This is a genomic window from Terasakiella brassicae (genome assembly GCF_014641495.1).
Lineage (GTDB): Bacteria > Pseudomonadota > Alphaproteobacteria > Rhodospirillales > Terasakiellaceae > Terasakiella > Terasakiella brassicae.
On record NZ_BMHV01000002.1, the window covers coordinates 115,343 to 173,013 of the forward strand.

Genomic DNA, 57,671 nt, shown 5'->3' on the forward strand with positions numbered 1-57,671 from the left:
AACCGGGTTGCGCACCTTATGGGCCACCTTGCGACAATGGCGCGATTATAAAGACATTTTCCGTTTTCTCATCGCGCGTATGATTTACACCGATGGGCTGAACACCTTATTTGCCTTTGGCGGCATTTACGCAGCCGGAACCTTTCATATGTCGTTTAATGAACTGATTATTTTCGGCATTGGCATCAATGTAACTGCCGGGATCGGCGCCGCCCTTTTTGGTCGATTGGACGATAAATGGGGACCAAAACGGGTTATCCTGATCAGTGTGAGCGCCCTTGTTTTACTGGGCCTTGGAACTTTGATCGTGGTCGATAAAAATCATTTCCTGATTTTGGGCCTAAGCCTCGGCCTGTTCGTCGGCCCGGCCCAAGCCGCCAGCCGGACTTATTTAAGCCAAGCCGCCCCCGCACATATTCGAACCGAACTCTTCGGTCTTTACGCCTTGTCGGGAAAGGCAACCGCCTTCATGGGACCCTTGATGGTCGGATTACTCAGCGATGTTTTCAACTCCCAACGCGCAGGCATGGCAATTATCGTCGTGTTTTTGCTAATCGGGCTTGCCCTGTCACGAAACTTGCCCGATATAAGAGGGCAAAATTGATTGCATAAAAGGTTATCGTCATGGTGAATTCTTCTTTATCCCTGCTGAGCGACTATCCATTCCAGCGCTTGCGCGATCTGTTGGATCATCACGACACACCGGCCGATCTTGCCCCCCTCACCATGTCGATCGGGGAACCGCAACACCAACCGCCGGCCTTGTTGCAAGATGCTGTAAACGCACACGCGCATCTCTGGAATAAATATCCCCCTATTGCGGGGACACCGGAACTCAATCAGGCCATCGTGGGTTTTTTAAACCGTCGATATAATCTGAAAGACGATTTCCTCAATCTTGAAAACGTATTGCCCGTCTGCGGCACACGCGAAGCCTTGTTCATGGTTGGCAATCTGATGATTGAACGCGCCGCCAAGGGGGAAGAAAAGCCCCTCGTACTGGTTCCCAATCCGTTCTATCAGGTCTATGTCGGGGCGGCCGTGATGAACGAAGCCACCCCCGTCTATCTCCCTGCCGGGCCGGAAAATGGGTTTATGCCCGATCTGGATGCGGTTTCGGATGAAACATGGGCCAAAACCACTTTGCTGTTCCTCTGTTCACCAGGTAACCCGCAAGGCATGGTCGCTGATATCGATTATCTGCGTCACGCCCTGAGCTTGGCGCGCAAACATGATTTCACGCTGTTGATGGATGAATGTTACGCCGAACTTTATGATGGAGAAAAACCGCGCGGGGCCTTGGAAGTGGCACAGGAAACTGGATCCCTTAAGAACTTGCTGGTTTTTCATTCCCTTTCTAAACGATCCAGCGCAGCCGGTCTCAGGTCCGGTTTTGTTGCAGGGGATCCGGCCTTGATCAAGGCCTTCATTGGCTTGCGCAATTATGGCGGGGCTTCTCTGCCTCTGCCCTTGCAAGCCGCCAGTACCGCCTTGTGGAACGATGATGACCACGTTGTTGAAAATCGCCGCCTTTATAAAATGAAAATCGATGCTGCCGAACACCATCTGGGAAACCGTCTGGGTTTTTATCGTCCCGCAGGCGGGTTTTTCTTATGGCTGGATGTCCGCGAACGTTGGGCCAATGGCGAAGACGCCGCGCTTGAAATCTGGCAAAAATGCGCGGTTCGTATCCTGCCCGGTGAATATCTCGCCAAAACAGATGACAGCGGTGAAAATCCCGGTACAGCCTATATCCGCGTGGCTCTTGTACATGAACAAGACATTGTGGACGAAGCTTTCAAACGCATTGCCGCTATTCTCTAATCTAAGCAGTAACCACAGTTGCTTTTTATCCGCTCAGCTCATAGCGTAAGGGGCCTGAGCACAGTCTTTTTTCTATTTATAATCCGTAGGCCCATCGTGTTGAGAACCCTGACCCATCCCTACATTTTACTGAGCCTCGCCGTCCTGTTCTGGGCGGGCAATTCAGTTGTCGGGCGGGCTTATGCAACCGATCTGCCGCCTGTTGCGATGGTCTTTTGGCGTTGGGTCATTGCGGCCCTTGTTCTTCTGCCGATCTGCCTGAAACATTTTTTGCGCGATTTCCATATTATTCGGGCTAATCTGCCTTATATCGCCGTTCAGGGACTTCTGAGTATTTCGGCTTTCAACACGTTGCTATACTGGGGTTTGCATTACACCACGGTGGTCAATACCTCGCTTATTCAGGCTGGAATGCCAGTGGCAACCCTGTTCTTTTCCATCCTGATTTTGAAAAAAGGCATCAGCAAGCTTGCCGGTATCGGTATTGCCCTGTCTATGATCGGGGTAAGCTGGGTCATTACACAAGGTGACCTTGCCACCTTGGCCCAATTGGAATTGAACCCCGGTGATTTGTTAATCCTCATCGCGGTTTTTGTCTGGTCAATCTATTCGGTTTTATTGGCCAAGGCACCAACCGGCCTTTCCCGCCTTGCCTTTACATTGGCGATGGTCTTGTGCGGTGTCATCGTCCTTTTGCCCGCCTATGGCTGGGAACTGTCCACAGGGGCCACGTTTGAGCTCAACCAACATACCCTCATCGCCTTTGCCTATATCGGTCTTTTCCCGTCCGTTCTCTCTTTTTTGTGCTGGAACCGGGGGGTTGAACTGGTCGGGGCCAACACGGCCGGTGTTTTCCTCTACCTCATGCCCATATTCGGGGCAATATTGGGCATGATCCTTTTAGGCGAAGGGCTACAAAACTTCCATTTTGTCGGCATTGCCCTGATTGTCTGCGGGATCTGGCTATCCACACGCCAAAAATAACTCGACTTATTCACAATTTGCTAATATAAAGACTCTTTACAGACTGGCAAAATTTGGAGGGGCGTATGATCTGGAATCCACGCGATATCTTTGCCAAACTCTTAAGCGATGGCAATTTGCCTTTTTATGTCTTTGGCATGATTTTCCTGATTTTATTCATGGTTTTCGGACGCAGTCTTATTTTTGGCTGAGTTTTCAAACACAAAAAAGGCGGGAAACATATTTTCCCGCCTTTTTGTTAAATGAATTTTCATCAATTACGGCTGTAGAAAACCGACAACCTCTTTGACTTCTTTCAACACCGGTTCGGCCAAGGCACGTGCGCGTTCTGAGCCGTCATGCAGAATGGCATCTACCTGTGCCGGGTCATCCATATAACGCTGCATTTCCTGACTGATCGGGGACAGTTTATCCACGGCAACCTCGGTCAATGCCTTTTTGAAATCAGCAAAAGACTGACCACCATATTGGGCACAAACATCTTTGAGTTCCAGATCACTCAGGGCCGCATAGATGTTCATCAGATTTTTCGCTTCTGCGCGATCTTCGCACGCCTCAACCGTTTCCGGTACCGGCTGCGGATCGGTTTTGGCTTTGCGGATTTTCAAGGCGATTGTATCGGCATCATCCGTCATGCCAATGCGTGAATATTCCGACGGATCGGATTTCGACATTTTCTTTGTGCCGTCACGCAAGGACATCACCCGTGTCGCTGTCCCGAAAATCATCGGATCAGGCAGCGGGAAAACCTCTTTGCCAAAATCATTATTGAATTTTTGCGCAATATCACGGGCCAGCTCAAGATGCTGTTTCTGATCATCACCCACCGGCACATGCGTTGCCTTATAAAGCAAAATATCAGCGGCCATCAGGTTCGGATAGACATACAAACCGCAGGAGGCATTTTCCTTATGCTTGCCTGCTTTTTCCTTAAACTGCGTCATACGGTTTAGCCATCCAAGACGCGCAACGCAATTGAAGATCCAGCCCAGTTCCGCATGCCCGGAAACAGACGACTGGTTGAAAATAATATTGCGTTTAGGATCAACACCGGATGCCAGCATCCCGGCGGCAACTTCGCGCGTTGCACGGCGCAGGCTTTCCGGGTCTTGCCAGACAGTTATGGCATGCATATCCACAACACAGAAAATGCATTCATAATCGTTTTGCAATTTCACCCAGTTGCGAATGGCCCCAAGATAGTTGCCAAGTGTCAGGTTACCGGAAGGCTGAACGCCTGAAAAAATGCGATCCATTGGATGTGTCCCGCTTTCAAAAAAGTTTACAATGGGACGCTGTGGAGACGCCCCTGCTCAAAGAAGCAATTGTTATGCAATGCACGATGAACAGGGTCAAGATAAAGCGTTATTCCGCCGCATTTTGATAATCGGAAAAGGCAATAACATCGGAGCCACCCAGAATTTCGCTACGCAAATGATCCGCCCACATATTCATAACATAGCTCACGACATCTGCGCGTTCTTCCATATCCCCAACGAAACGAATGCGGGTTTTTGGCGATTGTGCCCCGCGCTTGCTGAGGATTTCGACCGTATATGTCCCGTCAATGCCGTCAATGCTGGCTTCATACTCTTCTGCAATGCGCACATCCAAGGCCGGAACCAGGGCAAAGCCGTTGTTGGAAATATCATGCAATTTAGAACGCAAAACCCCGCCCGGGCCTTTCAAGGTCACATTGATATTTTTCTTCATCACAAAAGCCTTGTCACTATCGTTCAAGGCATTCGATGCGGTACGGATTGCCGTATTCAAGGACATTTGCAGGCTTTCCACCATAGAAGACACATTTCTGGAGACCAAACCGAGGTTATCGCTTAACGCACGCACATCCTGCATTTCAGAAGAAGCGTTGTTTACTTGATGATTCAAACGTTCTGAAACCTTGAATGATTCCTGTATGCTGGTGGTGATTTGACGGGTCGCTGCACTTTGACCGTCCACACTGTGTGAAACCTCGCTGGAGATATTGGCCATATCATTGATAATGCCGTTAATCTCCTCAATCGATTTCACGCAATCACGGGTCACATTGCGTACACCGTTAATTTGCGTGGCAATTTGTGCCGTTGCCTTGGATGTTTGCGTTGCCAGTTGTTTCACTTCGGACGCCACAACGGCAAATCCTTTCCCGGCAATGCCAGCCCGTTCCGCCTCAATTGTCGCGTTTAAGGCCAGCATATTGGTTTGGGCGGCAATATCACTGATAATGGCAACCACGCTGCCGATATCATCGGTTGCCTTGCTCAAAACCTGTACAAAACGAGTGGAATTTTGTGCCTGTGTCATGGCGGTATCGGCAATATCGCGCTGTCGGCCCACTTTGGAAGAAATATCTTCAATACTCAGGGCCAGATTATCCGCCGCCTGTGCCACCTGTTGTGCCAAACTGTGTGCTTCCTGGGCCTCACGGGCCATGTCACCGGCCTGGGCTGACACCCGTTCAGCAGAACCCGACATCGTCCCGACCGCACGTGATAATTCCTTGGTATGATTGGCGACTTTTTCCAACACCACGCCAGTTTCCGATTCAATGGTATCGGCCATTGCAAACAGGGACGCACTGCGTTTTTCTTCTTCCTTCTTCTGATCTTCCAGACGTTGCTGGGTCAGATTTTCCACATCCAGTGCGTTTTGGCGGAAAATAACAACAGCTTTTGCCATCGTGCCAACCTCGTCCCGGCGTTGGCGGTCCACCACTTCAATCTCGGTATTGCCTTCGCCTAAAAGGCGCATATCCTGCGTCACCCGATGCAACGGTCCCAGAATGCTGCGCGATATCACAATCCCCAGTAAAACAGCAATGAGCGCAACAACACTCATTGTAAGGACATAACTGGTAATTGTGCTGGCAGAAGCCTCACTGACCGCAGATGTCGTCTGATTCTGTTCTTCAATGGCTGTGCGACGGATACTGTCGGCCATTGCCATTGTTTTTTCAATTTCACTACGATAGGCATTAAAAGAATTGATCAAACCCAGATTAGATCCCTGAAACTGTATATATCCCTGTTTCAACAGATCATTATCCCGACCTAAAAATTTCAAAGGCTTCAAATCCCGGCGCGACAGACCCTTCATTTCCGTTTTGGTTTCGCCTAGGGCATTATCCAGAGCGGTCGTTGCATTCCGGGCATTTTGTAAGGTCTTATCTGATGGTTTAATGGCATAGGTCATGGTTTCCACCAAAGCTTTTGCCGATGTCGTCATAATTTTATGCGCCATTAAAGAAAGGCCGGCATATTCCGGCTTTTCCAATGCAATCGTATCCAGTTTTTCCGACAGTTCGGGGGCCGATAGCGTCAGCTTATTCGCCCCCATCAAAATCATATCAGCCGAAGCCCCGATATTTTCAATCCGCAATAACAAAGAGCCAAGCGTTTCTTTATAGGCTTTGGAATATTGTGCCACTTTGTCGGAATCCGCCTGCTGGCCCTTTTCTGCCAAGTGACGAATAAAACGTTCTTCCGTTGCCTTGGTTGTCTCCAGCCGGCGATCTACAGTCGCACGATCCTGTGGCTTCTGTGACTGGGCATAAAGCAGAATCGCATCGGAAAGTTCCTGAAGACGCAATGCATATTCATTGGCCTCCCCGACAAGGGTAATCTTCTCGCCAATTGTTTCTGTCGATCCTGCCATTTCATCAAATTGAAAGGTTGCAAACGCCCCCAACCCCAGAAGCGCCATAATTAAAAAACCAAACCCGACATAGATACGATGGGCAATTGAAATACGATCAGAACTCATTCTATTCACCTTCAGCAGAGACTCGCCTTGTAACGACGGTTGCCCTACCTGATGGTCTCAGAGGATTCTTTTGTCAATTCAATAAGATAACTGAAAAAATAAGTTCATAAATGTGCAAAATAATTGCAATAAATACAATGATATGCAACCTGCAGCTATAGGGTTTGAACTATTGGCCTATTGTCTGCGCATCATGGATTTTACCTCGCTCCATCGTGCCGCACCGAATAAAAAGACACTGGCAAAATAAGACAGCAAACCAACCCCGACCAAAGCACATAAAGACAGGATTCGCAGGAGTTGCGATCCCACCAATTCAGCCTGTAACAACAGGGTCAATCCATACAAAGCCGCTGCCATGACCAGACAGGCGCCAACAATACGCCCTGCCCGGTTCTTCAGTCGGCTATCCAAGGTCAAATAACCGTTTTTGCGTAAAAAAATTGCCAATAATAACGTGTTGACCCATGCGGAAATCACCGTTGCCATCGCCAGACCGACATGCAAAAACGGTCCCATCAAAAGCAGGTTAAAGGCAATATTCACCACCATACACACCGCCGCAATTTTCACCGGGGTTTTCGTATTGCCCCGGGCAAAAAAGCCCGGTGTCAGTGCCTTGTTCAACACATAGGCAGGCAAACCCAAGGCATAGACAAACAGGGCCGCTGCGGTAGCTTGCGTGTCACTGGCGACAAATTCCTTGCGTTCAAACAGGATAGAAACAATCGGGTCCGCAATCACCATATAGGCCACAGCCGCCGGCAAGGTCAGCAGCAGGGAAAATTCCAAGGCCCGGTTCAGACTGTTCATCGCGCCGGTTTCATCACCGCCGCGTAACTGACGCGACATCATCGGTAAAAGGGCTGTGCCCACCGCGACCCCGACCACCCCCAACGGCAATTGATTGATCCGATCTGCGTAAAATAAAAAAGAAATGGATCCCGTTGGCAACAAGGTCGCAATGATCATATCGACCAGCATATTGATCTGATAAATCCCCGCACCGACAGCCCCCGGAATAATGCGCATCACCATTGTTTTCACATCCGCATTCCAGCGTGGCCAGCCCAGTTTTAGGCCCATTTTATTTTTTACAGCGTTCCAGAACATCCAGATAAACTGAATAATTCCGGCCCCGAACAACCCCCAGGCCAAGGCATGACCTGGTGTTTCCAGATAAGGGGTCAGGCCCAAAATGGCCCCGATCAGGCAAATGTTTAACAAAACGGGCGTGGCGGCAGCGGCAGCGAATTTATTAAGTGAATTCAGCACCCCGGCCATCAAGGAAACCAATGAGATAAATAATAAATAAGGAAAGGTGATTCTGGTCAGGTGAACCGCCAAATCAAATTTTGCCGGGTCATTCATAAAACCGGGGGCAAACAGACGCATCGCCCACGGCATGGAAAGTTCCATCACAATCAATAAGGCCAGCAAAACCCAAAAGAGAAAGGCAAAGGCCTGTTCGCCAAACGCCTTGGCAACCTTCGCACCATTTTCTTCTTCCAGTTTTCCGGCAAATAACGGCACAAAAGCCGCATTGAACGCCCCTTCGGCAAACAGGCGGCGAAAAACGTTGGGAAATTTAAACGCGATAAAAAACGCATCCGCAACCGGACCAGCCCCCAAGATGGCCGCAACCAGAATATCGCGGACAAAACCGAGAATACGGCTCAACATCGTAAAGCCGCCGACCGTCGCTATGGATCGCATCAATGCCATAAAATATCCCGCTCTATAAATTTATCCGCTTATATGGGTAGCGTCTGGAGAGTTAAAGAATATATAACTTCTGCGCTCAATATGCTAAAAAATGCTGGCTCGCAGGCTTAAAATCGTTATAAAGCCTGTACCTTTTTTTAAATGTTTAAGGCTGACGACTATGATGAAAGTTGTACGCGCCAAGTTACATGGCATTCGCGTCACCGGGGCTGACCTGAACTACCACGGTTCCATTACGCTGGACCCGGAACAGTGCGAACTGGCTGGTATTTACCCGATGGAATTCGTCGATATCTGGAATAAACAGAGCGGTGCACGCATTTCCACCTATGTCATCTATGGGGAACCGGGATCCAAATGCTGTATTCTCAATGGCGCGGCAGCGCGCACCTGTCAAAAAGGCGATGAAGTCATCATCTGTTCTGCCGATTACTGCAAACCGACTGACCTGTACGACCTGCAACCGACAATCCTGACGTATCTGCCCGACAACTCTGTTGACCAGATTTTGAAATATGATGTCTATCGCAGCGAAAAAATGGCCTACGATTTCCGCATTATCGATGCCAAAACCAACCAGATCGAAGATTGCCACACCTATCCGAACGTGGACATTAATTCCATTCGCAAGGACCTGAAAAAACGCGGTATGACCCCCAATGATATCGACGCCTTCATCGAAAAATATCTCATGCGCTAATCTCAAGCGATAGAGAACAACAAACACCTTTAAAAACCGTCATCGCGCACACTGCGGGCCTTCAATAAATCTTTCAAACATTCATACCGAATATGGTATGAAAGAAAGTAAGAGAGTTTTCAGGTTATTGACAAAGTGCTTTGGATAACTCGCCAAGCAAAAACCGTCATCCCGCATCAAGTGCAGGATCCATTTAAAATCAATGAGTTAAATATTGCTCATGCGATAAACATGGATCCCCGATCAGGGTCGGGGATGACAGTTTAGAGACTTTGTCAGCAGTCTGGTTTTCTCGATGGTTTTTAAAGGATAAAGGCGTGCCCCGTCATTCACAGCAAATCAACTTGGCCGCAAAGCTCGGTTTTTTACTGGGTTGGGGCTTTTTTGCCTTGGCTTTTCTTTTAGCCGCCGCCGAAGCCACGTTGGCCCGTCATAGTCTGTTTACCTCTGCAAACGATTTGTTGCTCACCCTTGCCCCCGGCAAATGGATTGCCTTCAAACATCATTATGATTCGGCCCTCTTAAAGTTTTTTATTGCCACGGTCCTGCAACTCCCCGGCTGGTTGCTCGCGGGATTGCCTGCTGGCTTACTGCTCTGGACCTGTCGCCCGCACCGTGAAGATATGGACCCGGATTTATATCACTCCCTCACCACCTTTGACCGTCTGGCAAAAATGGCAGAAGAAGACGGCGCACAGGATGATGACCCGACATTTCAGGAATATGATCCCCGCGATTACGACGACGACCTGCAAAAAGAAGACGTTGCCAACGCGCGTTCCTATATGAAAGACTGGTATCCTGAGAAAGTCGATGAACAAGATATGCCGACCCGGCCCAAAGGCCCACACGAACGCATGGATAGCGCGCGCGACAACTTAACCATTCCTTTCGACAAGCTGTCCTGACCCATTCTTCTTTCCATAACCCAACACAGAGTTATCAATTGCGAAGCAAGTAAAGTTTCGCTACCTTGAAAGAAGACCAAATAATAATTGAGTAGACATAAAAAATGGCCGAGATCCTATTGGTAGAAGATGCGAAATTTTTTCGCAATATCATAAAATCACAGATAGAAACCAAGTTCGGCTACAATGTGACGGCTGTCGAAACTTATAGCGAAGCTGTCGAACAACTGACCAACAGCAATAAACATTTTGATTTGGGACTTTTGGACCTCAATTTGCCCGATGCCCCTGATGGTGAAATTGTCGATATCGTAACGGGCATGGGTGTGCCATCCCTTATTTTTTCCGGTCATTTCAGCGAAGCCGTGCGCGATATGCTGGAACATCCCAGCGTGATCGACTATGTCGTTAAAGACAGCCCTGCCAGCCTGAACTACGTCCTTAATATGGTCGATCGTTATTTCAAAAACAGCACCTGTTGCGCCTTGGTTGTCGATGACTCGCGTGTCGCACTCAAGCATATGGAAACCTTGCTGAAACGCTTTAATTTCAAAGTGCTTTGTGCCAGCAAAGGCCATGAAGCCCTTAACGTTTTCAACGAAAACCCCGATATTCGCCTCATCATCTGCGACTACAATATGCCGGATATGCAGGGTACCGAGCTTTGTAAATTAATCCGGGCGCAAAAAAACCGTGATCAGGTTTGTATTATCGGGGTATCGGCATATGGCAACCAGACCCTGTCGGCACAATTTTTAAAAGCCGGGGCGAGTGATTTTCTCGTCAAACCCTTTCTCACTGAAGAATTTTTCTGCCGTATCACCTTGAATATGGATGCTTTGGAAAAGGTGCATAAACTGGATGAACTTGTCCATACCGATTTGGTTAGCCAGCTAAAAAACCGCCGTTTTCTGGAAGAAGAATATGAGAGAACCTGTCAAACGGCCGAAACAAATAACCTGTCTCTCGCCTGCGCCTTTTTTGAACTTGATGATTTCAAAGCCTTTAACGAGTCTCACGGCAATGATGGCGGTGATGCTATCCTGTTTATGATGGCGCGGGAATTTGAACGTCATTTCAACCGGACCTCCCCACTCGTCGTGCGCTACAGCGGCAGCCAGTTCTGCTTCTTATGCGCAACCGACCAACCCAATAATTTTGTTGAAGAAATGCAAACTCTGCACCGCCATATCATCAACCGTGACTTTCGGTTTGGAAAACAGCATCTGAGCGTCGATGTCAGCGGTATGCTCTGTATTGCCTCACCCGGTAAATATGCAGATCTTCTTGATGATACAAAACGCACTCTTGAAAGCCAAGCCGCCCGTAAAGGCTGCTTTGTCACCGCATAGACGCAGGCCATAACTTTATGACAGATTTCGACAAAAAAATTGATATTCTCCTCGTGGAAGATGCGAAATTTTATCGCAGCGTTCTCAAAAGCCAGTTGGAGAAAGAACTCAACTGCAATGTGTTTTGCGCTGAAACCTTCAAACAGGCCACCACCATTTTAAAAGAACGCGGAAATACCTTTTTCCTGGCCCTGCTTGATTTGAACTTACCCGATGCCCCCAACGGGGAAATCGTCGAATACGTCATCTCGCAGCCTATCCCGTCTATTGTTTTTTCCGGTCATTTCAACGAGGAAATTCGCGATGACCTGATGCAAAAAAACATTATCGATTATGTCGTCAAAGACAGCCCTGCCAGCATTGAATATGTCATTTCAACGGTGAAACGCATCTACCTCAACCAATTTATTAAAGTTTTGCTGGTTGATGATTCCAAAACAGCCCGATATCAGATGCGCGGACTGCTTCATCGGTATAAATTTCAGGTTTTAGAGGCTTTTGATGGTCTGGAAGCCCTGAAAGTTCTTGATGCAAACCCCGATATTATGATGGTTATTACAGATTATAACATGCCGAACCTTGATGGGTTTGAACTGACCAAAAAAATCCGTACACATTATTCAAAGCGTGAATTATCGATCGTTGGGGTTTCAACTTACGGCAACCATGCTCTTTCAGCAAAATTCATTAAGATCGGTGCCAATGATTTCATTACCAAACCTTTCTTGAACGAAGAATTTTTCTGTCGCATTTCCCAGAACATTGAAATGCTGGAATATATCAATGCCCTCAAAGACTCACTGATCACCGATTATTTAACGGGCGTTCGCAACCGACGTTATTTGTACGACCGTGGCCAGGAAATGTTCAAAGAAGCCCAAAAAAGTGACGGTTATTTGATTGCTGCCATGATTGATGTGGACCATTTCAAACAAATCAATGACAGTTTCGGCCATGATGCCGGAGATTTTGTCTTAACGGCTGTTGCCAAGAAAATTGATCACTATTTCAAAAACAAAGGGGTCGTCGCCCGCTTCGGTGGCGAAGAATTCTGTGTCTTGATGTATCGCGAGGATACCGAAGATGTTATCGAAACCTTCGAAACCCTGCGCGATGTCATTGCAGAAACGATCTTCACCTACGAATACCACGAACTGAGCGTACAAATCAGTGTCGGTATTACGTGGCAATCCACCGAAAGTCTGGATGATTTAATCAATCTTTCTGATCGCTTCCTATACGATGCGAAGAAAAGCGGGCGCAATTGCGTCCATGCGGGATAATTTTCTATTTGCCCAATTCATCACAATGAACGCCATTTCGATAATCATTCAAACCTTTTCCCGGTTCATCGCGAAAACGATCTGTCAAAATCTGCAATTCTTGGATGCGGTCAATTCGGAAATTCCGAAAATCACGGCGCAGCTCACACCAACCGCACAATAACCAAATCGGGCCGAGGAAAATCATCGCCAAGGGGCGAACAGTGCGCACCGATGTCTGTTTCCTTTCATCCACATAGTCAATTTCAATTTTATATTTCTCCCGAATCGCCAGCCGCAATGCAGAGAAATCAACCGTCCACGGGACATGAATGGCACTTTGAAAGGAAAACAGGGCCGTTCCATGCAGCTTTTCAAGGGAGGGGGCAGGCAAGGCATTTTTGATTTTATCCAAGGCACTGCGCGCCGAACGCCCCATTCGATCATCTGTCCAGTTACAAACCATCGCCATCCCTAAAACCAGACTTTCGATCTCTTCAATATCAAAGCTCAGCGGCGGTAAATGGTAGCCTGCGTCCAAAATATAGCCGACACCGGCCTCACCTGAAATTGGCACACCGCTGCGCATCAATTCCTGAATATCGCGATAAATCGTGCGCACACTGACTTCACATTCCTGCGCAATATAGTCAGCCGTCACCGCCCCACGGCGCCCTTGTAACAAGGTGGTGATTTTTATCAGACGTTCGGTTCGTTTCATCATTTTTACACTTTAGCACAAGTCTCCTGACAGCTAGATGTCAGGAGTATGGCAGTAAGATAAGAACAGTTCAACTCGTACAGAAGGAGTTCAAAATGTACGTCAACTCTAAGTCTCTCACTGTGAATGTCAGTGCGGAAAAATTGTTTAACTTTCTCTCAACACCGGAAAATTTGCCCAAATGGGCCATCAATTATTGTCACTCCATTCAAAAAGACGGCGATGTTTATCGCATTCACGGCCCGATGGGGGAAAGTTATTTCCATATCAAAGCCGATGCACAAAGCGGTGTGATTGATATGTATGGCGGTTCAAGCAAGGATACACTGCATCCTTTCCCATCCCGTGTTGTAACACTGCCGGATGGTTCCGCCCACTTGACGATGACCTGCGTGATGATGGAAGACCTGAGCGAAGACGACATTAAAAAACTGGAACAGTCTTTCGCTGAAGAATTTGACATGCTGCGCCAACAGGTCACGGCATAAAAACAAAAACGGCGTACCTTCCAAAAGAGAGTACGCCGTTTCTTGTATTTCTAAGCTGATGACTTAGGCATGCAAAGCGCGTTTATCACACGCCAAAGCCGCTTCTTTCACCGCTTCGGGTAAGCCCGGATGACCGTGGCATGTCCGTGCAATATCTTCGCTGGACCCGCCAAATTCCATTGCCTGTACAACTTCCTGAATCAGATCACCGCCGGACGGGCCAATGATATGGGCGCCCAGAACACGATCCGTTTTCTTGTCTGCCAGAATTTTGACAAAGCCTTCACTGTCGCCATTGGCCAACGCACGACCATTGGCCTGGAAGGGGAACTTGCCAACTTTATATTCGATCCCGTCTGCTTTCAGACCTTCTTCCGTACGGCCCACGCTTGCGATTTCCGGGTGCGTGTAAACAATACCCGGAATAACATCATAGTTTACATGACCGGATTGACCTGCCAGCATTTCAGCAACCGCAACGCCTTCTTCTTCGGCTTTGTGCGCCAGCATCAAACCGCCGATAACGTCACCAACCGCAAAGATCCCGGCAACATTGGTTTGCAAATCGTGATCTACTTTGACAAAGCCGCGCTCGTCCATTTCAACGCCGACTTCCGCCAAACCGAGGTTATCGGTATAAGGGCGACGACCGATGGAAACAAGGCAGGCATCGACCTTAAGTTCTTCTGCATCTCCGCCTTTGGCCGGTTCCATTGTCAGGGTAACAGATGTTTTGGTTTTCTTCGCAGCCGTGACCTTGGTCGCCAGTTTGAAATTCAAACCTTGTTTTTTCAAGATACGTTGGGCTTGTTTGCGGACTTCACCATCCATACCGGGCAGGATTTGATCCATAAATTCAATAACCGTGACCTCTGCGCCCAGACGGTTCCAGACGGAACCCAGTTCGAGACCGATCACCCCACCGCCGATAACAGCAAGCTTTTTCGGGACTTTGCGCAATTCCATTGCCCCGGTTGATGACATCATAACTTTTTCGTCAATTTCCAAAAACGGCAAGGATGCCACATCAGATCCGGTTGCGATCACGATGTTTTCCGTCTTCAAAACGTCTTCACCGCCCGCATTCAAAGAAACAGTTACTTCATCAGCCGCCGTAACTTTGCCTTCACCCACAAGGTATTTGACCTTGTTCTTTTTCATCAGGAACTCAACGCCTTGCGTCAATTGTTTCACAACCGCTTCTTTACGGTCGATCATTTTATCCAGATCAAGTTTCGGCGTGACGTTAATGCCGTGTTCCGCCATTTCATGGGCGGCCATTTCATAAAGATGCGTGGATTGCAGCAAGGCCTTGGCCGGAATACAGCCCACATTCAAACAAGTTCCGCCCAGACTGCCGCGTTTTTCCACAATAGCTGTTTTCAAACCCAGTTGTGCAGCACGAATGGCGCAGACATATCCACCGGGGCCACCGCCGATGACAACAACGTCAAAATTATCGCTCATATCGATCTCATTCCTTTGTCTTGTAATACAGTAAAAAACGGGAGCCGACACACTGCCGACCCCCGCTTCATTTTTTTAACGCTTAGGCGTCCAGCAGGATGCGCTGCGGATCTTCCAGACATTCCTTGACGCGAACGAGGAAGCTGACGGCCTCGCGACCATCAATGATACGGTGGTCATAAGACAAAGCCAGATACATCATCGGACGTGCCTGAATGGAACCATCCGGCATTACCATCGGGCGCATTTGCGTTTTGTGCATACCCAAAATCGCAGATTGCGGACGGTTCAGGATCGGTGCAGACAACAGGGACCCAAACACACCACCGTTAGAAATGGTGAAGGTACCCCCCATCATTTCGTCCATTGTCAATGAACCGGCACGGGCGCGTTTGCCATAGTCCACGATATCGCCTTCGATTTGTGCCAGTGATTTTTCATCACAATCACGCACAACCGGCACCACCAGACCTGTCGGAGAGCCAACGGCAATCCCGACATCGTAATGGTTTTTATAAACGATTTCGTCACCATCGATTTCCGCATTCACGGCAGGCCATTCACGCAGAGCTGTCACACAGGCTTTCGTGAAGATACCCATGAAGCCAAGCTTCACACCGTGTTTTTTCTCAAAACCGTCTTTATATTGCTTGCGCATTTCCAAGACACCGGTCATGTCCACTTCGTTCCAAGTGGTCAAGATCGCCGCTGTGTTTTGGGCTTCTTTCAAGCGAGAGGCAATCACCTTGCGAAGACGGGTCATTTTGACACGTTCTTCACGCGGGCCTACGGGGCGCGGTGGGATCATCGCCCCGTTCGGTGTCGAAGACGCAGCCGGTGCAGCCGCCGGGGCCGGAGCCGCCGCAGGAGCTGCAGCAGGAGCCGGTTTCGCCGCCGCCGCTTTGTCTTTTTCAGCCTGACCGCTTTCGATATAGGCGAGAACATCGCCCTTCACCAAGCGACCGTCTTTCCCTGTTGCCGGAATTTTCGCAGCATCAAGGCCGTTTTCTTCAACCAGCTTGCGAACCGCAGGTGCCAAAGGCAGGGATGTATTTGCCGCAGCTGCCGGAGCCGAGGCCGCAGGTGCGCTTTTCGCCGGGGCTGCACTGGATGCCGGTGCCGCCGCACCAGCCGTTGCACCAACAGCAATACGACCAACAACCGTACCGACTTCAACATCGGTATCTTCACCCGCGATAATTTCAACCAGCACACCGGCTGCCGGTGAGGGCAGTTCGGCTGTTACTTTATCGGTTTCGACTTCACACAGGGCTTCATCAACAGCAACTTCTTCCCCGACTTTTTTCAGCCAGCTGGAAATTGTGCCTTCGGTAACCGATTCACCCATTGCCGGGATAACGATATCCACCGTTTCACCCGTACCGGCAGAAGCCGCTTTTGCCGGAGCTTCCTGAGCCGCAGGAGCCGCAGCCGGAGCAGCCGCAACGGTTTCACCCGCTTCACCCACCATACACAGGACCGCACCCACTTCCACGTCGGAGTCTTCTGCGGCAACGATTTCAACCAAAGTACCCGCAACAGGCGATGGTACTTCGACAGTGACTTTGTCTGTTTCCAGCTCAACAAGCGGTTCGTCAACAGCGACAGTGTCGCCGATATTTTTGAGCCACTTTGAAACCGTACCTTCCGATACGGATTCACCCAAAGCAGGAACAGTAATTTCTGTGGCCATTTGTTTCCTCACAACTCTTATAGTTTAGATGCAGCCATTTTGGTTTCACGTGCAAACGGTGTCGGCAAACTTTCCAGCTTGCCAGCCAATGCTTCGTCAACCAGGAACTGTTGTTCGGCAACGTGAACCTTATTCAGGCCCGTTGCAGGCGATGCAGATGCACGGCGACCGGAATAACCCGGGAAGCCGCCCTTCATACCCAATTCTTGACAGATATAAAGCAAACGCGGGAAGACAAACGTCCAATAGCCCATGTTTGCGGGTTCTTCCTGACACCAGACCATGTCGGCATTGGGATATTTCGCCAACTCTTCCTTAATGGACTCTTTCGGCCAAGGATAAAGCTGTTCGACACGAACGATGGCAACATCGCCAATCCCTTTGTCACGGCGCGTTTGCAGCAGGTCATAGTAAACTTTACCTGTACACAAAACGACCCGTTTGACCTTGTCATTGGCCACCAGTTTATCGGTTTCACCAATAACACGCTGGAAGGCGGACCCTGTCATAAATTCGGACAGTGTGCTTTGACACAGCTTGTGACGCAGCAAGGACTTCGGCGTAAAGATCACCAAAGGCTTGCGGAAGTTGCGGCACAACTGACGACGTAGCGCATGGAAATAGTTTGCCGGTGTAGACAGGTTCAGAACTTGCCAGTTGTCTTCTGCACACAGTTGCAAATAACGTTCCGGGCGTGCGGATGAGTGTTCCGGACCTTGACCTTCATAGCCATGCGGCAACAACATGGTCAAACCGGACAAACGCAACCATTTGGATTCACCACTTGAGATAAACTGGTCGATAATCATCTGGGCACCGTTGGCAAAATCACCAAACTGAGCTTCCCATAGGACCAAGGCATTGGGTTCTGCCAATGAATAACCGTATTCAAAGCCGAGAACGGACAATTCAATCAGCGGGCTGTCGATAACTTCATAATCGCCTTGTTCTTCACGAATACTGTTCAGCGGACGGTAACGTTCTTCGCTTTCCTGATCGACGATCACACTATGACGCTGGGAGAATGTCCCACGACCGCAATCCTGACCGGACAGACGCACCTTGTGCCCTTCCACCAAGAGAGAGCCAAACGCCAAGGCTTCAGCAGTTGCCCAATCGATCCCTTCGCCGGTCTCGATCATTTTGGACTTGGCTTTCAGCTGGCGTTCAACCTTCTTATTCACATTAAAGTTATCGGGCGCCGTGGAAATGGCTTTCCCGACTTCTTTCAACAATTCTTCAGAAACAGAGGTATCTTCATTACGGAATTCCTCTTCGCCCTTGGCATTGGCAAACCCTTGCCATTTACCTTCGAACCAATCGGCTTTGTTCGGCTTATAGGCCGTACCCGCCTGAAATTCCTCTTCCAGACGACCTTTAAAATCGTCGTAGATATCTTGAACCTGTTGTTCGCTCAGAACTTTTTCAGCAACCAGACGCTCTGCATACAGTTCGCGCGTGGTTTTCTGCGCCTTGATCACTTTATACATATGCGGGTTGGTGAACATCGGTTCATCCGACTCGTTATGACCGTGACGGCGATAGCAGAACATATCGATGACCACGTCTTTACCAAATTCCTGACGGTATTCGGTTGCAATACGGGCCACGTGAACCACGGCTTCCGGGTCGTCCCCGTTTACGTGGAAAATCGGGGCCTGTACCATCTTGGCAACATCAGACGGATATTGGCTGGACCGCGAATAATGCGGGGCCGTCGTAAAACCGATCTGGTTGTTGACGATGATATGGATGGTTCCGCCAACTTTATAGCCGCGCAGACCCGACATGGCATGGCCTTCCGGCACAATCCCCTGACCGGAATAAGCCGCATCACCGTGTAACAACAACGGCATGACCTGACGGCGTTCTGTATCACCGAGTTGTTCCTGTTTGGCACGTACCTTCCCGTGGACAACCGGGTTGACCAGTTCAAGGTGAGACGGGTTTGCTGTCAAAGACAAGTGAACGGTGTTGCCATCAAATTCACGGTCCGCAGATGTCCCGAGGTGATATTTCACATCCCCTGAACCTTCGACATCATCCGGGTTGGATGAATTGCCCTGAAATTCCGAGAACAGCGCGCGAAACGGCTTGTGCATCACATTGGTCAAAACGTTCAAACGACCCCGGTGCGGCATCCCCAGAACGACTTCTTTCAAACCCAGTTGCGCCCCGCGTTTGAGGATCTGTTCCATCGCGGGAATAAGGGCTTCGCCACCTTCCAGACCGAAACGTTTTGTCCCTGTGTATTTTTTATCAAGGAACTGTTCAAAGCCTTCGGCTTCGGTCAAACGTTCCAAAATTGCCTGTTTGCCTTTTACGGTAAAGGCAGACTGGTTTTCAGTGGATTCGATGCGACGCTGGATCCAGGCTTTTTCTTCCGGTTCCTGAATGTGCATAAATTCCACACCGATATGACGGCAGTATGTGGATTGAACTTTTTCCACGATCTCGCGCAATGAAGCCGTTTCCAGCCCCAGCACAAAATCGATAAAGATCGGACGGTCCATATCTGCATCGGTGAAACCGTATGATTTCGGATCCAGTTCCGGGTGATAGTCGTTACCCTCGATCCCCAGTGGGTCAAATCGAGCGATAAGGTGACCGCGTACGCGGTAAGAACGGATCAGCATCAACGCGCGGATGGAGTCCATCGTTGCGGCGCGGATCGCGTCTTCATCAGCCTGTGCATAAACTGCACCCGCCTGTGGCTGTGCAGATGCAACCGGTGCCGTGACGGATGTTGCACCCGTATTAACGACGCCGTGGCTCGGTTTGTTCCAACTCGGACCGCTCAGGTCTTGCAGTGCTTCCAGACCTTCAGCGCGCAATCCGGAGAAAAAGGATACCCAGCTCTGATCAACAGAGGACGGGTCCCTCATATAACGGGCGTAAAGTTCTGCCAGATAGACAGTATTTTGGCCATTCAGGATTGTTTCGGGGGTATCAACCATATTTTTTCTTCCCTAGAGGGGTGCGGTTCACTTCTTAACGGTGATCCCGCACCCTAACTCCCAAGACTAGGATTTGGAGCGACAAGAGCCGCCCCCAACAACGATTAACCGTTCAACAGTTTAACCATTGTGCTACCGATAGAAGCCGGTGAGTCAGCAACGGCAACGCCGGCAGACTTCATTGCTTCCATTTTGGCATCAGCCGTACCTTGACCACCGGAAATGATGGCGCCAGCATGGCCCATACGTTTACCCGGAGGGGCAGTAACACCGGCGATAAAGCCAACAACCGGTTTCTTGATTTTGGACTGTTTGAGGAATTCACAAGCTTCTTCCTCAGCCGTACCGCCAATTTCACCGATCATAACGATGGATTCTGTTTCATCATCGCCCAGGAACATTTCCAGACAATCAATGAAGTTTGTGCCGTTAACCGGGTCACCACCGATACCGATACAAGTAGACTGACCCATGCCCGCTGCCGTTGTTTGTGCAACAGCTTCGTAAGTCAATGTACCGGAACGTGAAACGATACCAACAGAACCGCGTTTGTGAATGTGACCCGGCATAATACCGATTTTACATTCACCCGGTGTGATGACACCCGGGCAGTTCGGGCCGACAAGACGCGTTTTGGAATTTGCCAACGCACGTTTTACCTTCACCATATCCATCACCGGAATACCTTCGGTGATACAAACAGCCAGTTCGATTTCCGCATCGATCGCTTCCAAAATCGCATCGGCTGCGAACGGCGGCGGAACGTAAATCACAGATGCGTTTGCACCTGTTTTTTCACGTGCATCGGCAACCGTGTCGAAAACCGGCAGATCAAGGTGAGTGGAACCGCCTTTGCCCGGTGTAACACCACCGACCATTTGTGTCCCGTAAGCAATCGCTTGTTCAGAGTGGAAAGTACCTTGTGCGCCAGTAAAACCCTGACAGATGACTTTGGTATCTTTATTAATCAGAACGGCCATGTTATGCAGCCTCCTTCACAGCTTTCACGACTTTTTCTGCCGCGTCAGCAAGGTTATCAGCAGTGATGATCGGCAGACCGGATTCAGAAAGAATTTTCTTACCTTGGTCTACGTTTGTCCCTTCAAGACGTACAACGAGCGGCACGTTCAAAGAAACTTCGCGTGCAGCCGCAACAACGCCGTCTGCAATCACGTCACAACGCATGATACCACCGAAGATGTTGACAAGAATGCCTTCAACGTTCGGGTCGGACAGGATCAATTTAAAGGCTTCTGTCACGCGCTCTTTCGTCGCCCCGCCACCAACATCAAGGAAGTTTGCCGGCTCACCGCCGTACAGTTTAATGATGTCCATTGTACCCATCGCAAGACCGGCACCGTTCACCATACAACCGATTGTTCCATCAAGTTTGATGTAGTTGAGGTCATGCTTGGAAGCTTCCAGTTCCATCGCATCTTCTTCGTCTTCGTCGCGCATTTCTTCAACCGCTTTTTGACGGTAGAGAGCGTTTGAATCGAAGTTCATTTTCGCATCCAGCGCCACCAGATCGTCGGCACCGGTCACAACCAGCGGGTTGATCTCAACCATAGACGCGTCCAGTTCGATGAACGCTTTATACATACCGGCAAGGAACTTGGCACAAGACTTGATTTGTGCGCCTTTCAGGCCCAGACCAAAAGCAACCTTACGGGTGTGGAACGGCATGATGCCTGTTGCCGGGTCAATCGCAACGGTCAGAATTTTTTCCGGTGTGGAAGCTGCAACTTCTTCGATATCCATACCGCCTTCTGTGGAGGCCATGATGGTCACACGAGAGGTCGCACGGTCGATCAAGAACGCGAGATAAAGTTCGGAAGCGATGTCACAACCGTCTTCGATGTAAACGCGCTTAACTTCTTTGCCTTCTGCCCCGGACTGGTGTGTCACCAGTGTGTTGCCAAGCATTTGTTTTGCGTTTGCTTCGACTTCGTCAACAGATTTGACAACACGAACGCCACCGGCTTCGCCAGCGTCTGCTTCTTTAAATTTACCTTTACCACGGCCACCGGCGTGGATTTGAGATTTTACGACAAAAACCGGACCACCCAGTTTTTCCGCTTCTGCGCGCGCTTCTTCCGGTGTGTAAGCCACACCGCCATTCAGTACAGTGACACCATACTGTTTCAGAAGCTGCTTAGCTTGATATTCATGAATATTCATCTTTGCTTTGCCTCAATTTTGAGAAAACTCTCTTTTTTATGGGAGTTCTTAAACTTTTCCCCACAAAGGAACGGGGCGACTGTAAGGGTCGCCCCGAATGCATGCTGATTAGTCAGCTTTTGCCATTTGCTCTTTTGTCGCTTCAATCAGGCCTTTCACAGCGTTGATTGAATTGTCGAACATAGCTTGTTCATCGTCGTTCAGTTTAATCTCGACAACTTCTTCGATACCGTTGGCACCAATGATTGTCGGAACACCGACATAAATACCGTCTTGACCGTACTTGCCACCGTCAACCCAAGCCGCACACGGCAGCAGGCGACGCTGGTCTTTCAGGTAAGCTTCCGCCATTTGGATGGCAGAAGAAGCCGGTGCGTAGAATGCAGAACCGGTTTTCAGCAGGCCAACGATTTCGGCACCGCCATCACGTGTGCGCTGAACGATTTCGTCCATTTTCTCACGTGTGGTCCAACCCATTTCGATCAGATCGGGAACCGGGATACCGGCAACAGCGGAATAACGCTCCAGCGGGACCATTGTATCGCCGTGGCCACCCAGAACGAACGCTGTCACATCTTCAACAGAAACGTTGAATTCTTCAGCCAGGAAGTAGCGGAAGCGAGCAGAGTCCAGAACACCGGCCATACCGACAACTTTGTTGTGCGGCAAACCGGAAACTTCGCGCAGTGCCCAAACCATCGCGTCGAGCGGGTTGGTGATGCAGATAACGAAAGCATTCGGTGCATATTGTTTGATGCCTTCACCAACAGACTTCATTACAGAAGCGTTGATGCCGATCAGGTCGTCGCGGCTCATGCCCGGCTTGCGCGGAACGCCTGCCGTTACGATTACAACGTCTGCACCTTCGATGTCTTTGTAGTCAGTTGTGCCTGAGAATGATGCGTTGAAACAATCAACAGGTGATGATTCAGCAATGTCCAGACCCTTCCCCTGGGGGATGCCGTCTGCAATGTCAAAAAGGACAACGTCGCCCAATTCTTTCAGACCTGCCAGGTGAGCCAGTGTACCGCCGATATTACCAGCGCCGATTAACGCAATCTTGTTCCGTGCCATGGAGAATTTTCCCTCGATCCGGTTAAATAAATAAAGCTGAACTTTACCCCGATGGAATTCGAGATCAAAGTCCAAAAACCCGTCCGAGGTTAGTACCGTGTTTCTTGACTTAGAGCAAGGATTGTTTCCAAAAAGATCGTTGCTTAACCCCGCAGAAACCCTAGACTTTATGCCTGAGTGGTCTTACCAAGAGTGCAAGGCAATGGTAAGACCATGCCTGAAATTTTCGAAAAGCGAGAGAACCTCTGGGGTTTAATAATATTTCGCGCGTTTATGCTGTGGTGCAGCATAAACCGGTGGTGGTGATACCATGCACAACACGCATGCGCTGCCCCCTATTTGCGCATGCGCGAATCCTGTCGTTATGCATTTTACGTGACCCACATTGAAACAACCGATTCTATTGGGCTTTGGCTCACCTTTACGTCAAATGTTCCGCGCTTAGATAATCCTCGGACTGCATCTCCATCAGGCGCGAAACGGTGCGCTGAAATTCAAAGGCGCCATCGCCTTCGGGATAAAGTTTATCGGGCAATGCTGCTGCAGAGCACACAAGTTTTACCTTATGTTCGTAAAGCGCATCGATTAAATGGACAAAACGTTCGGCTTCATTGCGATTTTTAGGGCTGAGGACGGGAATAGCCTCAACAAAAATCACATCAAACAGGCTGGCAAGCTCCAAATAAACATTTGCACCATAAGGCTTGACGCACAGATCATTGAAGGTAAAAAACGCAATCCGTTCATATCGTTTCGGCACATCAACCTGACGTGACTTCACAATCACATAATCGTTCTTGGATTGCCCTTGTGTCATTTCTTCAAACTGAGCATGCAACTGGTCGCGCGCATCCATATCCAGGGGATAGAAATAGGTATGTTCCCCGCTTTCACGCCCCAACCGATAATCCGTTGGGCTTGCCAGTTCCATGACATCAAGTTTTTGCTTCAACATATCGATGGAAGGTAAAAAGCGGTCGCGTTGCAGGCCGTTTTTATACAAATCGTCCGGCACACGGTTTGAGGTAGCCACCACAACAACACCTTTTTCAAAAAGGGTTCGAAACAAACGCCCCAAAATCATCGCATCTGCGATATTGGTAACCTGCAATTCATCAAAACACAACAGCCAGGCTTCATCGGTCAACTGCCCGGCGAGAACGACAATTGCATCGTCTTTTTTATCCAGTTTATCTTCGCGGATCTGTTTCAAACGGTCATGGACTTCGCGCATAAATTCATGGAAATGCACACGGCGTTTCAGCCGGACGGGTGCCGTATCATAAAACAAATCCATCAACATGGATTTGCCCCGGCCCACTTCGCCATACATATACAAGCCTTGCGGCGGTGTAATGGCTTCTTTACGGCGCCCCAGACCAAACCGGGCACGCCAACCGCTCTCTCCGCTATCGGGTTGATAGGATTTCAAGGCGTTATGAAGAAGTTGCAGTTTTTCCACGGCCAGTTCCTGTGCCGTATCGGGATGAATATCGCCTTTCTGAATGTACGCGCGATATGTGTGCATCGGCCCGTCAACCATCTGCATTCCCTCAGTTATTGCATCTTTGTTTCATTCTTAAAGGGATCACATAAAAAAAACAAGGAGGGTCTTTCACCTCATTGTCAGGCTGCTGACAAAGTTTTTTGGATAAATCGCCAATCAAAAGACGTCATCTCACACTTGATACGGGATCTATTTAAAATCAAATGGTTAAACATGACTCATGCGATAAATATGGATCCCCGATCAGGGTCGAGGATGACGGCTTAGGGGCTTTGTCAGTCCCTAAGCACTCAATCATTTATAATTTATAGCCTGTGCGCATACCGCCCCAATGTTTGCCTTTAACAAAAATCGGTGCCGTTACATCTTTCATCATCACATAATTCCCCCCGCCCATATCCCGGCGATAGGCTTGCACAAGAAACGGTTTTTCATTTTTGCCTGCCGCCAGCCCGACACGGTCGTTGAAGATCATTCGGTTGCGACAATTGGCGGTATTCCAGTCGATTTCACCGGGACGTTGGGCTTGTGAGAAATTCAAATTATGGACGGGCAAATAGCCATTTACATCCACACAGGCCGCGAACACAATTTTGTTATCCGAAGCCTGAATGGGCTCCTGAATATCGGGCAAATGTTGATCCAGAAAGTCCAGACTTTGGATACTATATTGCGGTGGGTTGGTGCCTTCAATCTGGCGATACTCCCGATCAAACAAAGCCTCCATGCGCAATTCACCGCGCTCCACCGCCTCTTCAAGCAGCTGCGAAACTTTTTGCGCCCCGCTCACCACCTGGTTGATATAGAAGGTATCCACCGTTTCCACACCCAACTGGTTGGTTAACTGGATCAAATCAGCGCCAAAATCACGCAGCTTACTGATCCTTTCGTTACAACCACTTAAGTCCGTGCGGTTTTCCTCGGCCCGCAAGCTCATTTCTTCAAGCTGCGTCACCACCCCATCCACATGGGCATCAATGGCGGAAGCGGCATGATTGATATTGGCCAGTTCCCCATCGACTTTTGCAATCGCACTTCCGACTAGATTAATCGCATCGCCAATATCCTTTGTCCCGGCCTGCGCCTGTGCGGCACTTTCCACACCGCTCACGCTTTCACTCATTAACAGCTCGACTTGAGATCCCAATTCTTCCAGTGTCTGATCGATCTGTTCGGTTGCCTTGGCGGTTTGTTCAGCCAGATTTTTCACTTCCCCCGCAACAACGGCAAACCCTTTACCGGCATCACCGGCCCGGGCAGCCTCAATTGTCGCGTTCAAGGCCAGCAAGTTGGTTTGTGAGGCAATTTTCTGAATGACACCAGACACATCGCGCACTTCTTCCAAGGCGCCGTTCAATCCGATGAGACGACCTTCGACCTGACGCACAAAATCCACCAGCGTCTGAATATTCCCAAGGGAGACTTCGACCTTTTCTCGCGATTGGGACACATCGGTATTGGCCTGTTCTGCCACTTCCAGCGATGTTTGTGTCGCCATTGCGATATCATTTTTCACTTGCGCCATCGCCGCAGAGGCTTCGCGAACAAGATTAAAACTATCGGTCTGTTTATTAATTCGTGCCGTTATATCTTCAATATTACCGGCAACATCGGCAATCTCGATGACAATATCGCCCGCATCAATGGCAATCTTTTGAATGACATCTTCGACCTGAATGCCGGATGTCTTATTTTCGCGCATGGTCGTTTGCGACTCTACCGCTGTTTCGTCGGTCACCTTCCATCTCCCTAGACTATATTTGCTTTATTTAGCTTTTTTTGTGTCACGAAAGATGCGGCATTTGCAATATAATTGCAACACTAGAAAGCTGTATCGGGTCAGGCATCTCCCAAATAGATCATGGCAGCCCTCTTTCCTATCGCGTCAAAACCTAACCAGTTTATTGATTTCAAAGCCGATTCAGACAATTGCGGTTTACGCGCGTGATTTTGTTGCGTCAAAGCCAACAAAGCCTTATACCAAGCTCGAGTTTTTATCATTTTTTGAAGCGATACATCCATGACCGACCTGTCTCATATTCGCAACTTTTCCATCATTGCCCATATCGATCACGGCAAATCCACGCTGGCAGATCGTCTCATCCATTTATGCGGTGGCCTGAGCGATCGGGAAATGCAGGAACAGGTGCTCGATAGCATGGATATTGAACGCGAACGCGGCATTACCATCAAATCGCAAACGGTTCGTCTTGATTATACCGCGAAAGACGGCAAGACCTATCAGCTCAACCTGATGGACACCCCCGGTCACGTGGATTTTGCTTATGAAGTCAGCCGTTCATTGGCGGCCTGCGAAGGATCCCTTCTGGTGGTTGACTCCACCCAAGGGGTCGAAGCGCAAACCTTGGCCAACGTCTATCAGGCGATTGAAAACAATCACGAGATTATCCCCGTTCTCAATAAAGCAGACCTGCCGGCGTCCGAGCCGGAACGCATTCAACAACAGATCGAAGACGTCATCGGCATTGATGCCAGCGGTGCGGTTCTGGTTTCTGCCAAAACCGGATTAAACTGTGACGAGGTTCTGGAAGCGATTGTGACCACCCTTCCGGCCCCGACAGGTGACCGGGATGCACCTTTAAAAGCACTTATTGTTGATAGCTGGTATGATCCCTATCTCGGCGTTATGATCCTTGTGCGTATTGTGGATGGCACCATGAAACGGGGCATGAAGGTTACCTTTATGAATACCCAAACCGAACACCAGATTGATCAGGTCGGTTGCTTCCGCCCGAAAATGGAAAAACTGGCGGAACTGGCCCCCGGTGAAGTCGGTTATTTCACCGCCGCCATCAAATCCGTTGCGGACGCCGCTGTCGGGGATACCGTGACAGAAACCAAAAAACCGGCAACCACGGCCCTCGCAGGCTTTAAACCCTCCACCCCTGTGGTCTGGTGTGGTTTGTTCCCGGTTGATGCGGCCGATTTTGAAGATTTACGCGATGCGCTTGGCAAGCTTCACCTTAACGATGCGTCTTTCCATTTCGAACCGGAAAGTTCCGCCGCCCTGGGGTTTGGTTTCCGTTGTGGTTTCCTGGGGCTTCTGCACCTTGAAATTATTCAGGAACGTCTGGAACGTGAATATAACCTTGATCTGATTACAACATCGCCGTCCGTGGTTTATAAACTGCATATGAACAGCGGTGACCTGCAAGAACTGCACAACCCTGCCGATATGCCGGACGTAACCAAAATCGACTTCATTGAAGAACCGTGGATTAAAGCCACCATCATGGTCCCGGACGAATATCTCGGCCCTGTTTTGCAGCTTTGTACCGAACGACGCGGTGAACAAATCGAACTGACCTACGTTGGGGCGCGTGCAATGGCGGTTTATCGCTTGCCGCTCAACGAAATCGTCTTTGATTTTTATGACCGATTGAAATCCTGCTCGCGCGGATATGCCAGCTTTGATTACGAAGTGGATGAATACCGCGAAAGCGATCTGGTTAAAGTGTCCATTCTGGTCAATGCCGAACCGGTTGATGCCTTGGCCTTTATCGCGCACCGGGGTCAGTCGGAATCACGCGCCCGTCAGGTCTGTTCCCGTTTGAAAGACCTGATCCCGCGTCAATTGTTCAAAATTCCGATCCAAGGCGCCATCGGTGGTAAAGTTATCGCGCGTGAAACCATTTCCGCCATGCGCAAAGACGTGACAGCAAAATGTTACGGCGGGGACATCACACGTAAGAAAAAACTGCTGGAAAAACAAAAAGCCGGTAAGAAGAAAATGCGTCAATTCGGCAAAGTGGAAATCCCGCAAAGCGCCTTCATCGCCGCCCTCAAAATGGGTGACGATTAATCTTTCGTTTCCGTCCTTTTTCAAAAACACCCGCTTGACTCAAATCATAAAAGCGGGTGTTTTTTTGTATCTTACTGATCAGAACGCGCCGGTTTATTCGCCATAACCGGCTTTTGTGTACGAGGTGGCAAGGCGGCACAAGGATGCCTTCCGCGCCTGTCGTCCTCGCGCAGTTCCCCCAAGATATCAACAACATTTTTCCAGAATAATTCATCCTGCCCGCATCCCAGATTGGCTGAGACCTGCTGCAAGGAATAATCATATCCATATTGTGCAAAAAAATGAGCCGCAACAACACGCGGGGAACGAGACTGATATTCCATAATCCGGCCCTCCCTATAGATTAAGAATACACATCGTTATTTATTTTTACGTGTATAACTATACGGCAAAATGACGGTTTGTTTGAGCACTTTTATACGTTGCGCAATGCAGCATTTTCTAGCCCCATGAAAGTAAACCACAAGACGTGCAATTTTATCTCTTACCATGCGCTGCGATATAGAGAGGGTTTTAGTATTTCAGTAGGTTGGGCTGTCCGTTTGTTGCACGCTTATGAAGAGAATACGCCGATTCCAACGAATAAGCATCGCCGGACATGTCCAATTGTTCCAGAACATCCAGCCAAAATTCCATATCCACTTTCTGTGGATTTGATTTCAGACGCATTGAAATAATAGATATTGCGTCATGGTATCCGTATTCCCTCAAAAGATCTTTTGCAACTCCACTCGGCACCCTATCGCTTTGGGTCATTTTTTGCCTTAGATAAAGTCGATCCTTAACAATTGAATTATAATTGAAATTATTATAATTTCAATAGTTTATAAAAAAAGACCCGGACAATGCCGAGTCTTTCCTATCTTTATGTATAATAAGGTTTTTTATGTTGCATCTGCTTCCTGATGGTAGCCGACAATGCGTTCGACTTCTTTTTTCGACCCTAAAATAACCGGAACACGTTGATGCAATTCAGACGGCTGAACCTCCAAAATGCGTTGACGCCCCGTTGAAGATGCTCCACCGGCCTGTTCGATAATAAATGACATGGGGTTGGCTTCGTACATCAGGCGCAATTTGCCGCCTTTATCGCGAATTTTTTCATCAATCGGATACATAAAGACACCACCGCGACTGATAATGCGGTGCACGTCCGCCACCATAGAAGCCACCCAGCGCATATTGAAATCTTTTTCACGCGGACCGGTCGAACCTGCCAGACATTCTTCAATATAACGGCGCACAGGTTCTTCCCAGTGACGCATATTGGACATGTTGATAGCAAATTCCTTGGTTTCTTCCGGCACTTTCATATCCGGGTGGGTCAGGAAAAATTCACCCACATTACGATCCATTGTGAACCCGTGTACGCCATCGCCTGTGGTCAACACCAACATAGTGGACGGACCATAGACCGTATAACCGGCACAAACCTGCTGCGTCCCCGGTTGCAGGAAATCTTCCGCTGTCGGCTGGTCAATACCGTCCGGGCAACGCAGGATCGAGAAAATAGACCCGACAGAAACATTGACATCAATATTGGAAGACCCGTCCAATGGATCGAATAACAACAGGTAACGACCACGATATTCCGCCGGAACCGTGACGATATCATCTTCTTCTTCCGAAGCCATCCCCGCGAGATGTCCACCGATCGTATTACAGAATTTAAAAAGCTCGTTGGACTGTACATCCAGTTTCTTCTGCACTTCGCCCTGTACGTTTTCCGTCCCCAATGACCCCAGTGCGCCCGCCAGTTCCCCGTGATCCACCAAATCAGAGATGGTTTTACAGGCCGTCATAACGTCTGCCAGCAAAAGGGTCAGCACCCCTTCGCCCTGTCGGCGTCGCTGTTCTTCAATAAGAAAATGGGTCAAAGTAGTGCGATAGCCCGACATAACGTCCTCCCGATAAAAAATGTCTGCGGGCGAAATAACAAATTGCCGGGAATTAGGCAACTGTTCAATCCACCCAACAGGCATGCATTATGCACGTTTTTCCTGAAAAAACGACCTGAGAAGCAAACCACACTCATTTTCACGCAAACCGCCGTAGACATCGGGGCGATGATGACAGGTTGATTGATTATAAAATTGTGCCCCATGATCCACGCCGCCGCCTTTGGGATCATAGGCTCCGAAATAAAGCCGCCGGATGCGGGCAAAAGAAATAGCGGTTGCACACATCGTGCAAGGTTCCAGCGTGACATAGAGATCACAATAGGGTAAACGGGGCGAACCTATATGACGGGCGGCAAGACGCAAGGCCACGAGTTCGGCATGGGCTGTGGGATCGTTATCTTCTTCGGTTCGATTGCCTGCGCGTGCCAAGACCTCACCGGTTCGGCTATCAACCACAACGGCACCGATCGGGACCTCCCCCCGCAAGGCGGCCTTTTCGGCCTCGATTATCGCTAAATCCATATAGTCCATAGACAGGACTATAATACCATGTTTATACAGAAGCTATGAAAACACCACTAATCGGCATTACTATGGACAGCGAAGCGGGTGGCGAAGGCGCTTATTCCAAGTTCGACTGGTATGCATTGCGTGAAAATTACTGTGGCGCGGTGGCCCAAAGCGGCGGCCTACCCCTGCCCCTACCCCACGAACCGGAATTGGCACAACACTATCTTGACCTGATCGACGGTTTATTGATTACCGGTGGTGCCTTTGATGTCGACCCGTCCATGTATGGGGCATCTGATATTCACGACACCGTGATCACAAAAGGCAAGCGTACACAGTTTGAATGGGCCATGACCGAAGGCGCCTTAAAGCGAGACATGCCGATTTTGGGTATTTGCGGTGGTCAACAATTGCTGCATGTGGTCATGGGCGGCAAATTGATCCAGCATATCCCGGATAGCTACAGCGAATGTCTTGCCCACGAACAACCCAATCCGCGCAACGAAGCCGGACATGCGGTGCGCATTAAAGCCGGAACCTTATTGCATGATATCGTTGGCAAAGACGAAATGCATGTTAACAGCGCCCATCATCAGGCCGTTGCCGACAAACCCGAAGGCATTATTATCAACGCCCTTGCCCCCGATAGCGTTCTGGAAGGGATTGAAGCCCCGGAAAAACGGTTCTGTCTGGGCGTGCAATGGCATCCTGAATTCCATATCGACGAAGGTGACAAAAAAATCTTCGACGCATTTATCGAGGCAGCACGCATATGAGCGACGACAAACTCACATTAAAAGGCGAACGTATCGCCAAAGTTATGGCCCGCGCCGGCGTTTGTTCACGCCGCGAAGCCGAACGCATGATCGCTGATGGACGCGTCAGTGTGGACGGTCAGGTAATTGACAGTCCGGCCTTAAACGTTGTTGCCACAAATATTATTACAGTGGACGGCAAAGCCTTGCCCGATAAACAACCGCCGCGCCTGTGGCGCTATCACAAGGCACGCGGTATTATTACCTCACACAACGACCCGGAAGGCCGCCCGACCGTTTTTGAACAGTTACCCAAAGGAACACCACGCGTGATTTCCATCGGGCGGCTGGACTTCAATACCGAAGGCTTGCTGTTATTGACCAACGATGGGGAACTCGCGCGTTATCTGGAAAAACCCGATAACGCCATGATCCGGCGCTATCGCGTGCGCGTTCATGGACGGGTTGATGAAAATGAACTCGCCGCCCTGAAAGAAGGCCCGGTCATTGACGGTGTTCAATATGGCCCCGTCGAGGCCATGCTGGACATTCAAAAAGGGGCAAACGCCTGGATCAATATTTCCATTCGCGAAGGTAAAAATCGCGAAGTCCGTAAAATTATGGAATCATTAGGGCTTGATGTCTCTCGCCTGATCCGCACCGATTACGGACCCGTCCAGTTAGGCAAGCTGCCACGCGGCGAAATGGAAGAAATCCCGCGTAAAGCACTCAGCGAATGGTTTGCAGGCAAAGTACCGGGGATTGGCAAATCCGGCGGTGACAAGAAAGAAGGTTTTGCACAGGCCAAACCGAAGCCTGCCTTTAAAGGCCCACGTAAGGATCCGCAAAAAGATCAGAACGACAAAAAGACAAAAGGCCATAGCAAAGGCCCCAACAAGGGAAAGAAACCAAATGCGGATCGTCGGCGGTAAATTTAAAGGTCGCAAACTCAGCGCCCCGGAAGGATTGGACACCCGCCCGACATCGGATCGGGCGCGCGAGTCCATCTTTAATATTTTGGAACACCAAACATGGGGCCGCCGGGCTTTGCGCGGCGGACGTGTCCTTGATGTTTTTTGCGGCACCGGGGCCTTGGGACTGGAAGCATTCTCGCGCGGGGCCGCCCATGTCACCTTCATGGATCACGCCGAAGCCGCCATGAAATGTTTGCGCACCAATGCCAAGGATATGGGCAGCCGTCACGAAATCAACGCCATGCGTGTGGACGCGACAAGTCCACAGGCTGCACCTGAGCCTTGCACCTTGGTTTTTATGGATGCCCCCTATAAATCCGGTCTTAATGAAACCGCCCTGAATGCGTTGGTTGTCAAAGGGTGGATCACAACGGGCACGTTATGCGTTGTTGAAACCTCCAAAAAAGAAAACTGGCAACCGCCCGCCGGGTTTGACCAAAACGATGTGCGCAAATACGGTGCGGCCCAAGTCTTTTTCCTGACTTACACCGCCCCTTGAAGCCAGGCAACCAAATCATCCGTTTCGTAATGGACGTAGGGTTCACCCGCCCCGTCTTTGCCCCATTTGGTATCGGTCTTGATCCAGAGACATTGCATGCCAAGGGCGGCAGCCGGTGCCAGATTACGGGCAATATCTTCCACCATAATGGATGTCTGCGGATCAACCTGAAACTTTTCCACAAACAGGTCATAAATTTCCGGGTTCGGTTTGGGTTGATAGCCTGCATCCACAATATCGAAGATACCGTCAAAATGCTGCGCAATCCCCAAACGGGCCAAAATCCGTTCGGCATGTCCGGTGGAGGCATTGGTGAAAATATATTTCTTCCCGGATAACTCGCCCAAAACATCCGACAAGGCTGGCGAAGGCGCAACCATGTCCACATCAATATTATGAACATAATTCAAAAACGGACTGGGATCCATGCCATGATGTGTCATCATACCGCGCAGGGTTGTGCCATATTCGCGGAAATAACTTTTTTGGATGCGGTGGGCCTCGTCTTGATCAATCTTCAGAAACTGCGCCACATATTCACGCATTTTGACATCTACCTGCGCAAAGACATTGGCAGAGGCCGGATACAGGGTATTATCCAAATCAAAGACCCAAGCTGAAATTTTATCGTTCATAATCATATATTAATTTCTGGTTATTTTTCATCTGACAAACAGTTTCCTTTCATATACCATGCCGGAAAAGATAAGTGCAAAAAATAAAGGCCTACCCCAAATGAATAATGAAACGTCCTTGAAACAGGAACGCGATCGTTTTGTCGCTTTCACTTTTTGTTGGAGTGATATCGTTCTGGAACTGGACCATGATTTCAATATCATATTTGCCGGGGGGGCCATTTCCGCCATTACGGGAAAAAGTGAAGAAGAACTCATCGGCAAACCGATTACCGATATCATTGCACCGGATGATCATATTCTCTTTCTTCAAGTCGCTTCTGCCACCGATGAAGCCAACCGTATTGAATCCATCAGCATTCGCCTGCAAGGGCGCAGCCGACCAACTCCGCCAATTCAGATGATGGGATACCGGATCAAGGATCTGAGAAACCATCTGTTCATCGGCTTACGTTTAGGCGATAAATTCGGCAAAACCAGCGATCTGAAAAAAGACAATGCCAGCGGGCTTTACGATGAAAAATCATTCCTGAAGGCCGCACAGGCTACCATTCAGAAAAATACGGCAAAAGGCGAACATGTCGAATTGACCATGTTGGATATGGATCAATTACAAGCTCTTGCCAATAGTCTGGGCAACGAAGATGCCAGCCACCTGATGAATTCCGTCGGCAGTTACTTGCGGTCCAATTCACTGGGCAGTGACAGTGCCGGACGTATCGGTGACAACCAATTCGGTTTGGTCCATTCCGGTGATTTAAAAGTTGATGAGTTACAAAACAAACTATCCGAAATGGCGGCAAATGCCAGTGGTAGTGACGTTAAACTGGATATTAAGGCCGCCACACTTGAAGTGGATGGACAAAATATTTCCGAGGAAGACCTCGCCAATGGCTTGGCCTATACCATCAATCGCTTCAAGAATGCCCGGGGTAAAGATTTTTCTATGGAAACCCTGACCCGCAATATGAGCGATCTTGTCAATGAAGCCCACGAAAAAATTGCAACCTTTAAGCATGTGGTTGCCGAACGAGAATTTTTTATCGCTTTCCAACCTATTATCGAAACACGTAGCGGTAAAATCCACCATTACGAATGTCTGGCGCGTTTTCGCGGGGATCAAGCGGGCAAATCGCCTTACGAATATATTATTTTTGCTGAGGAAACCGGCCTGATCCCTGAATTTGATTATGTGATGGCCCAAGCCGCCCTGCAATGGCTCGGACAACAGCCCAAGGGGAAAGAATATTGTCTCGCCGTCAATGTATCCGGTTATTCGGTCGGGGATCGTGGCTATATCAAAAACCTGATGACCTTGTTGAAAAACAACACATGGGCCCGTGGTAATTTGATGTTCGAAATTACGGAAAGCTCCCGCCTCGACAACTTGCAGGAAGCCAACCTCTTTATCCAGAATTTACGTAAAATGGGCTATAAAGTCTGTCTTGATGATTTTGGTGCCGGGGCCGCAAGCTTCCAATATCTGTCCACACTGGATGTCGATATCGTCAAACTGGACGGGTCCGCTATTCGTAACGCACGTCAGGCCCCGAAAGGACGTTCCTTCCTAATCGCGCTTGGTAATCTGTGTCGTGACCTGAAGGTGGAAACCATTGCCGAAATGATTGACGATGCCGAAGGCCTCACGTTTGTGCGCGATTGCGGCATCTCTCATGTCCAAGGCTATCTGTTTGGCAAACCCTCGCCCAACATCAAAGACTTTGATCCCCTGCCACAGTTGGAACTGTTCAGTAAAAAGGCCATGTCCAACAATGCCGCCACCCTGTCGGTTATGACCCGCATTTGATCACAAAAAAAGGTGCCTGAACGTCACAGGCACCTTTTTAAAAAACTATATTTTGCCTTAGATGGCTTCGCGGACTTCCAACACTTCCGGGACATAATAACGCAGCATGTTTTCAATGCCGTGTTTCAATGTCGCACTGGAACTGGGACAGCCGGAACAGGCACCCATCATGGTCAAATAAACAATACCGTCTTCAAATTTGTGGAAAATGATATCGCCACCGTCTTGGGCCACAGCCGGGCGCACACGGGTTTCCAGCAATTCTTTAATTTGTGTGACAATTTCATTATCATCACCGGATTGTTCTGCCGTATTTTCACCGTCTTGTACAATCGCTTCGCCGGAACTGAAATGGTTCATCAGGGCTTCCAAAATCATCGGCTTTAAAACTTGCCAATCTTTGTCTTCCTGCTTGGTCACCGTAATAAAATCAGACCCTAAAAAGATGCTGTCCACGCCATCAACACCGAAAAGACGCTGTGCCAGCGGCGAACGGGCTGCGGCATCCTTGTCATTAAAATTTGCTGTGCCTTGCGCCATAACTGTTTGTTCGGGAATGAATTTTAACGTTGACGGGTTCGGCGTGGCTTCGGTTTGAATGAACATGGTGAAAATACCTTTCCAGTAGATACATTTTTCTTGTCCCTTAAATGGTCCGATTTTGCCAAAAGGTCAAGAGTAAAAAACCTAGTAATTTTGTCGGATATTATATTTGATCAGGTAATCCGGTCAATATCTTCGTCAGAAAGTGTCCCCGGAACCACCGTAATCGGGACAGGCAAACCGCCAACCATATCGCCTGTCAGTGATGAAACCAGCGGTCCGGGCCCATCGGCTGAATCGGCCGCTGCCAAAACCAGCAAGGAAATACTGGGTTCTTCTTTCAGCAGTTTCATCAATTCGGTCTGGCGTTCACCTTCGCGGATATAGACAACCGGCATTTCACCGGTTAATTCCTGAACGATCTTTGAAAAACCACCTACCGCGCCTTCGGCAACCTCGCGGGCTTCTTCGGCCATCAAGGTCCCGACAAACATCCAGTGTTGAAATTCCGTTGGTTCAATCACATAAAGCAACGCGACCCGCCCGCCGGAATGTTCCGCCCGTTTCGCTGCAAATCTCAGGGCAACACGGACCTCTTCGCTGTTGTCCACAACGACCAAAAAGACCCGTTCGCGTATTTCTCTACTTTCTACCATGATCGTATGGTGCCCTGCTTTTACACTTACTTCAACAAGATATTCGCAACCTCTTTTAATTGAGTACGTGCACGCAGCAGGTAAAAGCCCTGTGATGTCAGGTGGCTGGGGCGCCAAAAACTATCCGGATCACCATTGATCACGACAAGAGGCTGGGCACTGGCTGCAATTTTCAAAGACTGCAACATCTGATCCCATGCATTTGTCACATCCTTTTCGCCGATGACATCTTTAAAGTCTGTGCGCAAAGCTTCCAGCAACAGGTAATAGGCATAAAGCCGTCCCTTATTGCGGTAATAGATATCGTCGGCGTGAAAATCGATAAGGGAGCCGGAATTTTCCAGAATATATGTATCGATAACGGCGGAACCGGACCCCAAATCGGCCGCAATCCGTTCCAGTGTCGTTTGCAGGTTATCCGCCCGTGTATCAAACGTGGCTTCCCCCCGTGCCAATCGATCATTATAAGAAATCAAACTACGGCGTGCCGCCCGATACTGTGAATCCGATGGCGCCGTTGGGGCCAGCGAGACACTGAAATCCCAAACCCAAACGTCCCCGGCATATTTCAACAGGCCCGCCGCCTTATCCAAATCGCTGTCCACCTCGGATGATCCGCGTGTCCGTCCGATCTGGTCACTCATTTCAATGGCAAAACGTGACAAGGCATACACAATCCCTTGTTGAAAATTCGGCATATTATCCAATGCCGCCCCCGGCAAGAACCACGGATCATTCGCGACCCACGGGTGAATGTCGGTTTCACGCTGGATCAAACGGGCGGCAATCGCCACACTGTGGCTTTGTCCCGGTTGCACATCCACATCCAGCGGGATTTGATCATCCACTTTATGAACGATCATCATACCCACCGGGTAATAGAGCAAGGCAAACACAAACAGAACGGCCAGCAGGCGGAACCCAAGCTTCATCTTACTCATGCCTCCATCGCCTTGTGAAAAGGAGAAAAGGGCAAACTTCTGGCGCAACCAGAGTGGTAAACGATCGATCATATGTCTCTTCCAATATTGGCAGGTCTCTGATTACATAGTCTTACAGGTTAATTATGTGCAAGGGGGAAGATTTTCTGTATAGTGACAACAAAACTAAAAATAGAGTAAAAATAAACGCCCTATCCTTTTATGGTCGAGAATACAGATGTCGCTGGGAATTCGTGGAAAACTCATTTCCATCTTTTTAGTTATCAAAATCATCCCCCTGGTTCTTCTGGGTGGCGTTGCGTGGGAGGCCATTCAATCCTTTGGCGAATCTGCGATTGAGCAAAGCCAGTCAATCAGCACGGAAATGCGCAAAACGGTGGAAGGGGCCGGTGAACTTGCCGTTGCCGATACCGTGCGTGCGCTCGATACCAAGGCCCGCGAAGCGATCGAACGCTTGACCACAGATACGGCCCTAAGTGTAGCACGGTTTCTATATGACCGGGACAGCGAAGTTCTGTTTGCCGCCAACCTCAACCCGGATGAAAATACCTATCGTGAATTTCTCAACAACCGCACCCGCAATTTGACCACACACCAGCCCTGGATTTTGGATCCTGAAACCGATCACTGGCGTCCGGCAAACCCAAACGATGACGAAAAAGCGATTCGTAGCGCCAAAATTGAAAAAAACGCGAAGGATTTTCACTCTCGCGCATCCAACGGCCCCCATTGGACACAACGCGCACCGCTTTATCTTGAAATGACCTTCATTGGTTTGGATGGTCAGGAAATTGTCAAAGTGACAAACGGTGATTTGCTGAATACAAGCAAAACAAATGTGTCCAACCGCCAAAACACATTTTTGAAAGCGGAAACATACTTTAACAAGCTGAGTGAACTAAAAGCAGGCGAAATTTACGTTTCCGATGTAATCGGTGCTTATGTTCCATCCAAAGTCATCGGCCCCTATACCAAAGCCAGCACAGAAAAAGCCGGGATCCCATTTCAGCCGGAAACATCGGCTTATGCCGGCAAGGAAAATCCGCTAGGAAAACGGTTTCGCGCAATTGTACGCTGGATAACCCCTGTTATGCGCGAGGGCCGCAAGGTCGGATATGTCAGCCTTGCCCTTGATCACGCACATATTATGGAATTTAGTGACCATATTGTGCCAACGGAAGAACGCTATAGCGATATCTCCGATGCCTCCAGTGGCAATTATGCCTTTATGTGGGATCACAAAGGGCGCAACATTTCCCACCCCCGCGATTATTTTATTGTGGGATATGCCCCTGAAACCGGCGAACAGGCTACCCCTTGGCTGTCACAGGATTTGTATGACGACTGGCAAGCCAGCGGCAAATCCTTTACAGACTTCAAAAAGACAGCTCCTCAGTTCCACAAACCGGGTGAAAGTCGACCATCCCTTGACCTTATAAAACAAGGCAATGTGAGTCTGGATTGTCGCTATCTTAACTTCGCCCCGCAATGCGCCGGTTGGTGGAATTTGACGGAAGAAGGCGGGTCCGGGTCTTTTGTTATTTTCTGGAGCAAGCTTTGGAAACTAACCACCGCCGCCGCAATCCCGTACTACACGGGACAATATGGTGAAACAAAACGCGGATTTGGTTTTGTCACCATCGGGGCAAACGTGGATGAATTCCACCGCGCCGCAAACGAGACAAAAGCCTCCCTTGATAAACTGATTGATGCGCAGGATGCAAAAACACGGGCTCAGGAAAAACGTCTGCTGGATCATTTACGCGACTCGATTGCGCAGACGGCAACGGAACTGACTGTATATACCGCAATTATGGTCATTATTGTCGTCATTATCGCCATCTGGATGGCGAGTGTCTTAAGCGCACGTATTACGAAATTGATTGGATCATTGCGCAAAATTCAAGACGGTGACCTCAGTGTGCGTGCAACCGTTGACAGCCGCGATGAGATGGGAGAACTGGCAAACTCCGTCAATAACATGACGCAAAGCCTGCAAGCATTACTGGAAGAAAACAAACTGGCTTTGGAACGGGCAGAAATGTCCAATAAAGCCAAATCCGATTTTCTGGCGAGTATGAGCCACGAATTGCGAACCCCTTTGAATGCCATTATCGGTTTTTCCGATGTTATGAAAAATCAAATATACGGTCCCATTCAACCGGCGACTTACGCCCATTATGCCGATGACATCCATAATTCCGGCCAGCATCTTCTCACCTTGATCAACGATGTGTTGGATGTCGCCCGGATCGGGTCCGGTGAATTTGATATCAACGAAGCCGACTTTAACCTGCCGCGCGCCCTTCAAGACTCGCTGCGTATGCTTCACCCGATTATCGAACAAAAAGACTTGAAGACACATTATGAGGCTGCTCCTCTGCCGCTTATTTACGGGGATGAACGCCGGATCAAACAGGTCTTTTTAAATATTTTGAGCAATGCCGCCAAATTCACCCATGATGGCGGCCATATTTCTATTTCAACGGCAATAAACAATGTCGGTGACATCGAAATTCGCATCAAAGACAGCGGAATCGGCATGACCAACGAAGAAATCGAGATTGCCTTGACGCCTTTTGCCCAAGTTCAATCTTCCTTGGCCCGTCAATATGAAGGCACAGGTCTTGGTCTGCCACTGGCCCATAACCTGATTGAAATACATAACGGTACCTTAAATATCGAAAGTGAACCGGGCAACGGAACCGAAATCATCATCACCTTGCCCAAAGACCGTATCCGTACATAAAAAAACAAAGCCACGTGGCTCTTCTTTTTTCAAAACAATGCTGAACTTACGGGTCGCGGCTGAGACCTGCGGCTTCAAGGTTGGTGACATAGTTGTCCCAGACCTCGTTCATGTTCTCGCCCAATTCGTACAGATAGCTCCATGTATAAATACCGCTATCGTGCAAATCATCAAAGGTCAGTTTCACCGCATAATTGCCGACAGGTTCCGCACCGATAATGCCGACATGACGACGACCGGGAATAATCTTTTTTTCTGCCGGGCTATGGCCTTGGACTTCGGCAGACGGGCTTTCCACGCGCAGCAACTCGGCAGGTAATTCAAAAGACTCCCCATTCGCAAAGGACACGACCAAAAGCTTTTCTTCCTTGCGAATGCGCAGTTCCGTTACTGCAGGGGTTTCGTTACCTTCGCTATACATCAAGATGCCTCATCAAGCTGGCGGGCTTCTTCAGCCAACATAATGGGAATCCCTTCACGGATCGGAAACGCCAACTGGGCTTGTTCGCTGATCAGTTCCTGTGCATCCGCATCATAGCGCAACGGACCTTTGGTAATCGGACAAACCAGAACTTCCAACAATTTAGGATCAACAGCAGGATTCGACATTTTCTTTTACCTTTTATGAGTTAGGCATGACCGGACGACCCGTCCTCGTTGGACAAAGCCGCCATTGACATCATTGTAATGAGGGTTTCAGCACGTTCCGTCAAGCTTACAGCTTCCAACAAGGCCTGTTTTTCACGTGCTTCGAACGGTCCGAGCATGGACAGAGCATTGACCAGATCTTCATCCGGTGCCTGTTCCAGCGCATCCCAGTTGACGTCCAGCATTTCCGTACCGCCGGCCCCATCGCTGATATCCAGAAAATGACGCAAACCCATCAACAATGCATCCCGGTCCACCGGCGCCTGATTTTCCGAAAGATCGATTCCATAAGGGGCATAATCCGCTTTTGCACGACGATAACCGCGTTCGATATCCAGTTCTTCCACCACACGGAAACGGCTAATCCCCGCAAGGGTTACCAGAAAACGGCTGTCTTCCAATTCGCGAAATTCAACAATACGCCCCATACACCCGACCGTATAAAGATCGGTTGCATCCGGCACCGGATCGGGCACGTCATAACAGGGCTGGATCATGCCAATGGCCCGTCCCATTCCCAGCGCATCTTCCACCATCGTCAGATAACGCGGCTCAAATATATTAAGCGGCAATTGCCCGCGCGGCAGCAATAAAGCCCCGTTCAAGGGGAAAAGCGGCAGGATTTCCGGTAAAATAGGACCCATTAGAACAACACTGTGGTTAATTTTTTACGTATCTTGATAACAATTGGATCGCTTAAACCCACGGCCTCGAATATTTTTAACATCTGTAAGCGGGCGGCATCCTCATTCCACGTACGATCTTTTCTGACGATTTCAAGAAGCTGCAACAAACCTTCTTCGGTCTGGCCCGCCCCGTAAAGCGCCATCCCCAGATCGAAACGTGCCTGATGATCATTGGGATCTGCCGCCAGTTTCGCTTCCAGTTCGCTGGTATCCACATCCGCTGCACCGGCCAAATCAATCATCGAGATTGCCGAGGCGATATGTTCATTCTTTTTCAATTCATCCGGCAGATTGTCCGCAATCTGGCGCGCGCTATCGACATTGCCCAGCGCCACATGGGTGCGCATCACACCGGCGCAGGCTTCCGGGTTGGAACGATCATGTTCCAAAATTTGTACATAAACCTCTTGCGCGTTTGCGGCTTCACCCGCATCCAGCAATTCCTTGGCATGGGCCAGGGCTTGCGCAATCGGCGAACCGCCACCGATTTGTTTCTCAATGAATTTACGCAATTCGCTTTCCGGCAAGGCTCCCTGAAACGCATCCACCGGACGTCCACCTTTAAAACAAAAAACGGTCGGAACGGATTGCACACGCATTTGCATGGCAATGTCTTGGGCTTCCTGTGCATTGACCTTTACCAGCTTGATCGCCCCGTTCATGGAACGCACAAGGCTTTCCAGAACCGGTTTCAGGGTTTCACAGGGCTGGCAGCCCGGTCCCCAGAAATCAACCAGTACCGGCACGTCCTGCGAGGCATCGACCACATCAGCCATAAAGGTTTCGCTCGTGGTATCTTTAATCAAATCGTTTGCACCCATCGGTGCATTTGCATCAACAATCATGTTTATCACTCTGTTCGTTTGCTATCCAGCATAAGCCATGCCCGCACGGAATACTATATCCGATAGGCTTTTAGCCTTTCAAAGACATATAAGTCAAAGGTCGACTTCCTGAAAGGGGTGGCCGCAATGCGCAATAAAACGCCGTAAACCCTCAGGATGCAAGGCGGTCGTCATCTCGTTTGTCAAAGGGTGATAATTGACCAGATCCCCCGCCATCATTTGAGAATCCAAAACCACATTGACACAACAGTCCGCATCATTGACCAAAGCAAAAGGCGTAACGGATCCCGGATCGACACCTAAAATCTCTTTTAACAGGTCCGGCTTGCCAAATGACAGATGGGCCGAACCGATCTTCTGTTTCAGCTCCTTCAGGTTAATCGGTGCGTCTTCTTGCGCGACCACCAGCCACAGTTGTTTTTTCTTATCTTTCAAAAACAGGTTTTTACAATGCTGACCGGGCAAATCACCACGGTGTGCCTTACTTTCTTCCACGGTAAAAAGCGGAGGGTGAGAATGTGTTGTTGCCTCAATTTTCAGCCTTTCAAGGAGGTTGAGTAAATCCTGAGATGTTTTAGCCATGATGTTTTCAAACTCTTTTCACTTGCACGATCATTATCCACAGCATGTCAATTTCTTCACAAGAATCAACATTCGCAAAAATATTTCACTTTCTTGAATTTTTTAGCTTGCAATGTCCTCAGCTTTTAATATTATGCGCCCCGCTTCCGGCGGTACTGTTCGCAGTGCCAAACCCACCGGAAATTTTAGAAGATTAAGCGGGCGTAGCTCAGGGGTAGAGCGAAACCTTGCCAAGGTTTAGGTCGAGAGTTCGAATCTCTTCGCCCGCTCCATCTTCTAAAAATTAGTTGCATAAGGTGTTATGCGGGCGTAGCTCAGGGGTAGAGCGAAACCTTGCCAAGGTTTAGGTCGAGAGTTCGAATCTCTTCGCCCGCTCCATCTTATCACTTTAAAAAAGCTGCCGATCTCTTTGATCTGGCGGCTTTTTTTATGCCCGCTTCTTTTCAATCCCGTGATACGCCAACAAGCCAACCACAAGCCCCCAAAACGGCGCCCCGATCGTCAAAAATTGCGCCCCGGATGCTGTTATCACAAAACACAAAATGGCCGAATCACGTGTTGAGGCCTCACTTAAAGACACAGACAAACTGTTGGCAATAGTGCCCAATAACGCCAATCCGGCAATGGTCGCAATCATGGGCGTGGGAAAGGCGGCAAACAATCCGGCGACACTGACACCGACAACACCAGCCAGCATATAAAAGATACCGGCCCAAACCGTTGCCCAATAACGCCGCGCCGGATCTTTATCGACATCATCGCCCATGCACAGGGCCGCCGTAATCGCCGCCAGATTAAAGGCATAACCGCCAAAGGGGGCAAAAATTAACCCCATCACGCCAGACCAACCAATTAAGGGGGAAGCGGCAATATGATAATTATGTGCGCGCAACACCGCCAAGCCCGGCAGGTTTTGTGAGGCCATCGTCACGATAAACAACGGTAATCCAACACCGATCCATGTACTGAGATCAAATGACGGCATGGTGAAAACCGGTATCGTCCATTGCACATCCAAATCAGATAAAATCACATCCTGCTGAAGAACGGCAACAATGACCCCAACCGCAAAGGTAAGCGGTATCGTATATCGGCTTGCCCGCCATTTCCCCAACAGATAAGTCGCCACCATCGCCCCGACCAATATTTGCGATTGGGCAAAGGCTGGAAAAATGGACAAGCCAAAACGCAACAAAACACCCGCCAGCATAGCCGTAGCCAAACTGGTGGGGATTAACGCCATTAAACGATCCACCCATCCGGTTATGCCACAAAGCGTAATCAGGGCCGATGAAAACAAGAAAGCGCCCACAGCATGCGACGGGTCCACACCGGGCAAACTGGTAATCAACAAGGCCGCACCGGGCGTAGACCAGGCAATCATCACTGGTGTTTTATAATAGATCGACAGGCCAATCCCGCTGATCCCCATCCCCAGCCCCAACGCCCACATCCATGATCCGGCTTCAAGGGGACCGGCCCCACCGGCACGTGCCGCTTCAAAAACAAGGGCGGCCGCGCTGGTATAGCCGATTAAAACAGCAACAAAACCCGCCGTGATATGAGAGAACGAGAAAGGAAAGCGCATGATAAGGACTTTACGAAAATCAAGAATATGCGTTATAACGTACTAGACTATATCATTTGTATGTTATAACGCACAAGCCCCAATTCAACGAGGCCCTTTTCCATGCTCGATCCCAAAGACCATCTTGCCGCAACGCTGAAATTGACGCGACAAACTCAAGGCTTGAGTCTGGATAAAACAGCTGAAAAAACAGGCGTCAGCAAAGCTATGCTTGGTCAGATCGAACGGGGCGAATCCAGTCCCACAGTCGCAACCTTGTGGAAAATTGCAACCGGGCTGGGTGTTTCTCTTAGCACATTCATTGAACCGGTTCCTGAAACGAAAACCCAGACCATCGTGCGCACTGCCGACACTATTCGCCAGCATCCCGGCGACGACGGGCTGATGATCGCGCCGCTTTTTCCTTTTGAACAGGCCTTTGGTTTTGAATTTCTCGAACTGACATTTTTACCCGGTTATGAACGTATCTCGGAGGCACACGAACCCGGCGTTATGGAAATTGTCAGTCTTATAACGGGGCAATTGGATATTTTAAGCGATGGTCAATGGCATAACCTTAAACAAGGCCAATCCATTCGTTTTGCCGGGGATCGCACACATGGATACCGCAATCCAACGGATGCAAAAGCCGTTGTTCATACCCTGATCCATTATCCGCATCGGCCTTGATCAGGCGGCTTTGCGGGCCATTTTCTTACAAAAGTCCGTATGACACAGTTCATGCGCAATTTCTGATGCAGGCAAAGGGCGGGCAATGACATAGCCCTGAATTTCATCGGCACCGAATAATTCCGCGAGTTCAAGCTGATCGCGGTCTTCGACCCCTTCACAGACAACTTTCAGGCCAAGGCTGTGTCCCAAGGTGATAATAGCGCGCAGCAAAATGCAGGCATCCAAATCCCCCGGCACCTCATCAAAAAAGCTTTTATCAATTTTGATGGTTCGTGCCTTAAATTTACGCAAAGCAAATAAGGCGGAATGCCCTGTACCAAAATCATCCACCGCGATATCAAACCCGGCTTCCACCAGATTTTCCAGAACCTGCACACAATCCGCAGACAGAAACAGTCCTTCGGTCACTTCCAATTCAATATCGGATGTCTGCAAGCCATATCGCAGCAACAGGTCTTGTATTTCATTCAACAAAGCCGGTTCACATTGAACCGGTGACAAATTAACCGACACGCAAATCGGTCGTCCCTGCGCTTTCCAACTTGCGGCTTGGCGACAACTTTCTTCCAGAACCCAACGGCCCAAATTGACAATTGCACCGCTTTCTTCCAACGCCGGAATAAACAGGTCCGGTCCCACCATTCCATGTTGCGGATGATGCCAGCGAACCAAAGCTTCCACAGACGAAATACACTGGCGGTATAGATCAAAGCGCGGCTGATAAAGGAGAACAAATTCCCCTTTATCAATCGCTGCCTGAACACCGGGGACATCAAAACGAAGCGATGCATGAGGCATATTCATCCCTTTACGCGTAACGGTCATAGAGGGCGTAAAGTTCGCCTTCTTCACGTTCTAGACGTTTTTCCAACAAGGAAATGATATTGTTGGTTTCTGTAATGAAATCAGCCGGACTTTTGGAGATGGCAAGCGGACCCGGCCATTTTTGACGATAAGCATGAAACAATTCACCCAGCCCACCCATCTCTTCTTGAAACTTACGCGCGGTTGAACTGAGAGCAACGTTGTCATTTGCGATCGCACGCGGATAAAAGGCACGGTCTTCCAATGCAAGGTGTGTGCTGAACTTGCCAAATAACTGACGGATATGAACCGTGATATTTTCCGGTTGCTGCGTGACTGCGTCTAAATCGAGTCCGCGCTTAATATCCGATAAAATTACTCGGATTTGTTCATGGTGTGATCTGTAGTTTTCCGTTTTTTTCATTATACGTAACCTTTTAATCTTTTAGAGCGTTGATGATATCCCCTCTTTATACCTGAGTAAAATAATCGGGTATTTATTTTTGTCAAGCATCATAAATAAAATTCAGGCAAAAAAAACAGCCATCTTCTTTATCAAAAAGACAGCCGTTTCCTATTGTATGTCAGGCGCGCTCTCAGCCAAGACCAACGAGCGTCACCGTCATATCAAGATTTTCACCCGCCAAGGGATGATTGGCATCGACACGGACAATTGTCTCGTTCACCTCGTGAATCATCGCCACACTGATATTGCCATCGGGATCCTGCATCTGCATGGACATACCCGGTTCCAGCGCATCTTCGCTTTCGATCTGATTGCGTGGAATTTCCATCATCAAATTCGGATCAGGCAGACCAAAAGCCTCTTGGGCACTCAAGTGTTTTTTGTAGGGGGTTTCTGCATCCAGTTCAACCAACGCATCATCAATCGGTTTAAATCCTGTTTGCTGACCGATCACCATTTCAAGCGGCTCTCCCGGCGGGGATGCGGGAACAACCGTTCCGTCCTGCATGGTGAATGTAACTTCGACTTTGACCTTCTGGCCTTGCTCTAACTGTGCCATGAGGGGCTCCTGCTTATTTTCGTATAAAGACATTGGCGTCTTTAGATGAAGCCCGGAAGTTTGATCCACGCCACAAAAATTAACCAACACCCCCACCTTAACGAAATGACATAGCAACACAACCCCTGCACTTAAATAGTTTCTAAAACTTGACAGGAACGCTCAATTTTTCCATTGTCTCGCCAAATCTCTCTCAAGTTCTCATAAAAAGGCAAAACAGATGGTGAAAGCACAATTGGAATCCGTAATTGAAAATGCGTTTGAAAACCGCGACAGCATCAATTACGACACAAAAGGCGAAATTCGCGACGCCGTTGAAACAACACTCAACATGTTGGACTGCGGTGAATTGCGGGTTGCTGAAAAACAGGGTTCCGATTGGATTGTCAACCAGTGGGCCAAAAAGGCTGTTTTGCTGTCTTTCCGGCTGAATGATATGGAAACCATCGCAGGCGCACCGGGTGTCAACGCTAACTGGTGGGACAAGGTGCCCAGCAAGTTTGAAGGTTGGGGCGAAGCAGAATTTCGCAAAGCGGCCTTTCGCGCTGTTCCGGGTTGTGTGGTTCGCCGTTCTGCCTATGTCGCACCGAATGCCGTTTTAATGCCGTCCTTCCTGAACTTGGGCGCATATGTGGACGAAGGCGCCATGATCGACACATGGGCAACGGTTGGCTCTTGTGCGCAAATCGGTAAAAACGTTCACATCTCTGGCGGTGCGGGTATCGGCGGCGTGTTGGAACCCCTGCAAGCCGGCCCGGTTATCATCGAAGACAATTGTTTCATCGGGGCGCGTTCCGAAGTGGCCGAAGGCGTCATCGTCGAAGAGGGTTCTGTTATTTCCATGGGTGTCTTCCTCGGTCAATCGACAAAGATCGTTGATCGTGAAACAGGTGACGTTTCATATGGTCGCGTTCCGGCTTATTCTGTGGTGGTACCGGGCACATTGCCGGGCAAACCGCTGCCCAATGGTGAACCGGGTCCGAACCTCGCCTGTGCGGTTATTGTGAAACGTGTTGACGAAAAAACACGTTCTAAAACATCCGTAAACGAACTGCTGCGCGACTAAGCACACGCCAACCTGTTTGCAATCGACAGTTTTTATCGGCTCCACCTTGTTTTAAGTGTGGGGCCGATATACGTTATAAAACATCTATTTTTCAAGAATTGAGCCTTCCCATGATCGAGACCGTTGCCTTCGCCCAAGACCTGATCCGCTGCCCCAGCGTTACCCCAAAGGACGAAGGCGTCTTCGATCTCTTACAAACAACGCTGGAAGGCATGGGTTTCACCTGCCACCGCCTGCCCTTTCAAGAAGACGGGACCGAGCGGGTAGAGAACCTTTATGCCCGTTTCGGCACACAGGCCCCCAATTTCTGTTTTGCCGGTCATTTGGATGTGGTTCCGGTTGGCGATGAAAAAGGCTGGACCTTCGCCCCGTTCGGTGCAGAAATCCACAATGGTCGCCTTTATGGACGTGGCGCTGCCGATATGAAAGGCGCGGTTGCCGCCTTTGTCGAAGCCGCCCAAAACTTTATTCAAGAACAAGGTGATAATTTTAAAGGATCAATTTCTTTCCTGATTACCGGGGATGAAGAAGGACCGGCCATTAACGGCACCAAAAAAGTTCTTGAATGGATGGAAGAACAAGGCGAGGTTATGGATCATTGCCTTGTTGGCGAACCGACCAATCCACAATGTATGGGTGAAATGATGAAAGTGGGGCGTCGCGGCTCCATCAATTCCGTTTTGACCGTTCACGGCACACAAGGCCATGTCGCCTACCCGCACCGCGCCGACAATCCGCTGCCCCGTCTGGTCAAGATGCTGGAGGCGCTGATTGCGGACCCGTTGGATAACGGCAATGAATTTTTCGATCCGTCCAGCCTGTCACTGACGACCATCGATTGCGGCAACGAAGTTGAAAACGTCATTCCCGGCGAAGTGACCGCCAAATTCAATATCCGCTACAACAATATCCACACGGGTGCCTCGCTGGAAAAATGGATTCGCGAAACGCTGGACAAAGTCGATACCAACTACAGTTTAAAAACCCGCATTTCCGGGGAAAGTTTTATGAGTGATCAGGACATTCTCACGGATTTGATCGAAAAAGCGACCCAGAAAGTCACCGGGGTTCAACCCGAACGCTCCACCAGCGGCGGCACGTCCGATGCGCGCTTTATCACCCATTCCTGCACCGTGGCTGAATTTGGTCTGGTCGGTCAAACCATGCACAAAGTTGACGAAAATGTTCTGGTCGAAGATTTGCAGAGCCTGACCAAAATCTACCAGACCATTCTCACTGATTATTTTAACGAGGCGATATGATCGATCTGCGCGCCCTTTTTTATGGATTGGCCGGGGCCGGACGCTTGATCCGTCTGGACATCAGCGGCGCGCATATGATGGTTGGCGGCGTACGGGGGTTTTGGTCCTCACTTTACTGGGGGGCCGCCCTTGTCGCCCCGCTGTATTTGTTGCTGATCGCCATCCGTTTTGATCCGCAACGATTTGACGGTATGCGCTACCTTGTTGCCCATACGGAAATGTATATTCTGGCTTGGCTGGCCTTTCCCATATTGATGGAACGTATCTGCACCTTTATTGAGCGTCCCGGAAACTTTTTGCCTTTTATCATCGCCTATAACTGGCTGAGCTGCCTGTACAATATGATGTACCTGTTAATCGGTCTGGCCCAGGCCAGCGGCATGATCGGCTGGGAAGCGGCCTCTTCCCTATCCGTTGGTTTCCTGTTTGCCAGCTTAATCTGGATCGGGCATTTGGCGAAAAAAATCCTGCACATCCCGCTGAGTGCCGCAGTCGGAATTGTCGTGCTGGAACTTTTTCTCGGAATCATCATCAGCATGATGACATCCTTAATCGTTATTTCCGGCGGTTTGCAGAACGCAGGATAAGACCGATATCCTCCAACACGGATTTATTCCGGCCAGTGGACGATATAGTCTTCCAGATCCCCATCGACTTTATCTTCGGATATAAATTTACCGACCACAGATTTACCCGCCTTGACCGCGCTTTGCGGATCACCCGTGTTTAAAGGATGCCAGTCCGGCAAATCTTTACCATCACGTAGCAAGCGGTACGCACAAGTGGATGGGAGCCAGTGCAGATTATCCAGATTTTGCGGCAAAAGCTCGACACAATCAGGAACCAGAAAGGTGCGCATTTGATACTGACTGCATCGGCAAGTATCAATATCCATCAACCGGCATGCCACATTGGTATAGCAAACTTCGCCTGTGTCCTCGTCTTCCAGCTTGTGTAAACAGCATTTGCCACAGCTATCACACAGGGATTCCCACTCATCCAAAGACATTTCGGAGAGTTTTTTTGTTTTCCAGAAGGGTTGTTCGCTCATTTGCCGTCTCAAATTTATAAGTAAAGGGGCGTTCGCATAAACGCGACGCCCCCGTCCTTTATCATAGTCTATATATGAAGAAAATTTACTTCTTCAATTCTTTATCATGCTGACGGATAAATTCCGCCACCATCGGTTTGATCTCGGTGCGCCAGCGACGTCCGTTGAAAATACCGTAATGCCCCACATTGGGATGCAACGTGTGTTTTTTCATATCTTGCGGGATATGGGTGCAGATCGTCTGCGCGGCTTCCGTCTGTCCATTTCCGGTAATATCGTCCTTTTCCCCTTCAATGGTGAAAAGGGCGGTTTTTTTAATGGCAGACGGATGAACCTTACGATCGCGCCAGTTCATATCATCCAGCGGCAAAGCATGGTCCATAAAGACCGTTTTCAGCGTCTGCAAATAAAATTCCGCAGGCAAATCCATCACTGACAGATATTCGTCATAAAACAGATGGTGTTGATCCGCCGAATCGCCATCGCCTTCGATCAAATGATTATACAGATCCAAATGGGCCCCGACATGGCGATCCAAGTTCATGGACATAAAGCCGGTCAACTGCATAAAGCCCGGATAAACATTGCGCATAAAACCCGGATAGTTGACCGGAACCTGTGCAATAACGCTTTTTTCAAACCATTCGATATCTTTTTCTTCCGCCAGTTTATTAACTTCTGTCGGATTAACACGCGTATCAATCGGCCCGCCCATCAATGTCATGGAAGACGGCACACAATAATCGTCATCTTCCGACATCAGCGAAACCGCCGCCAAAACCGGAACAGACGGCTGGCAGACCGCAATCACATGGGTATTGGGCCCCAGATGATGCAGGAAGTACATAATATATTCGATAAAATCATCCAGATTGAAACTGCCGTGCGATGTACAGACGTCACGCGCGTTGATCCAGTCGGTGATATAAATATCATGGTCGGGTAACAGGGCTTCGACCGTGCCGCGCAACAAAGTCGCATAGTGCCCCGACATCGGCGCCACCAGCAGCACACGGGGATCGTTTCGTTTTGCGTCTCGTTTAAAATGAAGCAATTCGCAAAACGGTTTATGGAGCACAACCTCTTCCTCAACCGCGACTTCTTTGCCATCAATTGTGGTTTTGTGTAAGCCAAACTCCGGTTTGATATAACGTCGTGTTACACGCTCAAACAAATGGCAGCTTGCGGCAATCGCACGCCCCATCGGCGTATAGGACACGGGCATAAAAGGAGAACGAAAGACTTCTTCCATCTTTTCTGCTGCATGGCGAAACGGCGACCAGACAGAATGTTGGAATTCATAGAACTGATATAGCATTCGACCTCAACACCCCTCAATACGGGACTACTCAATAAACAAAGCTGGAACAGGTGAGCCTATATTTTTTAGATATTCCAACTTATCTGAATAGAGAAGATATTATTAAAATATTTCAACCGTCAATCAATTTACGCACAAAAAATACAAAACAAACAAAACTTTTGCTTTATATGTCTGGGGGCAACCCGATTTCAGATTAAAATTATGACATTTTCATTGCAGCGCATCATCGATTGCTGCATCGCAACATAGCATTATTTTACACAGAAAATCCACTCTTTTATTCTTATTCCCGATATGGCCGTACCGCCCGATTACATTTTTCTTGCCCTTCAACGCAATGAGTCCGTTGACTAATGGTACACATGGCCTTATACAGCGGGCTCGTTTACTTTCTTTTTAAACTGATTTTCGGAGTTGAACCGTGAAACGCACGTATCAGCCCAGCAAGCTTGTTCGCAAACGCCGTCATGGATTCCGTAGCCGTATGGCTACTGTTGCCGGCCGTCGCATTCTTGCCGCTCGCCGCGCCAAAGGCCGCAAGCGTCTGTCTGCATAAAACTTATGTTAGGCATGTCCTGTTAAGGTTGGTTGGGTATGACCCTTATTCCACGTCTCAAAAAACGACGTGAATTTCTTTCAGTCGCTGCGACTCGGAAGAAATGGGTAACGCCCGGCCTGATCTTGCAAATCCGCAAACGCAATCAGCCTTTGTCTTCTATAAGCAAACGCTATGCGGAACGTGGAATTCCGGACGGGCAACCGGATATTCGGATCGGATTTACGGTCAGCAAAAAAGTCGGAAACGCCCCACAGCGCAATCGCGCAAGAAGGCGTCTTCGGGCTATTGCTGACCTTGTCTTGTTTAAAAAGGCCCGATCCGGCTACGATCTTGTCCTGATCGGTCGCAAGGAAACCATCACACGGCCCTTTGCCGATCTGGAAAAAGATCTTAAGACCGCGCTTTGGCGGACAGGTGTTCATATCGACGCCCCCACCACGGCGCAAAAGGCGAAAGGGAAGCAATGACCTTTTTGGCTTACATCGTGAAAATTCCGGTCTGGATCTATAAATATGGCATTTCGCCCATATTACCCGGCACCTGCCGTTATAGCCCCACCTGTTCGGATTATACCTTGCAAGCCATTCAACGTTTCGGACCCTTTAAAGGAATGAAACTGGGGTTGCTGCGGATTTTGCGCTGTCATCCGTGGGGCGGGTCTGGCTATGACCCGGTTCCGCACAAGTCCGAATCGCGTTCTTGCGGGTGTGATTCGCACCATTCATAAGAGTTCAAAATCGACTTTTTCGTGTAACACTTATCTTGTACAAGAAGGTCGGTTTCAATTAGCAGGGGTCCCTTGGTGGGTAAAGCCATAAGATGAATGACCAGAAAAATATGATTTTAGCGATTGCGTTGTCAGTCGCGATCCTTTTCGGCTTCCAGTTCTTGTTCCCGACAGCAGAACAACCGGTTCAACAAGAGGCACAATCCACCGAGCAAGCAGCGAACGCCCCATCCGTTGGTGGCGCACAATCCTCGGACAATTCATTTGCCCCGCAAATTCCGGGTGGTGCAGTTGAAGCAGCGAAAAAAGCGGCCAACACGCGTGTTGAAAAACTCGATGCCTCCGCCCGTATCAAAATTGATGCTCCGCACCTTCAGGGCTCAATCTCTGTTCAAGGTGGTCGCATTGATGATTTGACCCTGACCGAATATCGTGAAGAACTTGCCGAAGATAGTCCTTACATTACATTGTTAAACCCCAAAGGACTGGATACCGCTTACTATGCCGAATTCGGCTGGTCTGCCCCCAATGTCAAAGTTCCGACAGCCGATACCGTCTGGGCCACAGACAGCCAAAACCTGAAAGCCGGCGGCAGTGTCAATTTGACATGGGATAATGGCGAAGGCTTGCTGTTCACCCGTAAAATTTCGTTGGATAACGATTATCTGTTCTCGATCGAAGATTCTGTCGCGAATACTGGCCCGGCCAACGTAGACCTTTACCCCTATGGTTTGATTTCACGTTCCGGTACACCAAAAACCAGCGGTTTCTACATTCTGCATGAAGGTCTGCTTGGTGTATTTGATGGTGTTCTTGAAGAAGTCGATTATTCTGACCTGCAAGAAAGCGGCAGCAAAAAAATCGACCCTGTCAAAGGCGGCTGGATCGGCATTACCGATAAATACTGGCTGGCGGCCCTGATCCCGGATCAAACGGCAAACGTTAACAACCGTTTCAGCCATTATCGCACCGATAATATCGATAAATATCAGGCCGATTATCTCGGCCCGAAACTGAGTGCGCAGCCCGGTCAAACCGTTACGTTCAAAAGCAACCTGTTTGCCGGTGCCAAAGAACTCAACCTGCTGACCCAATATGAAGAGCAACTCGGTGTTCCTGAATTTGACCTTGCCATTGATTTCGGTTGGTTCTTCTTCATCACCAAACCGTTCTTCCTTGCAATTTCATGGCTTTATAGTCATTTGGGCAACTTTGGTCTGGCAATTCTGGCCTTGACCATTGTCATTAAAGCGGCGTTCTACCCATTGGCCAGCACGTCTTATCGTTCTATGGCGAAGATGAAAACCCTGTCGCCGAAGATCAAAGAACTGCAAAAGAAATTTGGTGATGACAAACAGCGCCTCAATCAGGAAATGATGGCCCTTTACAAGCGTGAGAAAGCCAATCCGGCGTCCGGTTGTTTACCCATCTTGATCCAGATCCCGGTTTTCTTCTCGCTTTATAAAGTGTTGTTTGTCTCCATTGAAATGCGTCATGCGCCCTTTTATGGCTGGATTCAGGATTTGTCCGCACCGGACCCGACCTCTATCTTCAACATGTTTGGCCTGATCCCGTGGGATCCGCCGCAATTGTTGATGATTGGTATTTGGCCGCTGTTGATGGGGATTTCCATGTTCCTGCAACAAAAACTGAACCCGCAACCGGCAGACCCGATGCAGGCCAAGATGATGATGTTCCTGCCGGTTATCTTCACCTTCATGCTGGCGAGTTTCCCTGCCGGTCTGGTGATCTACTGGGTCTGGAACAACGTTCTGTCCATCACCCAGCAATGGCTGATTACCAGAAGCATGGAAAAACAGAAAAAATCATAACAAACCGGTACCCCTGCCCAGTGCAGGGGTCCAGTTTTTTTAACCGCCCGGTGATGTCATACGCGCCCGGAAGATGGATGGAAGATATGGACACCACAGAAGAATTCACACCGGAAGAAATCGAGTTTGGACGCTGGCTTTTTGCCCAGCATGCCGATTTTATGCTTGGGGTTGCCCAACTTGCCCAACTCCCTTCCACACATGCGGTTGAAATTTGTTTTGCTGGTCGTTCCAACGTGGGTAAATCCAGCCTGATTAACGCCCTGTGCGGTCGTCGCGACTTGGCGCGTACCTCCAGCACACCGGGGCGTACGCAGCAGCTTAACTTCTTCAATATCAAAGATCGTTTGGTCTTTTGCGATCAACCGGGTTATGGCTATGCAAAAGCCCCTGTCGGTGAAGTCAAAAAATGGCAAGAAGTGGTTTTCTCCTATCTGCGCGGTCGCCCGCAATTGCGCCGTGCCTTTATTCTGATTGATGGTCGCCACGGGATCAAAAATACCGACCGCCCCGTCATGGAAATGATGGATACGGCCGCCATGTCCTATCAGGTCATTGTCACAAAGGCGGATAAAGTCAAGAAATCCGAGCTTGAAAAACATTTAAGTGATATTGCGAAAGAATTAGCTAAACATCCGGCGGCACATCCTGATATTCTGGTAACCAGTTCCGAAAAAGGAACCGGGATTGCAGAAGTTCGTGCTACGATCGGACGACTGGTTTCTCAGTTCGAAGTTTAAGTGTTTACGATTCAGGGTTACAATCCATTATGACCACACTCGACACCTCCAATATGACAGAACAAGATTATCTGACACGCGCTGTTACCTTGTCCGAAGCCTTGCCTTACATGCAACGTTATGCCGGGGAAACCGTTGTGGTCAAATATGGCGGGCATGCAATGGGCGACCCGGAACTGGCAAAACTGTTTGCAAAAGACATCGTTCTTTTAAAACAGGTCGGGATTAACCCGGTTGTTGTTCACGGTGGTGGTCCGCAAATCGGCAAAATGCTCGCACGGCTGGCTGTTGAAAGCGAATTTGTTGATGGCTTGCGCGTAACAGATCAAGCGACCGTCGATGTGGTTGAAATGGTTCTGTCCGGGTCCATCAACAAGGAAATCGTCGGCAATATCAACGCCGCTGGTGGCTTCGCGGTCGGCTTATCCGGTAAAGACGGTCATTTAATCGAAGCGCGCAAACTGCATCGCACCAAAAAAGACCCCGACAGCAATATTGAACGTGTTCTTGATCTTGGTTTCGTCGGTGAACCTGCGGTCATTACCCCGCATATTCTGGACAGCTTCCTTGAATCGGACATTATTCCGGTAATTGCGCCGATCGGGGCCGGTCCCAATGGGGAAACCTACAATATCAATGCCGATACCGCAGCCGGTGCCATTGCCGCCGCCATTGATGCCAAACGTTTATTGATGCTGACCGATATTGCCGGTGTTCTGGATAAAAACGGTAAACTCATTCAGGAAATGAATGCGACTGAGGCCCGGGCCATGATCGAAGACGGCACCATCAGCGGCGGTATGATCCCGAAAATCGAAACCTGTCTGGAAGCCGTGGAAACCACATTGGAAAACCCCGGTGTCAATGCCGCCGTTATTCTGGATGGTCGTGTCCCCCACGCCGTTCTGCTGGAAATTTTCACAGAACACGGCGCCGGGACGATGATTCGTAAAGTACAAGCTTGATTAAAGCGGCTGTGTCGCCTGCGCCAGCCATGCCGCATCTTGCGGGTCCAACAAGGGTGTGAGTTCATCTCGCACCCTTTTGTGATAGCTGTTCAACCAGTGAATTTCACCTTGGGATAAAAGCGAGACGTCAATTCCGTTTACATCAAACGGACACAAGGTCAGGTTTTCAAATTCCAGCATTTCGCGTTCGCTTTCCATCTCACACCGGCGCACGCAAACCAGATTTTCCAGACGAATCCCATAGGCTCCGGTTTTGTAATAACCCGGTTCATTTGACACCACCATGCCCACATCCAACGCTGTCTTGCTGGGCATTTTGGAAATCCGTTGCGGGCCTTCATGCACATTCAGGAAACTGCCCACCCCATGCCCGGTACCATGATCATAATCCAAACCGGCCTGCCAAAGCGCGTGACGGGCCAACACATCCAATTGAGACCCAGTTGTCCCTTTGGGAAACCGTGTGGACCCCAGCGCGATATGGCCTTTTAAGACACGGGTAAAACGGTCTTTCATTTCGGCACTGGCCACACCGCGCACGATCGTACGGGTGATATCGGTGGTGCCATCACGGTACTGTCCCCCGCTATCGACCAGATAAAGCCCGTTTTCAGGCAGGGGAAGCGAACTTTCTTCAGAAACCCGATAATGCACAATCGCCCCGTTTTGCGCCGCACCGGAAATTGTCGGGAAGCTGTAATCAAAAAACAGGTCGTCTTCTGCGCGCAACCCATCCAGCTTTTGTGAAACGCTCAGTTCATTAATGTCATTCCCCGCAGGCTGTTGTGACAACCAACGCAGGAAGCGCACCATCGCAGCCCCGTCCCGACGATGCGCTGTGCGCATGCCTTTGACCTCGACATCATTTTTACAGGCCTTGGGCAAGGCACA

Annotated in this window: 57 protein-coding genes and 2 tRNA genes (2 of these 59 running past the window's edge); 27 read left to right on the forward strand and 32 right to left on the reverse strand. The window is 49.3% G+C overall.

Going from position 1 to position 57,671, the window contains the following annotated elements; genetic code table 11:
• From IEW74_RS01760 to IEW74_RS17480, 4 genes are all read left to right on the forward strand, one after another.
• Positions 1-604, forward strand: the 3' end of a protein-coding gene (locus IEW74_RS01760) for an MFS transporter (protein WP_188660585.1). Its footprint begins 656 nt before the window's first position; the window shows 604 of its 1,260 coding nt (coding positions 657-1,260); the start codon falls outside the window, past its left edge; its stop codon occupies positions 602-604.
• A gap of 20 nt (positions 605-624) precedes the next feature.
• A complete protein-coding gene (locus tag IEW74_RS01765; RefSeq protein WP_188660588.1) occupies positions 625-1,824 on the forward strand; it encodes an aminotransferase class I/II-fold pyridoxal phosphate-dependent enzyme in 1,200 nt (399 codons plus the stop codon).
• 96 nt (positions 1,825-1,920) lie between these two features.
• Positions 1,921-2,808 (forward strand): DMT family transporter, encoded by an 888-nt coding sequence (locus IEW74_RS01770; protein ID WP_188660590.1) that lies wholly within the window; start codon positions 1,921-1,923, stop codon positions 2,806-2,808.
• 65 nt (positions 2,809-2,873) lie between these two features.
• Positions 2,874-2,999, forward strand: a complete 126-nt coding sequence (locus IEW74_RS17480) for a hypothetical protein (RefSeq protein WP_268233794.1) — start codon at positions 2,874-2,876, stop codon at positions 2,997-2,999.
• Positions 3,000-3,065: 66 nt separating this feature from the next.
• Here IEW74_RS17480 and trpS read toward each other — a convergent pair whose 3' ends face one another.
• From trpS to murJ, 3 genes are all read right to left on the reverse strand, one after another.
• Positions 3,066-4,064, reverse strand: a complete 999-nt coding sequence (trpS, locus tag IEW74_RS01775; protein ID WP_188660593.1) for a tryptophan--tRNA ligase — start codon at positions 4,062-4,064, stop codon at positions 3,066-3,068.
• Between the two features lie 109 nt (positions 4,065-4,173).
• Positions 4,174-6,573, reverse strand: coding sequence for a methyl-accepting chemotaxis protein (locus IEW74_RS01780; protein WP_188660596.1), 2,400 nt, complete (start codon positions 6,571-6,573; stop codon positions 4,174-4,176).
• Between the two features lie 177 nt (positions 6,574-6,750).
• Positions 6,751-8,298 carry a murein biosynthesis integral membrane protein MurJ gene (gene murJ, locus IEW74_RS01785; RefSeq protein WP_188660599.1) on the reverse strand — a complete coding sequence of 516 codons (1,548 nt, stop codon included), beginning with the start codon at positions 8,296-8,298 and terminating at the stop codon, positions 6,751-6,753.
• A gap of 160 nt (positions 8,299-8,458) precedes the next feature.
• On the opposite strand from murJ, the gene IEW74_RS01790 reads away from it, so the two are divergent.
• The 4 genes from IEW74_RS01790 (at position 8,459) to IEW74_RS01805 (ending at position 12,541) form a co-directional block, all read left to right on the forward strand.
• Positions 8,459-8,998: an aspartate 1-decarboxylase gene (locus IEW74_RS01790; RefSeq protein WP_188660602.1), complete on the forward strand. Its 540-nt coding sequence runs from the start codon at positions 8,459-8,461 to the stop codon at positions 8,996-8,998.
• A gap of 317 nt (positions 8,999-9,315) precedes the next feature.
• Entirely contained in the window at positions 9,316-9,906 is a 591-nt protein-coding gene (locus IEW74_RS01795) for a hypothetical protein (protein ID WP_188660606.1), read from the forward strand.
• Between the two features lie 104 nt (positions 9,907-10,010).
• Positions 10,011-11,258, forward strand: coding sequence for a GGDEF domain-containing response regulator (locus tag IEW74_RS01800; protein WP_188660608.1), 1,248 nt, complete (start codon positions 10,011-10,013; stop codon positions 11,256-11,258).
• Between the two features lie 17 nt (positions 11,259-11,275).
• On the forward strand, positions 11,276-12,541 hold the full coding sequence (locus IEW74_RS01805; RefSeq protein WP_188660611.1) for a diguanylate cyclase: 1,266 nt from the start codon (positions 11,276-11,278) through the stop codon (positions 12,539-12,541).
• Between the two features lie 4 nt (positions 12,542-12,545).
• Here the strand turns inward: IEW74_RS01805 and IEW74_RS01810 are convergent, their stop codons facing one another.
• Positions 12,546-13,244, reverse strand: a complete 699-nt coding sequence (locus IEW74_RS01810; RefSeq protein WP_229734205.1) for a helix-turn-helix transcriptional regulator — start codon at positions 13,242-13,244, stop codon at positions 12,546-12,548.
• Between the two features lie 92 nt (positions 13,245-13,336).
• On the opposite strand from IEW74_RS01810, the gene IEW74_RS01815 reads away from it, so the two are divergent.
• Entirely contained in the window at positions 13,337-13,729 is a 393-nt protein-coding gene (locus IEW74_RS01815) for an SRPBCC family protein (RefSeq protein ID WP_188660613.1), read from the forward strand.
• A gap of 63 nt (positions 13,730-13,792) precedes the next feature.
• Here the strand turns inward: IEW74_RS01815 and lpdA are convergent, their stop codons facing one another.
• The 8 genes from lpdA to IEW74_RS01855 form a co-directional block, all read right to left on the reverse strand.
• Complete coding sequence (gene lpdA / locus IEW74_RS01820; protein ID WP_188660616.1) at positions 13,793-15,196, reverse strand: dihydrolipoyl dehydrogenase; 1,404 nt, start codon at positions 15,194-15,196, stop codon at positions 13,793-13,795.
• An 82-nt stretch (positions 15,197-15,278) separates the two neighbouring features.
• Complete coding sequence (gene odhB / locus IEW74_RS01825) at positions 15,279-16,889, reverse strand: 2-oxoglutarate dehydrogenase complex dihydrolipoyllysine-residue succinyltransferase (RefSeq protein ID WP_188660618.1); 1,611 nt, start codon at positions 16,887-16,889, stop codon at positions 15,279-15,281.
• Positions 16,890-16,906: 17 nt separating this feature from the next.
• Positions 16,907-19,846 (reverse strand): 2-oxoglutarate dehydrogenase E1 component, encoded by a 2,940-nt coding sequence (locus tag IEW74_RS01830; RefSeq protein ID WP_188660621.1) that lies wholly within the window; start codon positions 19,844-19,846, stop codon positions 16,907-16,909.
• A 104-nt stretch (positions 19,847-19,950) separates the two neighbouring features.
• Positions 19,951-20,826, reverse strand: coding sequence for a succinate--CoA ligase subunit alpha (gene sucD, locus IEW74_RS01835; protein ID WP_188660624.1), 876 nt, complete (start codon positions 20,824-20,826; stop codon positions 19,951-19,953).
• A gap of 1 nt (position 20,827) precedes the next feature.
• A complete protein-coding gene (gene sucC / locus IEW74_RS01840) occupies positions 20,828-22,027 on the reverse strand; it encodes an ADP-forming succinate--CoA ligase subunit beta (protein ID WP_188660627.1) in 1,200 nt (399 codons plus the stop codon).
• 108 nt (positions 22,028-22,135) lie between these two features.
• Positions 22,136-23,101 (reverse strand): malate dehydrogenase, encoded by a 966-nt coding sequence (gene mdh, locus IEW74_RS01845; protein ID WP_188660630.1) that lies wholly within the window; start codon positions 23,099-23,101, stop codon positions 22,136-22,138.
• A gap of 421 nt (positions 23,102-23,522) precedes the next feature.
• Positions 23,523-24,644, reverse strand: coding sequence for a cell division protein ZapE (gene zapE / locus IEW74_RS01850; protein ID WP_188660632.1), 1,122 nt, complete (start codon positions 24,642-24,644; stop codon positions 23,523-23,525).
• A gap of 262 nt (positions 24,645-24,906) precedes the next feature.
• Entirely contained in the window at positions 24,907-26,346 is a 1,440-nt protein-coding gene (locus IEW74_RS01855) for a methyl-accepting chemotaxis protein (RefSeq protein ID WP_188660635.1), read from the reverse strand.
• Positions 26,347-26,628: 282 nt separating this feature from the next.
• Between IEW74_RS01855 and lepA the strand changes: the two genes are divergently transcribed.
• Positions 26,629-28,431: a translation elongation factor 4 gene (gene lepA / locus IEW74_RS01860; RefSeq protein ID WP_188660638.1), complete on the forward strand. Its 1,803-nt coding sequence runs from the start codon at positions 26,629-26,631 to the stop codon at positions 28,429-28,431.
• A gap of 71 nt (positions 28,432-28,502) precedes the next feature.
• On the opposite strand, the gene IEW74_RS01865 is transcribed toward lepA, so the two are convergent.
• The 4 genes from IEW74_RS01865 to IEW74_RS01875 form a co-directional block, all read right to left on the reverse strand.
• Positions 28,503-28,754: a hypothetical protein gene (locus IEW74_RS01865; protein WP_188660643.1), complete on the reverse strand. Its 252-nt coding sequence runs from the start codon at positions 28,752-28,754 to the stop codon at positions 28,503-28,505.
• A 190-nt stretch (positions 28,755-28,944) separates the two neighbouring features.
• Positions 28,945-29,067, reverse strand: a complete 123-nt coding sequence (locus tag IEW74_RS17485; protein ID WP_268233795.1) for a hypothetical protein — start codon at positions 29,065-29,067, stop codon at positions 28,945-28,947.
• 248 nt (positions 29,068-29,315) lie between these two features.
• The gene (locus IEW74_RS01870) at positions 29,316-30,329 is read right to left on the reverse strand and encodes a class 1 fructose-bisphosphatase (RefSeq protein WP_188660646.1); all 1,014 of its coding nucleotides are present in this window, start codon (positions 30,327-30,329) and stop codon (positions 29,316-29,318) included.
• Between the two features lie 87 nt (positions 30,330-30,416).
• The gene (locus IEW74_RS01875; protein WP_188660649.1) at positions 30,417-30,854 is read right to left on the reverse strand and encodes a nucleoside deaminase; all 438 of its coding nucleotides are present in this window, start codon (positions 30,852-30,854) and stop codon (positions 30,417-30,419) included.
• 44 nt (positions 30,855-30,898) lie between these two features.
• Between IEW74_RS01875 and IEW74_RS01880 the strand changes: the two genes are divergently transcribed.
• Genes IEW74_RS01880 through rsmD form a run of 3 tightly spaced genes read left to right on the forward strand, consistent with a single transcriptional unit; the run spans position 30,899 to position 33,070 of the window.
• A complete protein-coding gene (locus tag IEW74_RS01880; protein WP_188660652.1) occupies positions 30,899-31,618 on the forward strand; it encodes a gamma-glutamyl-gamma-aminobutyrate hydrolase family protein in 720 nt (239 codons plus the stop codon).
• Entirely contained in the window at positions 31,615-32,529 is a 915-nt protein-coding gene (locus tag IEW74_RS01885; RefSeq protein WP_188660655.1) for a pseudouridine synthase, read from the forward strand. The genes IEW74_RS01880 and IEW74_RS01885 overlap by 4 nt, the downstream gene beginning before the upstream one ends.
• Positions 32,510-33,070 carry a 16S rRNA (guanine(966)-N(2))-methyltransferase RsmD gene (rsmD, locus tag IEW74_RS01890; RefSeq protein WP_188660657.1) on the forward strand — a complete coding sequence of 187 codons (561 nt, stop codon included), beginning with the start codon at positions 32,510-32,512 and terminating at the stop codon, positions 33,068-33,070. Before IEW74_RS01885 ends, rsmD begins: the two co-directional genes overlap by 20 nt.
• Here rsmD and IEW74_RS01895 read toward each other — a convergent pair.
• Positions 33,055-33,705: a pyrimidine 5'-nucleotidase gene (locus IEW74_RS01895; protein ID WP_229734206.1), complete on the reverse strand. Its 651-nt coding sequence runs from the start codon at positions 33,703-33,705 to the stop codon at positions 33,055-33,057. The genes rsmD and IEW74_RS01895 overlap by 16 nt on opposite strands.
• Positions 33,706-33,805: 100 nt before the next feature.
• Between IEW74_RS01895 and IEW74_RS01900 the strand changes: the two genes are divergently transcribed.
• On the forward strand, positions 33,806-35,512 hold the full coding sequence (locus IEW74_RS01900; RefSeq protein ID WP_188660661.1) for an EAL domain-containing protein: 1,707 nt from the start codon (positions 33,806-33,808) through the stop codon (positions 35,510-35,512).
• Between the two features lie 57 nt (positions 35,513-35,569).
• On the opposite strand, the gene IEW74_RS01905 is transcribed toward IEW74_RS01900, so the two are convergent.
• The 3 genes from IEW74_RS01905 to IEW74_RS01915 form a co-directional block, all read right to left on the reverse strand.
• A complete protein-coding gene (locus tag IEW74_RS01905) occupies positions 35,570-36,118 on the reverse strand; it encodes a NifU family protein (RefSeq protein ID WP_188660663.1) in 549 nt (182 codons plus the stop codon).
• 110 nt (positions 36,119-36,228) lie between these two features.
• On the reverse strand, positions 36,229-36,711 hold the full coding sequence (locus IEW74_RS01910) for a universal stress protein (protein WP_188660666.1): 483 nt from the start codon (positions 36,709-36,711) through the stop codon (positions 36,229-36,231).
• A gap of 26 nt (positions 36,712-36,737) precedes the next feature.
• Positions 36,738-37,724: a DUF2333 family protein gene (locus tag IEW74_RS01915; RefSeq protein WP_188660668.1), complete on the reverse strand. Its 987-nt coding sequence runs from the start codon at positions 37,722-37,724 to the stop codon at positions 36,738-36,740.
• Between the two features lie 145 nt (positions 37,725-37,869).
• Here IEW74_RS01915 and IEW74_RS01920 point away from each other — a divergent pair, with 145 nt between their 5' ends.
• On the forward strand, positions 37,870-40,401 hold the full coding sequence (locus IEW74_RS01920) for a sensor histidine kinase (protein WP_188660671.1): 2,532 nt from the start codon (positions 37,870-37,872) through the stop codon (positions 40,399-40,401).
• 46 nt (positions 40,402-40,447) lie between these two features.
• Here the strand turns inward: IEW74_RS01920 and IEW74_RS01925 are convergent, their stop codons facing one another.
• The 5 genes from IEW74_RS01925 to IEW74_RS01945 form a co-directional block, all read right to left on the reverse strand.
• On the reverse strand, positions 40,448-40,822 hold the full coding sequence (locus tag IEW74_RS01925; protein ID WP_188660674.1) for a gamma-butyrobetaine hydroxylase family protein: 375 nt from the start codon (positions 40,820-40,822) through the stop codon (positions 40,448-40,450).
• Entirely contained in the window at positions 40,822-41,010 is a 189-nt protein-coding gene (locus tag IEW74_RS01930) for a Trm112 family protein (RefSeq protein WP_188660677.1), read from the reverse strand. The genes IEW74_RS01925 and IEW74_RS01930 overlap by 1 nt, the downstream gene beginning before the upstream one ends.
• A 20-nt stretch (positions 41,011-41,030) precedes the next feature.
• Positions 41,031-41,693 carry an LON peptidase substrate-binding domain-containing protein gene (locus IEW74_RS01935; RefSeq protein ID WP_188660680.1) on the reverse strand — a complete coding sequence of 221 codons (663 nt, stop codon included), beginning with the start codon at positions 41,691-41,693 and terminating at the stop codon, positions 41,031-41,033.
• A complete protein-coding gene (locus tag IEW74_RS01940; RefSeq protein ID WP_188660683.1) occupies positions 41,693-42,580 on the reverse strand; it encodes a thioredoxin family protein in 888 nt (295 codons plus the stop codon). Before IEW74_RS01940 ends, IEW74_RS01935 begins: the two co-directional genes overlap by 1 nt.
• 93 nt (positions 42,581-42,673) lie before the next feature.
• A complete protein-coding gene (locus IEW74_RS01945) occupies positions 42,674-43,162 on the reverse strand; it encodes a prolyl-tRNA synthetase associated domain-containing protein (RefSeq protein ID WP_188660686.1) in 489 nt (162 codons plus the stop codon).
• A gap of 197 nt (positions 43,163-43,359) precedes the next feature.
• On the opposite strand from IEW74_RS01945, the gene IEW74_RS01950 reads away from it, so the two are divergent.
• Together IEW74_RS01950 and IEW74_RS01955 are read left to right on the forward strand one after the other, a co-directional pair.
• A tRNA-Gly gene (locus IEW74_RS01950) sits at positions 43,360-43,434 on the forward strand.
• Positions 43,435-43,465: 31 nt separating this feature from the next.
• A tRNA-Gly gene (locus IEW74_RS01955) sits at positions 43,466-43,540 on the forward strand.
• A gap of 49 nt (positions 43,541-43,589) precedes the next feature.
• On the opposite strand, the gene IEW74_RS01960 is transcribed toward IEW74_RS01955, so the two are convergent.
• On the reverse strand, positions 43,590-44,750 hold the full coding sequence (locus tag IEW74_RS01960) for a benzoate/H(+) symporter BenE family transporter (RefSeq protein ID WP_188660689.1): 1,161 nt from the start codon (positions 44,748-44,750) through the stop codon (positions 43,590-43,592).
• Between the two features lie 102 nt (positions 44,751-44,852).
• Between IEW74_RS01960 and IEW74_RS01965 the strand changes: the two genes are divergently transcribed.
• Positions 44,853-45,419, forward strand: a complete 567-nt coding sequence (locus IEW74_RS01965) for a helix-turn-helix domain-containing protein (protein ID WP_188660692.1) — start codon at positions 44,853-44,855, stop codon at positions 45,417-45,419.
• Here IEW74_RS01965 and IEW74_RS01970 read toward each other — a convergent pair whose 3' ends face one another.
• From IEW74_RS01970 to IEW74_RS01980, 3 genes are all read right to left on the reverse strand, one after another.
• Positions 45,420-46,220: an EAL domain-containing protein gene (locus tag IEW74_RS01970; RefSeq protein WP_188660695.1), complete on the reverse strand. Its 801-nt coding sequence runs from the start codon at positions 46,218-46,220 to the stop codon at positions 45,420-45,422.
• A 10-nt stretch (positions 46,221-46,230) separates the two neighbouring features.
• Positions 46,231-46,650, reverse strand: coding sequence for a hemerythrin domain-containing protein (locus IEW74_RS01975; RefSeq protein ID WP_188660698.1), 420 nt, complete (start codon positions 46,648-46,650; stop codon positions 46,231-46,233).
• 172 nt (positions 46,651-46,822) lie between these two features.
• On the reverse strand, positions 46,823-47,251 hold the full coding sequence (locus IEW74_RS01980; RefSeq protein WP_188660701.1) for an FKBP-type peptidyl-prolyl cis-trans isomerase: 429 nt from the start codon (positions 47,249-47,251) through the stop codon (positions 46,823-46,825).
• A 220-nt stretch (positions 47,252-47,471) separates the two neighbouring features.
• Between IEW74_RS01980 and dapD the strand changes: the two genes are divergently transcribed.
• The 3 genes from dapD to IEW74_RS01995 all read left to right on the forward strand — a co-directional run bounded on the left by dapD (position 47,472) and on the right by IEW74_RS01995 (position 50,166).
• Positions 47,472-48,317 carry a 2,3,4,5-tetrahydropyridine-2,6-dicarboxylate N-succinyltransferase gene (gene dapD / locus IEW74_RS01985; RefSeq protein WP_188660704.1) on the forward strand — a complete coding sequence of 282 codons (846 nt, stop codon included), beginning with the start codon at positions 47,472-47,474 and terminating at the stop codon, positions 48,315-48,317.
• 110 nt (positions 48,318-48,427) lie between these two features.
• Complete coding sequence (gene dapE / locus IEW74_RS01990; protein ID WP_188660706.1) at positions 48,428-49,579, forward strand: succinyl-diaminopimelate desuccinylase; 1,152 nt, start codon at positions 48,428-48,430, stop codon at positions 49,577-49,579.
• Positions 49,576-50,166, forward strand: a complete 591-nt coding sequence (locus IEW74_RS01995) for a hypothetical protein (RefSeq protein WP_188660711.1) — start codon at positions 49,576-49,578, stop codon at positions 50,164-50,166. Before dapE ends, IEW74_RS01995 begins: the two co-directional genes overlap by 4 nt.
• 23 nt (positions 50,167-50,189) lie before the next feature.
• Here the strand turns inward: IEW74_RS01995 and IEW74_RS02000 are convergent, their stop codons facing one another.
• A complete protein-coding gene (locus tag IEW74_RS02000; RefSeq protein WP_188660714.1) occupies positions 50,190-50,630 on the reverse strand; it encodes a YcgN family cysteine cluster protein in 441 nt (146 codons plus the stop codon).
• 85 nt (positions 50,631-50,715) lie between these two features.
• A complete protein-coding gene (locus tag IEW74_RS02005; RefSeq protein ID WP_188660717.1) occupies positions 50,716-51,948 on the reverse strand; it encodes a polyhydroxyalkanoate depolymerase in 1,233 nt (410 codons plus the stop codon).
• Between the two features lie 427 nt (positions 51,949-52,375).
• Here IEW74_RS02005 and rpmH point away from each other — a divergent pair, with 427 nt between their 5' ends.
• The 6 genes from rpmH to argB all read left to right on the forward strand — a co-directional run bounded on the left by rpmH (position 52,376) and on the right by argB (position 56,777).
• Positions 52,376-52,510 (forward strand): 50S ribosomal protein L34, encoded by a 135-nt coding sequence (gene rpmH, locus IEW74_RS02010; protein WP_188660720.1) that lies wholly within the window; start codon positions 52,376-52,378, stop codon positions 52,508-52,510.
• Between the two features lie 38 nt (positions 52,511-52,548).
• A complete protein-coding gene (gene rnpA, locus IEW74_RS02015; protein ID WP_188660723.1) occupies positions 52,549-52,980 on the forward strand; it encodes a ribonuclease P protein component in 432 nt (143 codons plus the stop codon).
• Positions 52,977-53,240 carry a membrane protein insertion efficiency factor YidD gene (yidD, locus tag IEW74_RS02020; RefSeq protein WP_188660725.1) on the forward strand — a complete coding sequence of 88 codons (264 nt, stop codon included), beginning with the start codon at positions 52,977-52,979 and terminating at the stop codon, positions 53,238-53,240. The genes rnpA and yidD overlap by 4 nt, the downstream gene beginning before the upstream one ends.
• A gap of 92 nt (positions 53,241-53,332) precedes the next feature.
• Entirely contained in the window at positions 53,333-55,072 is a 1,740-nt protein-coding gene (gene yidC, locus IEW74_RS02025; RefSeq protein ID WP_188660728.1) for a membrane protein insertase YidC, read from the forward strand.
• 77 nt (positions 55,073-55,149) lie between these two features.
• Complete coding sequence (yihA, locus tag IEW74_RS02030; RefSeq protein WP_229734207.1) at positions 55,150-55,812, forward strand: ribosome biogenesis GTP-binding protein YihA/YsxC; 663 nt, start codon at positions 55,150-55,152, stop codon at positions 55,810-55,812.
• 29 nt (positions 55,813-55,841) lie between these two features.
• Positions 55,842-56,777 carry an acetylglutamate kinase gene (gene argB / locus IEW74_RS02035; RefSeq protein ID WP_188660731.1) on the forward strand — a complete coding sequence of 312 codons (936 nt, stop codon included), beginning with the start codon at positions 55,842-55,844 and terminating at the stop codon, positions 56,775-56,777.
• Here the strand turns inward: argB and IEW74_RS02040 are convergent, their stop codons facing one another.
• Positions 56,778-57,671: the 3' portion of an aminopeptidase P family protein gene (locus IEW74_RS02040; RefSeq protein WP_188660734.1), read on the reverse strand. 882 nt of this gene lie beyond the right edge of the window; the window shows 894 of its 1,776 coding nt (coding positions 883-1,776); its start codon lies off the right edge, out of view; its stop codon occupies positions 56,778-56,780.

Coding starts and splice junctions, on each gene's coding strand:
- IEW74_RS01830 (WP_188660621.1), bottom strand. CDS start 19,846: ATGGTTGATACCCCCGAAACAATCCTGAATGGCCAAAATACTGTCTAT.
- odhB (WP_188660618.1), bottom strand. CDS start 16,889: ATGGCCACAGAAATTACTGTTCCTGCTTTGGGTGAATCCGTATCGGAA.
- IEW74_RS01970 (WP_188660695.1), bottom strand. CDS start 46,220: ATGCCTCATGCATCGCTTCGTTTTGATGTCCCCGGTGTTCAGGCAGCG.
- IEW74_RS01810 (WP_229734205.1), bottom strand. CDS start 13,244: ATGATGAAACGAACCGAACGTCTGATAAAAATCACCACCTTGTTACAA.
- IEW74_RS01965 (WP_188660692.1), top strand. CDS start 44,853: ATGCTCGATCCCAAAGACCATCTTGCCGCAACGCTGAAATTGACGCGA.
- dapD (WP_188660704.1), top strand. CDS start 47,472: ATGGTGAAAGCACAATTGGAATCCGTAATTGAAAATGCGTTTGAAAAC.
- IEW74_RS01975 (WP_188660698.1), bottom strand. CDS start 46,650: ATGAAAAAAACGGAAAACTACAGATCACACCATGAACAAATCCGAGTA.
- argB (WP_188660731.1), top strand. CDS start 55,842: ATGACCACACTCGACACCTCCAATATGACAGAACAAGATTATCTGACA.
- IEW74_RS17485 (WP_268233795.1), bottom strand. CDS start 29,067: ATGGAATTTTGGCTGGATGTTCTGGAACAATTGGACATGTCCGGCGAT.
- IEW74_RS01800 (WP_188660608.1), top strand. CDS start 10,011: ATGGCCGAGATCCTATTGGTAGAAGATGCGAAATTTTTTCGCAATATC.
- IEW74_RS02005 (WP_188660717.1), bottom strand. CDS start 51,948: ATGCTATATCAGTTCTATGAATTCCAACATTCTGTCTGGTCGCCGTTT.
- yihA (WP_229734207.1), top strand. CDS start 55,150: ATGGAAGATATGGACACCACAGAAGAATTCACACCGGAAGAAATCGAG.
- IEW74_RS01945 (WP_188660686.1), bottom strand. CDS start 43,162: ATGGCTAAAACATCTCAGGATTTACTCAACCTCCTTGAAAGGCTGAAA.
- mdh (WP_188660630.1), bottom strand. CDS start 23,101: ATGGCACGGAACAAGATTGCGTTAATCGGCGCTGGTAATATCGGCGGT.
- IEW74_RS01880 (WP_188660652.1), top strand. CDS start 30,899: ATGAAAACACCACTAATCGGCATTACTATGGACAGCGAAGCGGGTGGC.
- zapE (WP_188660632.1), bottom strand. CDS start 24,644: ATGGTTGACGGGCCGATGCACACATATCGCGCGTACATTCAGAAAGGC.
- IEW74_RS02000 (WP_188660714.1), bottom strand. CDS start 50,630: ATGAGCGAACAACCCTTCTGGAAAACAAAAAAACTCTCCGAAATGTCT.
- IEW74_RS01910 (WP_188660666.1), bottom strand. CDS start 36,711: ATGGTAGAAAGTAGAGAAATACGCGAACGGGTCTTTTTGGTCGTTGTG.
- IEW74_RS01875 (WP_188660649.1), bottom strand. CDS start 30,854: ATGGATTTAGCGATAATCGAGGCCGAAAAGGCCGCCTTGCGGGGGGAG.
- lepA (WP_188660638.1), top strand. CDS start 26,629: ATGACCGACCTGTCTCATATTCGCAACTTTTCCATCATTGCCCATATC.
- IEW74_RS01915 (WP_188660668.1), bottom strand. CDS start 37,724: ATGATCGATCGTTTACCACTCTGGTTGCGCCAGAAGTTTGCCCTTTTC.
- IEW74_RS01930 (WP_188660677.1), bottom strand. CDS start 41,010: ATGTCGAATCCTGCTGTTGATCCTAAATTGTTGGAAGTTCTGGTTTGT.
- IEW74_RS01790 (WP_188660602.1), top strand. CDS start 8,459: ATGATGAAAGTTGTACGCGCCAAGTTACATGGCATTCGCGTCACCGGG.
- lpdA (WP_188660616.1), bottom strand. CDS start 15,196: ATGAGCGATAATTTTGACGTTGTTGTCATCGGCGGTGGCCCCGGTGGA.
- IEW74_RS01940 (WP_188660683.1), bottom strand. CDS start 42,580: ATGATTGTTGATGCAAATGCACCGATGGGTGCAAACGATTTGATTAAA.
- IEW74_RS01905 (WP_188660663.1), bottom strand. CDS start 36,118: ATGTTCATTCAAACCGAAGCCACGCCGAACCCGTCAACGTTAAAATTC.
- IEW74_RS01870 (WP_188660646.1), bottom strand. CDS start 30,329: ATGTCGGGCTATCGCACTACTTTGACCCATTTTCTTATTGAAGAACAG.
- IEW74_RS01995 (WP_188660711.1), top strand. CDS start 49,576: ATGATCGATCTGCGCGCCCTTTTTTATGGATTGGCCGGGGCCGGACGC.
- rnpA (WP_188660723.1), top strand. CDS start 52,549: ATGACCCTTATTCCACGTCTCAAAAAACGACGTGAATTTCTTTCAGTC.
- IEW74_RS01960 (WP_188660689.1), bottom strand. CDS start 44,750: ATGCGCTTTCCTTTCTCGTTCTCTCATATCACGGCGGGTTTTGTTGCT.
- IEW74_RS01865 (WP_188660643.1), bottom strand. CDS start 28,754: ATGGAATATCAGTCTCGTTCCCCGCGTGTTGTTGCGGCTCATTTTTTT.
- IEW74_RS01885 (WP_188660655.1), top strand. CDS start 31,615: ATGAGCGACGACAAACTCACATTAAAAGGCGAACGTATCGCCAAAGTT.
- yidC (WP_188660728.1), top strand. CDS start 53,333: ATGAATGACCAGAAAAATATGATTTTAGCGATTGCGTTGTCAGTCGCG.
- IEW74_RS01805 (WP_188660611.1), top strand. CDS start 11,276: ATGACAGATTTCGACAAAAAAATTGATATTCTCCTCGTGGAAGATGCG.
- IEW74_RS01815 (WP_188660613.1), top strand. CDS start 13,337: ATGTACGTCAACTCTAAGTCTCTCACTGTGAATGTCAGTGCGGAAAAA.
- IEW74_RS01780 (WP_188660596.1), bottom strand. CDS start 6,573: ATGAGTTCTGATCGTATTTCAATTGCCCATCGTATCTATGTCGGGTTT.
- trpS (WP_188660593.1), bottom strand. CDS start 4,064: ATGGATCGCATTTTTTCAGGCGTTCAGCCTTCCGGTAACCTGACACTT.
- IEW74_RS01935 (WP_188660680.1), bottom strand. CDS start 41,693: ATGGGTCCTATTTTACCGGAAATCCTGCCGCTTTTCCCCTTGAACGGG.
- IEW74_RS01925 (WP_188660674.1), bottom strand. CDS start 40,822: ATGTATAGCGAAGGTAACGAAACCCCTGCAGTAACGGAACTGCGCATT.
- yidD (WP_188660725.1), top strand. CDS start 52,977: ATGACCTTTTTGGCTTACATCGTGAAAATTCCGGTCTGGATCTATAAA.
- murJ (WP_188660599.1), bottom strand. CDS start 8,298: ATGGCATTGATGCGATCCATAGCGACGGTCGGCGGCTTTACGATGTTG.
- sucD (WP_188660624.1), bottom strand. CDS start 20,826: ATGGCCGTTCTGATTAATAAAGATACCAAAGTCATCTGTCAGGGTTTT.
- rsmD (WP_188660657.1), top strand. CDS start 32,510: ATGCGGATCGTCGGCGGTAAATTTAAAGGTCGCAAACTCAGCGCCCCG.
- IEW74_RS01980 (WP_188660701.1), bottom strand. CDS start 47,251: ATGGCACAGTTAGAGCAAGGCCAGAAGGTCAAAGTCGAAGTTACATTC.
- dapE (WP_188660706.1), top strand. CDS start 48,428: ATGATCGAGACCGTTGCCTTCGCCCAAGACCTGATCCGCTGCCCCAGC.
- IEW74_RS01895 (WP_229734206.1), bottom strand. CDS start 33,705: ATGAACGATAAAATTTCAGCTTGGGTCTTTGATTTGGATAATACCCTG.
- IEW74_RS17480 (WP_268233794.1), top strand. CDS start 2,874: ATGATCTGGAATCCACGCGATATCTTTGCCAAACTCTTAAGCGATGGC.
- IEW74_RS01920 (WP_188660671.1), top strand. CDS start 37,870: ATGTCGCTGGGAATTCGTGGAAAACTCATTTCCATCTTTTTAGTTATC.
- IEW74_RS01765 (WP_188660588.1), top strand. CDS start 625: ATGGTGAATTCTTCTTTATCCCTGCTGAGCGACTATCCATTCCAGCGC.
- sucC (WP_188660627.1), bottom strand. CDS start 22,027: ATGAATATTCATGAATATCAAGCTAAGCAGCTTCTGAAACAGTATGGT.
- IEW74_RS01900 (WP_188660661.1), top strand. CDS start 33,806: ATGAATAATGAAACGTCCTTGAAACAGGAACGCGATCGTTTTGTCGCT.